The organism is Streptomyces inusitatus (genome assembly GCF_014651115.1).
Lineage (GTDB): Bacteria > Actinomycetota > Actinomycetes > Streptomycetales > Streptomycetaceae > Streptomyces > Streptomyces amakusaensis.
The window spans coordinates 1-56,420 of sequence record NZ_BMWG01000034.1 but is presented as its reverse complement, the minus strand read 5'-3'; the positions used below and the strand labels follow the sequence as shown (position 1 = coordinate 56,420).

Genomic DNA, 56,420 nt, shown 5'->3' with positions numbered 1-56,420 from the left:
ATCTACACCTCGGGGTCGACGGGCCGGCCGAAGGGTGTGGTGGTGTCGCATACGGGGCTGGGGGTACTGGCGGCGGAGCAGGTGGAGCGCTTCGGGCTGAGCACGGACAGTCGGGTGTTGCAGCTGGCGTCGTTCAGTTTTGACGCGGCGGTGATGGAGATGCTGATGGCGTTCGCGTCGTCGGGGGCGCTGGTGGTGGCTCCGGCGGGCCGTCTCGGCGGTGAGGACCTGGTTCGTGAGCTGGAGCGGAACCGGATCACGCACGCGTTGATCCCGCCGACGGTCCTGTCGGGTCTCGCGGAGGCCGAACTCCCTTCACTGGAGACCCTGGTGGTGGGCGGTGAGGCGTGCGCGGGTGAACTGGTGGGACGCTGGGCGCCGGGTCGGCGGATGATCAACGCCTACGGGCCGACCGAGTCCACGGTCTGCGCCGCGCTCTCCCGGCCTCTGACCGGCGATGCCCGTCCGCCCATCGGCCGTCCCGTCACCGGGACCCGCCTCCATGTCCTCGACCCCGCCCTCAGGCTCGTGCCCGTCGGCGTCACCGGCGAACTCTACATATCGGGTGAGGGTCTCGCGCGCGGCTACGCGGGACGCGCCGTCCTCACGGCGGGCCGGTTCGTCGCCGATCCGTACGGTCCGGCGGGGACGCGGATGTACCGGACGGGGGATCTGGTGCGCCGACTGCGGGACGGCAGTCTGGAGTATGTCGGCCGGGCCGACGATCAGGTGAAGGTGCGGGGTTTCCGTATCGAGCTGGGTGAGATCGAGGCCGTACTCCTCCGTGACGCGCAGGTCGCCCAGGCCGCCGTCGCGGTCCGCTCCGACCGGCCGGACGACCGCCGCCTCGTCGGGTACGTCGTCCCGCGTGCCGGGGTGGTTCTGGACGGTGCGGTGGTACGGCGGGAGCTGGCCCGCCATCTCCCCGACCACATGGTCCCGGCCGCGGTCGTCGTCCTGGACGGTCTTCCCCGCACGGTCAACGGCAAGCTCGACCGACAGGCCCTGCCCGCCCCCGACTTCACCACCGCCATCACCGACGACACACCCCGCACACCTCAGGAAGCCACCCTGAGCCGGCTCTTCGCCGAAGTGCTCGAACTGCCGCGCGTGGGAATCCACGACGACTTCTTCGAGCTGGGCGGTCACTCCCTCCTCGCCACCCGGCTCATCAGCCGGGTACGGGAGACCCTCGGTGTCCAGCACACCATCAGGACCCTCTTCGAGTTCCCGACCGTCGCCGCGCTCGCCGAGCTGGACCCCGACGGCGGCGGGACCGGCGACTCCTTCGCCGCCCTGCTGCCGCTCCGGCCGCGCGGAACCAAGCCGCCGATCTTCTGCGTACACCCGGCCGGCGGACTGAGCTGGTGCTACGCGGGCCTGATGAGCGGCATCGACACCGGGCACCCCATCTACGGCCTCCAGGCCCGAGGCATGTCCGACGGAGAGGAACCTCCCACCGCGCTGGACGACATGGCCGCCGACTATGTGAACACCCTGCGCGCCGTCCAGCCGGCCGGCCCCTACCATCTCCTCGGCTGGTCGTACGGCGGAATCGTCGCCCACGCGATCGCCGCCCGGCTGCGGGAACAGGGCGAAGAGGTCGCCCTGCTGGCCCTGCTGGACTCCTACCCCAACCCCCCGCTCGCCGGAAAGATCCCCGGCGATCAAGAGATCGCGCGACTGCTGCTGGAAGGCCTCGGCCGGGACGCCGGCGAGCCGGCCCGGAGCGCTCTCGATCTGCCCAAGCTCATGGAACTCGTCCCCGAGGACGGTTCCCCGTTCGCCGGTCTCACCTCGGCGCGGATGCGCTCCCTCGTCGACATCGTCACCAACAACATCCGCCTCGTCGAAGCGCATGAACCGGTGGTTTACGACGGCGATGTTCTCTTCTTCACCGCCACCGAGGGGCGAATCGAGGACTGGATGAGCCACGAGGCTTGGACCCCCCATGTGAACGGCCGGGTGGAGAACCATCCGATCGCCTGCGAACACGGCGAGATGGCGAATCCGGGGCCGCTGCGCCGCATCGGTTCACTCATCTCCCAGAAACTGTCGCGCCGCGCATCCCGGCCGTGACCGCCCGCCCAGGAGGCGTTTATGAAGCTGGAGAATCTCTACATCAGCGGGCTGGGTACCTACCTTCCCGAGCGAATGACCAGTCGCCGAGCCGTCGACATGGGTCTGTACGACGAGATCCTCATGCTGGACTCCGGTGTCACCGGAACCCTGATAGCCGGTGACACCCCACCCGTGGACATGGCGGTCTCCGCCGCCCGTGACGCCTTGACCAGAGCGGGCTCCGACGCGTCGTCGGTGGATCTGCTGGTGCACTCCTGTGTACTGCGACAAGGCCCCGAAATGTGGTACCCGGGCGGATACATCGCCCGGGAAATCGGAGCCGGGAACATCCCCGCCTTCGAAATACAGCAGGGCTGCAACGGAATGCTGGCCGCCATGGAGCTGGCGGCCGGCCGGCTCAGCCTGGACCCCATGAGCACGACCGCGCTCCTGACCACGGCGGACAACTTCACCTCCCCCCGGGCCGACCGCTGGCGCGGCTACGGCCCGGGCACGGTGATCGGGGACGCCGGGAGCGCGATGCTGCTCGACACCACCGGCGGCATCGCCCGGGTGCGATCGGTCAACCAGCTGATGATCCCCGAGCTGGAAGGGCTGCACCGGGGCGGCGAGCCGCTGTTCGACCCGCACGGCCGGGCCACCATCGACATGGTCGAGCGGGCCCGGCACTTCAGCCGCGCGGACCGGACGCTCGCGGAGGTCAACGAGACCATCGCGAAGTGGCAGGCCGATGTGGCGCTGCGCTCGCTGGACGAGGCCGGGATAGGCGTCGGAGACATCGCCAGGGCGATCTATGTGAACCAGGGCCACTACCTTGTCGCGCAATTCTTCCTCGACCCTCTCGGAATTCCGGAGTCGAAGTCGAGCTGGGACTTCGGACGTACCGTCGGTCATCTCGCGGCGAGCGATCACGTGGTGGCGCTCGACCACTATGTGTCGATGGGGCTGCTCAAGCCCGGAGACCATGTACTGCTCGCGGGCGCGGCACCGGGTTTCGTGGTCAGCAGCGCCGTGCTGACCATCGACGCGGCCGCCCCCTGGGCGATCTGACAACCGAGGAGTTCACATGGCCAGCCGCAAGCGCCGCGAGACATCCGACGACCGCCAGATCCACAAGGAAGACTCCAAGGAAAACTCCAAGGAAAACCCCGAGGGGAACGGCCCCGCTGTCGCCGTGGTGGGCATGGCGTGCACATTCCCGGGAGCCGCCGATCTCACCGAGTTCTGGTCACGCCTGGGCGAAGGACACGACAGCATAAGCGAAGTACCGGCCAGCCGATTCGACATAGAGGAATTCTACGACCCCTGTCCGGGAAAGCCCGGGAAGATCGTCAGCCGCTGGGGCGGATTCCTCGACGGAATCGACGAGTTCGACGCCGACTTCTTCGGCGTGGCCCCGCGCGAGGCCCACCACATGGACCCCCAGCAGCGATTACTCCTGGAGACCACCGCTGCCGCCGCCGAGGACGCGGGTTTCACCAGGGAGCGGCTGGCGGACGGCCGCACCGGAGTCTTCATCGGCTCCCTGGGCCGTAACTACTGGGACGCGATGAGCCGTTCGGGAGTCCTCGACATCTACGCCAACGCCGGATCCACACCCAGTGTCCTCTCCGGCAGACTCTCCTACGCCTTCGATCTCCAGGGCCCCAGCCTCACCGTCGACACCGCCTGCTCCTCCTCCCTCACCGCCGTTCATCTGGCCTGCCAGAGTCTGCGCGGCGGCGAATCCACCCTGGCGCTGGCCGGCGGGGTCAATCTCATCCTCGTCCCCGAGGAGAGCATCACCTTCTCCAGCGGCAAGATGCTCTCGCCCGACGGCCGCTGCAAGTTCGCGTCGGCGTCGGCGAACGGCTTCGTCCGCAGCGAAGGCGTCGGCGTCGTCGTCCTCAAACTCCTCAAGGACGCGATCGCCGACGGGGACGCCGTCCGCGCGGTCATCCTCGGCTCCGCCACCGTCAACGACGGCCGGAGCGGCGGCGCGATGATGGCCCCCGCGCGGTCGGGACAGGAGAAGACCCTGCGGGCGGCCTACGCCGACGCCGGAATCCACCCGTCCAGGGTCGACTACGTGGAGGCGCACGGCACCGGCACCCCGGTGGGCGACCCGGTCGAGCTGGGTGCGCTGGCGGCCGTGCTCGGCGCGGACCGGCCCGCGGACCGGCCGCTGATCGTGGGCTCCGTCAAGACGAACATCGGGCACGCGGAGGGCGCCGCCGGGATCGCCGGTCTGATCAAGGCGGTGATGTGCCTGGAGCACGGGGTGATCCCGCCCAGCCTGCACAGCGCCGAGCTGACATCGGCGATCGACTGGGCGAACACCCCGCTGCACGTGCCCCAGCGGACCCGGGAGTGGCCCCAGGACGAACGGCCGGGAATCGCCGGCGTCAGCTCCTTCGGCATCTCCGGCACCAATGTGCACATCGTCCTCGGCGCACACCACCCGGCGCGGACCGAGCCCGCCCCCGCCACCGCGCCCGAGGAGGACGGCCGCCCCCGGCTGCTGAGTCTCTCCTCGCACAGCCCGGAGACCCTCCGCGAGACCGCCGCCCGCTATCTGCGCCATCTGGAGCCGGGCGGCGCGGGCCACGAGACCCCGCTGCGCGACATCTGCTACAGCGCGGCCACCCGCCGCGACAGCCACGAGAGCCGGCTGACCGTCGTCGGCTCCACCCGCAAGGAGCTGACCGGCAGGCTGTCGGCGTTCCTGGAGGACGAGCCCGGCCCCCTCACCCGGTCCGCCGACGAGGTGTACGAGGAACGCTCCCGGGTGGTCTTCGTCTTCCCGGGCCAGGGCTCGCAGTGGGTCGGCATGGGCCGTGAGCTGCTCACGGCCGAGCCTGTGTTCCGCAGGGCGCTCGAAGAGTGCGACGCGGCGGTCCGCGCCGAGACCGGCTGGTCCGTGATGGACCGGCTCACCGGCGGCGGAGCGCTCGAAGGCGTCGACGTCATCCAGCCCACCCTGTGGGCGGTCGAGGTGGCGCTCGCCGCCCTCTGGCGGTCCTGGGGCGTCGAACCCGACTACGTCGTCGGCCACAGCATGGGCGAGGCGGCCGCCGCCTGCGTCGCGGGCTCCCTCGGTGTGGCGGACGCGGCGGCCGTCATCTGCCGGCGCAGCGCCCTGGCCAAGTCGGTCTCCGGGAACGGGGCGATGGCCTCCGTGGAACTCGGGGCCGAGGACGCCGCCGAGGAGCTGAGCCGGTACGCCGGTCTCATCTCCGTCGCCGCGATCAACGGGCCCACCTCGACCGTGCTCTCCGGCGACGGCGACGCGATGCGGGAGCTGCTGACCTCGCTCCAGGAGCGCGGTGTCTTCTGCCGGCTGGTGCGGGTCGACTTCGCCTCGCACGGCCCCCAGGTGGAGCCGCTGCGCGAGCCCCTCCTCGAAGCCCTCGGCTCCCTCGCCCCGCGCGCCGGATCCGTCCCCATGTACTCCACCGTCGACGCGGAGCCCGTCGACGGAACCGGTCTCGACGCGGCCTACTGGGCGCGCAATCTGCGGGAGCCGGTGCGATTCGGACCCGTCGTCCAGAAGCTGCTGGACGAGGGCCCGACCGTATTCATCGAGATCAGCCCGCACCCCATCCTCACCCCGGCGATGAGCGAGTACGCCTACCAGTCGCCCGGCAGGGCCCTCGCGGTGGGATCCACCCGCCGCAACACCCCCGAACTCGCGGCCCTGCTCGACTCGCTCGCCGCCGTACGGCTGAGCGGACACCCGGTCGACCTCGGCCGGATCTTCGAACCGGAGGCGCGCTACGTCCGGCTGCCCGGCCCGGCCTGGCAGCGGCAGCGGTACTGGTTCCCCGAGCGCCCCACGTCCGGCACCGAATCCGCCGCCCCGCCCGCCGCGCCGTCCGCCGCGCCGCCCGGCCATCCCCTGCTGGGCGCCCCCGTGGCCGACGCGGGCACGGGCACGGGCACAGGCGGTGACCGGGTCTGGGAAGGCCCTCTCGACCTCACGGCCAACGCCTACCTCCGGGACCACCAGGTCCAGGGCGTCGTCATCATCCCCGGCACCGCCTACATCGAGATGGCCGCGGCGGCGGCCGCCACCGTCTTCGGGACCGTGCCCGCCATCCGGGACGTCACCTACCACGAGGGCATCTTCCTCACCGGGTCCGAGCCGCCGCCCGTGGTCCGCGTAACACTGCGCCAGGACCCCGAAGGAGGCTGGGGCTTCGAGATCGGCAGCCGCCACCACGACCAGTCGGAGCACCGGCGCAATGTCACCGGCCTACTGGACCCTGGTGAAGGGCCGCCCGCCGCGGCGCGTGCCGAGGTCGCCTCCCGCGAACGGGCGCGGAGCGAGGGGGCGGAACTCCCCGGCGAGGAGTTCTACCGCCGCTTCGCCGCCAAGGGCAACCAGTGGCTCGGGGCCTTCCGGGGCGTCACCCGGCTCTGGCGGCGGGACGGCGAGGCGCTCGCCCGCATCGAGCCCCCGGCGTCCGTCCCCGACGGCGACCCGGCCCATCACTTCCACCCCGCGCTGCTCGACGCCTGCGGACACACCCTGGCGGCGGCTTTCGAGAGCTTCCGCGCCGACGGCGAACACGACGCCTTCGTCCTCGGCGGCATCGACCGGGTCCGTCTCCACCGACGCCCGCGCGGGCCGGTCTGGAGCCACGCGGTACGCACCGAGGACCGGCCGGACGCCGTCGTCGGCGATGTCGAGGTACGCGACGAGGACGGCGAGCTGCTCGCCGAACTCGGCGGCGTACGGCTGCGCTTCCTCGTACTCCGTACGGCGTCCCCCCGGCGGACCGACTGGCTCCACGAGGTCGTCTGGCGGCCGGTCGCACGCCCGGCGCCCGGTGGGCCGCGCACCGGCTTCTGGCTGGTTCTCGCCGACCGGAGCGACACCGCCGACACCCTCAAGGGCATGCTCGGCGGCCGTGTGATCGTCGTGACATCGGGCGCGGCGCTCGCCAAGAGGGCCCCGGACCGGTACGAGACCGGCCCCGACGACTATCGCGAACTCCTCGCGGAGGTGCGCGGGGAGGTCGGCGACAGCCGTTGCGAGGGCATCGTCCATCTGTGGTCACGGGACGCCCGCGACCCCGGCCCCCTCGGGGGGAGCGCGGCCGGGGCGACGGCCTCGGCGGCACGGCTGGGCGGGCACAGCGTGCTGCGTCTGACCCGGGCCCTGGAGGGGACGCCGTGGTACGGGAGCGGGCTGTGGCTGGTGACCGAGGGCGCGCAGCGGCTGCCGGACCACCCGGGTGGGATGTCGGTGGGCCAGGCGACGGTGTGGGGCCTGGGCCGCTCGCTGATCCAGGAGCGGGGCTCGGCGCGCTGCGTCCTGATCGACCTGCCCGCCGGGGCCGGAAGGGGGGCCGCCGGACTGCTGGGCGCGGAACTGCTCGCCCAGGACGACGGCGAGAACCAGATCGCCTTCCGGGGCGGCCGGCGGTACACGGCCCGGCTGGTGGCGCACACTCCGGCCCTGGCCCCGGCCCCGGCCCCGGCCCTGGCCCCGGCCCTGGCCCCGGAGCCCGTCACCGCCGTCACCGCGCCCGCCGTGCTTCCGCCGGCTTTCGAGGTCCGCAGCCGCACGGCGGGCCTGCTGGACGAGCTGGGCCCCGTACCGGTGGAGCGGCGCGCGCCCGGTCCGGGCGAGGTCGCGATCCGGGTCACCCGGACGGCTCTCAACTACCGGGACGTGCTGACGGCGATGGGCGCGTACCCCGGCCTCGGCGACGCGGCCCCCCTGGGCTGGGAGTGCGTGGGCGTCATCACGGAACTCGGCGACGGCGTGGCGGGGCTGCTCCCCGGCGACGAGGTCGTCGCGCTCTCCGAGGGGGCCCTCGCCAGCCATGTGGTCACCAGCGCCCATCTGGTGGGCAGGATCCCGGCCCGGCTCACGGCCGAGGAGGCGCTCACCCTCCCGGCGGCGTATCTCACCGCGTACTACGGACTGTGCGAGCTGGCGAGACTGGCCCCCGGGGAGCGGGTCCTGATCCACTCGGCGACCGGTGGCGTGGGGCTGGCCGCGATCCAGCTCGCCCGGTGGCGCGGTGCGGAGATCTACGCGACGGCGGGCAGCCCGCGAAAGCGCGCGCTGCTGAAGACCCTCGGTGTGAAGCACGTCTTCGACTCCCGGTCGACGGCGTTCGCCGACGAGGTGGCGGCGGCCACCCGGGGCGATGGGGTGGATGTCGTCCTCAACTCCCTCGCGGGGGACGCGATCCCCCGGAGCCTCTCCGTCCTCGCGCCGTACGGACGCTATGTGGAACTCAGCAAGAAGGATCTGATCGAGAACAGCTCGATCGGGCTGCTGCCGTTCTCGAAGAATCTGGCGTTCTTCTCGATGGACCTTGTCGACATGCTCCGGCACCGGCCCCGGCGGGCGGGCGAACTGCTGGAGCGCGTACTCGAACTCGTCGAGGGCCGGGCGGTGGAGCCGCTGCCGTACGAGGAGTACGGCATCGCCGATGTCGAGGCGGCGTTCCGGCGGATGGCACGGGCCCAGCACATCGGCAAGGTCCTGGTGCGCCTGGACGATACCGAGGAGCCCGCCGCCGTTCCGGCCGTCCCCGTCCCCGTCCCCGTCCCCGTCCCCGCCGCCGCGTCGGCCGCAGTCCTCCCGTCCGGCGACGGCGGTCCCGTGCTGGTGTCCGACGGCGCCTATGTGGTCACCGGCGGGCTCGGCGGCATCGGGCTGAAGCTGGCCGCCTGGCTGGTGGAGCGTGGTGCCCGGGAGCTGATCCTGCTGGGCCGCTCTCCGCTCGGCGACCGGGCCGGGCTCCTGCGCGAGCTGGAGCGCGGCGGTGCGCGCGTCGCGTACCACGCGGTCGACGTGGCCGACGAGGACGCGCTGCGCGCGGTGTTCGGGGAGCACGAAAGCGCCGGTCTGCCGCCGGTACGGGGTGTCCTCCACGCCGCCGGGGTCATCGAGCTGGCCTCGGCCGCCGAGACGGAACCCGAGCAGTTCGACGCCATGATCGGGCCGAAGGTCACCGGGGCGTGGAATCTGCACCGGCTGCTCGAAGGGTCTCCGCTCGACTTCTTCGTGCTCTTCTCCTCCGCGTCGGCGGTTCTCGGCTCCCCGATGCTGGGCGCGTACGCGGCGGCCAACGCGGGTCTCGACGCACTGGCGCACCACCGGCGCGACCTGGGGCTGCCCGCGCTCTCGGTCAACTGGGGGTTCTGGTCGTCGGTCGGGATGGTGGCCCGGTACGACGATGAGCACGAGCGGAGTCTCGCGCCGAGGGGGATCGAGAGCTTCACCCCCGAGGAGGGGATCGGGCTGCTCCAGAGCATCTGGGGAAGCCGGGCGGCGCAGCTCACGGTGCTCGCCGCCGACTGGGGCCGCTGGAGCGCCGCGTACCCCGACGCGGCCCGGGATCCGCTGCTGCGGGAGCTGGTCACCGAGATGGGCCCGCCCCCGCCCCCGCCCCCGCCCCCGCCGGTCCCGGTCCCGGTCCCGGTGGCGAGTGTCGCCGAAGCCGAAGCCGAAGCCGTAACCGAGGCCGCCGTGCCGTCGCCCGGGCCAGAAGGCCCCGGGTCGGACGGCGACCCGGGCACGGTCCGGGCGTTCTTGACCCAGCGGATCGCGAAGGTGCTGGCTCTGCCCACGCGGCGGCTGCACGACCGCAAACCGCTGAACCGTCAGGGGCTCGACTCGCTGATGGCCACCGAGGTGCGGAGCCAGGTGCAGCGGGAGTACGGGGTGATGGTGCCGATGGCGAGAATGCTCGGCGGGCAGAGCCTCACCGATCTGGCGGATTTCATCACCGACGAACTGGCCGGCCGGGCCTGAGCGGAGGCCGCCGGCCAGAGGAGCGGGCCCGGGACGCACTGCCCCGGGCCCGCCGGCCGCTCGCCTATCTCCGGGATTCCCGCTGGGACGGCCGGCTGACGATTCCCGCTTCGTAGGCGTAGATGACGGCCTGGACCCGATCGCGTACATCGAGTTTGCTCAGAATTCCCTGAACATGCGATTTGACGGTGGACTCCGCCACCTTGAGCCAGGCCGCTATCTCCGGGTTGGAAAGACCCTGGACCATGAGTTCAAAGACGTTCCGCTCCCGTCTGGTCAGGGAGAGGAGATGTTCCCTGCTGCTGTGGTCGCCTCCCTTGAGGGCCACCGAAGCGCGGGCCAGATTTCCCACGACATCATCTTTTACCGGGGTGTATCCGGCGATGCTGACCCGGATGGCCGCAATGAGTTCGGTCGGGCTGATCCGCCGGTCCAGAACCGTGCATCTGCCGATGCGGAGCAGGTTGATGACCTGGTCCCCCGGGAAAGTGGCCAGGAATATCATATATATGGGTATACCGCTCTTGGACTGCATGGCGACCTGCTCGGCGATCTTCAAGGTGTGCGCCGAGAATTCGTGGTAGCTACAGAGGATGATGTCCGGTCTGAATTGTTCGGCAGACCTTGGGGCTTCCGAGAGGGCACTCACTTCTCCGATGACCGATATCTCACGGTCATTGTTGAGTATGGCGCTCAGTCCGGCACGTTCCAACTCATTCTCGCAGACGAGAAGGACCTTCACTCTGCCGTGCCCCTTCATCGCTCCTCCTCTGTGCCGGCTCCTGAATCAATCTCGGTATTCACTCTTTGCCGGTATTTCCAAGCCTGTAGGCCGCGTTGACCTTATCTTGGCCTGGTGAGACGGTTCAACAGAGGAATTGAGGAGGTTTGTTGATGTCTTGAACTCGTCGGTTCGATCATGGGGTTGGCTGGTCGGATTAATGGTGAAAAGCGGGGGGCGCGCGCCGTGCACCGCGCACGACCCGCGCCCCCGTGTCAAAAGCCCTCGGGTCCGCCCGGAGCTGACCCCGCGTTCACTTCTTCCGGATCGCGCACTCCTTCTCCGTGAGCGGCTGGGTGTTCCCCGCGAGCCTGCTGCACAGCACCCGTGAGCGTGAGCTCACGCTGTCGCCGCGCCGCACCTCCTTCAGCGCGATGCTGTGGCCCTTGCGGTTCTTGTACGGCGTCGCTCCGGTGAAGTCGATCGTGCCCGTCGCCATCCCCGAGAGCCGGACCGTCCGGAGGTTCACCCAGGTCTCGGCGCGGGTGTGCGAGCCGCCGGAGCGGGTCGCCGCCGCATGCAGGGCCCGGGTCGCGTCGTGCGCCAGCGCCGTCTGACCGCTGGCCAGCACCGGGGTCGTGGGGGAGAGGCGCTGGGAGGACAGCCCGGGAAGGTGCTTGGCGGCCTCCTGGTAGAAGGCCGTCTGCTCCTCCGCCCGCTCCAGCTCGGCCAGGACCGAGTGGTACAGCGTCACCTCCGAACCGACCCCGACCCCGTTCGGGGAGAAGTCGGCCTTCGACAGATCGTCGCCGCCGAGGATGGAGATGTCCTGATTCTCGCACCCCGAATCAGTGTCGAGCTGGTTCATCAGCGGGCCCAGGTGCTCCACCCGGCCCGCGAAGTAGATCACGGTCGACCCGCTACCCCCGCCGCAGATTCCCTCCGAGCCGGAGAGCAGTTCGGGCTTGCCCCCTTTGACCGCGTACCGCTTCTGCTCCCGCTCGAAGCCCTGGTCTTTCAGCATGCGCATGGCGAACTCCGCCTGCTCCTTCGTGTACAGATCATCGGCGTTCCCGTCCTCCTGGGTGAGGACGACCGCATGCTGCTGCCGTCGGTGGGGCTTCCGCAGCTGGGACGCGATCAGCCCCAACTGCTCGACCTGCCACTCGTCGGTCGCCGCCAGACTGAACCAGTTGCCGAACTCCTGTGCCAGCTTCGTGGCGGAGTTGGTTCCCGAGACCACCGCCAGATCCGCGTTCCGCAGGATCCTGGTCGCGTCCTTGCTGGACTCCAGATTCCGCCCGTTGCCCACGACGCCCACCAGGGTCCGGTCCCTGTCCGCGTACGCGGCGACGGCCTCCGCCATCTCCTTCTGGTGCAGCATGTCCACGCCGCCGTTGGCGATCAGGACCCGCAGTCCGACAGGGGAGTTCTCATTGATGACGGACTGAGCCAGATGCACGCCCGCCAGCTCCTCGATGCCCTTCAGTGGGGAGGATCCGCCTTCCGGGTCGGCGCTCAGCGGTCCGGCGTAGACGATCGTGACGTACTCGCTGTCACGCCGGCCCATGACCTTCGCATTGGCCTTCTTGATGGCCCGCTCCAGGTCCGCCAGGCTCCAACCGGGCCGCCGGCCCCCCTTCTGGTCCTCCGCCTTCTCCTTGGGCACCCAGTCGCCGAACCGCACATCCCCGGTGGCGATGCCCACGCACTCCGTCCTGCCATGGGGAACGGACCGTTTCACCGTGTCCTCATTGGCGCTCAGCAGCGAAGCCGAGCAGTGCCGGTCGTGCAGTGTCTCCGCCCGCACAGCCAGCCCCGCCGTGAGGAGGACCCCCACCAGTCCCATGGCGTGCAGCGACCACACCAGCCGGGCCACGGTCGGCCGGGACGGAGTCCGTACACAGTGCCGGAGCCCCTCCACCGGCACCAGCCGGCCGCTGGGCAGCGCCACCTTCAGCACCCACGGCAGCTCGGCCAGCTCCCGGCTCGGCGACTGCCCGGCCCGCAGATTCCGCGCCCACTCGTGGTACCAGGTCTGCGGCGTACCGCCCGGCCCCTGGATGACACTGCGCTGGAGCCTCGGCACATCGGCCCCCCGCGCCGCCGCCACGATCAGCAGCGGATCCAGCTCACTGCGCCGACTGCGGACATCGCTGACCGCCTTGATCAGCTCGATCCCGCCGTTCGCCTCGGTCAGCTGCGGCAGGAAGAGCGCGGGCGGACGCGGCCGTTTGAACCCGCGCAGATCCCAGCTCCACCGGCGGTGGTTGTCCCGCAGATCCTCGAACAGGGCGAGTACATAGAGCTGGAGCTGGAAGTCGTCCCCCGACTTGAGGGCTTCCGCCACGTCGTACGCCCGCGCCGAGATCGCGTTCCAGGAACGGGCGGGCCGCAACAGCGAGACATCGGTCGGCCGGCCGCGCGCCGCCGCCCTGAGGAACGTCGTCGTCATGAACCAGCGGCTCTCCCTGCGCAGCCACAGAAAGATCGGAGCCCGTCCCGGCAGCACATTGTCGAGCACCACCAGCAGCAGCAGAAACCCGGTGCCCGAGGCCAGCGCCACCGACCAGTGACTCCGGGCTAGCAGCGCGGCGAGCACCGCGACCAGGCTCGCGGGCAGGATGTGCGCCATGTCGAACATGCGCAGCCCACTGCTCCAGCGGGCCGCGCCCTTCGGCCGCCAGCGCTGCCGCGCGAGCTGGTCCAGCAGCTGCTGCGCCGGGTCTGGCGGGCTCCCCCGGGAGCCCGCCGCCGAAGGCGCCTGCGGCCAGTCCGCGTCCAGCTCGCCCACGGCGTCCTCGATCGCGCGCACCAGACGCAGCCGGGGGAAGGCGTACCGCCGGTAGATCGAGTGCCGGCTGTCCCACCGCCTCGGATCCCCCAGCTCGCGGACGAGTCCGGCCGCCCGCCGCACCTCGGTCGGTCCCTCCTGCTGCGCGGGTACGACGGCGCAGCGGGTGCCGTGCGTGTCCTGCCCCGTGTACAACTCCTCCACCAGGTTGGTGACTTTTCCGTCGTCGGACGCCTCGTCCGCGTGGAGCACGACGACCGGCATCGGCGGCTCATTGGCACGGAAGTCCCTTATCAGGGTCTCCAGTCTCCGCTGAACATCGATGCCGGCGCCCGTCGACATGCCCACGTGCCCGCCCGAGCACTGCGGCGGTTCATGATCGCTGTAGACCACGGCCAACCCCCGTTCATCATGGTCCTGCTTACGACGCTAGCGGCCCGGCGCTCGATTGGTGCCCCAACCGGACGGTTTGGCACTCAGGAGGAACCTTCCGCACGGCGTCCGGCCCTCGCCCGCGAGGACCGCCGCCGCTCCCGGGGGGTGTGGCGGACTCGACCGCCATGATCATGGTGTTCAACTCGGTCGTCGAGACCAACCCGGCGGTGGGGCTGTGGACCTCGCTCGGCTTCCGGATCCTGGGCGCCGTCCCGGCGTCGTTCGACCATCCCGAGCACGGTCCGGTGGCACCGCGTGTGATGTACCGGGAGCTGTAGCCCCTCGTTCAGGTGCCGTCCCGGCGACCAGGGTTCCGCACTGCTACGGAGGCGGTACGCTCCGTGGCCATGCGAATGGCTGAGGGTACGGCCGGGGCCGTGACGGTGGCGTGGTACCGGTGATGGAGAAGGACCGGAGGATCGACGGCCGGTACCGGCTGATCAGGGAGATCGGCGCGGGCGGCATGGGGGTTGTGTGGCTCGCGAGGGACGAGCTGCTGGAGCGGGACGTCGCGCTCAAGTGCGCGCGCGTCCCGGACGGGCGGAGCGCGAGACGGCTCCGGCGTGAGGCGCGGAACGCGGGACGGTTCCACCACGCCAACATCGTGAGCGTGCTCAACTTCGTCGTCGACGGCTCCGTGTGCTGGATCGTGATGGAGTATCTGCCCTCGCGGAGCCTGCGGGAGATCATCCGGGAGCAGGGCAGGATCGGGCCCGAGGCCGCGGGATCGCTCGGCTGCCAGATCGCCGACGCGCTGGCGGTCTCGCACCGCGCGGGTGTGGTGCACGGCGATGTGACCCCGGAGAACATCCTCGTCACCCCCGACGGCGTCGCCAAGCTCACGGACTTCGGGATCTCGCGCGCGGCGTGGGGCGAGACCACACAGAGCGCCGGGGTACGGGGGAAACCCCGCTACATGCCGCCCGAGGTGGCGCGGGAGAAGGCGCCCGACCACAAGTCGGACGTGTTCTCGCTCGGCGCGTCGCTGTACGCGGCGGTCGAGGGCCGCTCGCCCTACGGGGAGGCGGAGCACGCCCTCGCCTATCTGAACCGGGCGGCCGAGGGCCGGATCGAGCCGCCGCGCAGGGCCGGGCCGCTCACGGATCCGCTGTCGGCGATGCTGAGGGCGGATCCGCGCCGCCGCCCGGGCGCGGCGGCCGTCCGGCAGCTCCTGATGGAGTTGACTCCGCCGCCCCCGGAGGTCCGCCGCCGGTTGCGGAAGACCCGGGGCGGCCCTCTCGCCGCGCTCCGGGCGCGTGCGCTGCCACGCGGCGCGCGACCGTCGGGCAGGGCCGCCGGGCTGACGGCGCTCGCCCTGGCGGGGGTCGCGGCGGTGGCCGTGCTCGGACCGTGGGACCTGACGGGGGTCGTGGGCGGCGGCCGTACGGCACCGCCCCCGCCCGGGCCGGTGGCCGCCGTGCTCGACGACCGGCGGGCCGACCCCTGCGCACTGCTCGGCCTCGACGCGCTCGCCCGGCACGGACATGCCGAAGTGGACGGCGACTACGGAGAGTTCGACCGGTGCGATGTGCTGATCAGCGCGGAGCGCGGCGGTCCGGTGGTCGCCGATGTGGTCCTCAGCTTCTCCGCCGACCGTGCGGAGCTGGGCTCCCGGGCGCGTACGGAACGGATCGGCGAGGTGGTCGTCTCCGAGCTGCCGGGCGAGAAGGACGAGTGCGAGCGCAATCTCCGGCTCGCCGACGGCCATGAGATCTGGATCTCGGCGAGACGGGAGCGCGAGCCCGCCCCCGATCTGTGCGCGCTCGCCGGGGCCGCGACCGAGCACGCGGTGTCGGTCCTCAACCGGGGCCCCGTCCCGGAGCGCCCCGGCTCCTTCGCCCCGAAGTCCCTGGCCCGCCTCGACGCCTGCGCGCTGCTGGACACCGGGGCCCTCCGCCGCGCCGGCGCCTGGCGGCCCCCGGACGCCGACTTCGCCCGCTGGGAGTGCGCCTGGCGGAGCACGGCCGGCGACACGGCGGTCAATGTCGTCTTCAGCCGGGACAACGAACCGGCGGGCAGCGGGCGGCCGAAGACCCTCGGCGGCAGACGGGCCCATGTCGAACCCGGGGGCCACGGCGACGACACCTGTGTGGTCCGTACGGAGTACCGCGACTACCGGGACCCCTCCGGCGGGAGCGCCGTCGAACTGGTACTGCTTGAGGTGTGGGGGAAACGGCCGCAGCGGGAACTGTGCGCGACGGCCGAGACCCTGACGACCGCCGTCGCCGCCGAACTGCCGCGCTGACGAGCGTACGCGCGGCGGTTCGACGGCGACACCGGCCCGCCCACCGGGCGGAACGGCCTGCCGGGGATCAGCCCTTGTCGGGGCGCTCCGTCACCCGGACCGTGTTGAGCAGGGGTTTGCCGAAGCCGCCGTGGGCGACGAACCGCACATTGAGCGTTCCGTCGGTCACGGTGACCGTGTAGGTGCGCTGGATCGCCGCGTACGACCCCGCCTCCAGGGCGATGTCCAGCGAGGGCAGCACCTCCACGCCTTCCGCGAGGACGTCGAAGACCCGCTTGTTCGGCCGGGCCGCCGTCACCTCGGCGAAGCCCAGCTCCACCGTGTAGACCCCGTTGGGAACCTGGTCGAAGCGGTACTCGTACATCCCCTCCCGGGCCGTGCGGAACAGCGCCTGGTCATCCGTCCCGGTGATGGCGCGAGCGGTGGACCTCACCGAGGAGTTCCCCTGGTACCCGTACGATCCGGCGGTGTACTTCCGGTCCGGGGTCCAGGTGTCGCCGAGGCTGTCGACCTTCTCCGCCGTCGCGCCGGTGTCCAGCGCGGTCTGATGGCGCGGTACGACTATCTTGACGGGCACGGTCACCACGGGGGTCCGCCCGCTCCGGGACTCGATCCGCACATCGGCGGTGAGCACCGTGCCCGGTGTCAGACCGGCGGTGTCCGCGACCAGGGTCAGCGGCTGCCGCCCCCCGGTCGGCAGTTCTCCGGCGGCGGGAGTGACGGTCAGCCAGGACGCCTCCTCGGCGACGGTGTACGGGGTGTCGAAGCCCGGGTTGGTCAGTTCGATCGTACGGGTGCGCCGCTGCTCCGCCGGTGCCACGACGTCGAGCGAGCCGCGGGAGGCGGTGAGTCTGCCGGTGCGCAGCGACTGGCTGACCGAGGCCACGGAGTCGGCCTCCACCCGTACGGCCGCATCGCCCCGCTGATAGGCGGGGGCGGTGAGTGCGACGGTGTGGTCGCCGACCGGGGCCTGGACGACATAGCCGCCGTCGGTCCCGGTGGTGGCGGTGACCGCCGTGGCCCCCTCGCCCACGGTGACCGTCGCCCCGCCGACGCCCTTGCCGTCGTTGGCGTCCAGGATCTGGCCGCGCACCACGCCGCTTTTGGTGGTGCGGAAGGAGATCGACAGTCCGTCGCCGAGCACCGGGGTGTTGTGCGAGTAGGAGAAGGCGTCGGTGCCCGTCGCGTTCTCCACCCCGATGGTCGCGCTCGACCCGGCCTTGAGGCCGACGCCGGTGGTGCCCTTGTAGTGGTAGGAGACCCTGCCGTCCTCGCCGATCGCGAGGGCGAAGGTGAACCGGTCGGACTGCGCGGCCCAGTGGACGACGTTGCGCCACTCCACGATGTACGCGCGGTGCGGCGCGGTGCCCGTGACGCCGGTGAGGACGCTGCCCTCCGTGTCCACCACCAGATCGTCCCAGAACGGGTAGAGGGCCGCGTTGGGTGTGCTCGTGCTCGGGATCTGGATGTTGGAGTCGTTGGTGTGCGCCCCGCCGAAGCTCACCGTGCCGTTGCTGCCCACCCAGGCGGTGGAGTGGCTCTTGCCGTACAGCGGCACGGGGAACGGGAGCTCCACCCGCTCGGTGACGTCGTCACCGGTCAGGGCCAGCTTGTGGTCGCCGGTCGGAAAGGTCCGGGAGCCGGTCGCGCAGGCGTGGCCGTACGCGTCGGTGCGCTCCGGCAGGCTCACCGACGCGGTGGTGTCCGCGGCGACGGTGACCTGGGTGCTGCCCGCCGTGACACAGCGGGAGGAGTGGGTGGCGCGGATCTCGTACGAGCCGTGCGGCAGGCTCAGCTCGAACCGGCCGTCGGCGCCCGCGGTGGCGGTCACGGGGGTGCCGGTGACGGTGACGGAGGCCCCCGCCGCTGGCCCCGAGACGGTTGTGACCGTGCCGGTGACCTTCGCCGACGGTACGGGTTCGAGGGTGAAGTCGCGGGTGACGGCGGCCCCTTCGGTCACCGGTACGCTCGCGGCGACCCGGCCGTAGCCGAACTTGGTGACGGCCAGCGAGTAGTCGCCCACCGAGAGGGCGGGGAAGGTGTAACCGCCGTCGGCGGCGGTGACCGCGGTGCGGCTGATGGGGCCTTCGGCGACGACCCGCGCGCCGGAGACGGGCGTCCCGGCGGAGGTGACCCTGCCCGTGAGGGAGCCGACGGGGCCGCGCGGAGCGCTCTGGACGGCGGCGAGCGCGTCGAGCCTGCCCTCGCCGAAGGTGTTGTTGTCGGCGGGGGTGCCGCCGCAGCCGGTGCTGTCGACGTCCACCGCGGTCTGGTCGAGGAGCGCCTCGGTCTGCGCCACGGCCCCGCGCAGGGCGGGGGCGGCCGACCAGATCAGCGCGACGGTGGCGGCGGTATGCGGGGAGGCCATGGAGGTGCCGGAGAGCGATCCGTAGCCGCCGTTGCGGACCGAGGAGCGCACATTGGAACCGGGCGCGGCGATGTTCGGCTTGATCCCGCCCTCGTCGCCCGCGCCGCGTGAGGAGAAGCTCGCGATGGCGTTGGCGCTGTCGAACGCCCCCGAGCTGTAGGAGGCCACATAGTCGCCCGGCGAGCCGCTGGTGGCGCAGCCGGGGCCGTTGTTGCCGTTGGAGAAGGCCGGGAAGATTCCGGCGGCGCGCCAGGAGTTGACGACGTCCTTGTACCAGGGGGTGTGGGCCGAGCTGCCCCAGGAGTTGTTGACGATGTCGGGGGCGAGGTCGGGCCGGGGGTTCTGGCCGGCCCGGTCGGTGGGGGCGACCATCCACTGGCCGGAGGCGAGCAGCGAGGCCTGGGAGCAGGAGCTGGACTCGCAGCCCTTGGCGGCGATCCACTGGGCCCCGGGGGCCACGCCGATCTTGTTCTCCGCGCCGTCGTCGCCGACCATCGTGCCCATGGTGTGGGTGCCGTGGTTGTTGTTGTCGCAGGGCGCGTCGGTGGGGCAGACGGCGGCCGGGTCGAACCAGTTGTAGTCGTGGCTGAGGGTGCCGTCGGCGGCGCGGCCCCGGTACTGGCCGTCGACCGCCGGGTGCTGGAAGTCCACCCCGGTGTCGATGTTGGCCACGACGACGCCCTCGCCGCGGACCCCGAGCCCGTTCCAGACCTCGGGGGCCTTGATCCGGTCGATGTTCCACTCGACCGCGTTGACGGTGTGCTCCCTGCCGCCCTCGACGGGCCGGGGGAGGGGCACCCGGTCGTCGGCGTCGAGCCGGGAGACCTCGGGCCGCTGGGCGATGCTGTTCGCGAGCTTGGCGTCGCCGACCACCCGGACGGCGTTGACGATCCAGAACGGGGTGGCCTCGGCCCGGGCGTTCTTCAGGGCGGCGAGCAGATCGGCCTGAGTGCGCCGGGCGTGGTCGCGCTGGGCCTCGTACACCGCCTTCGCCCTGGCCGCCTTGGTGGTGGCGCGGCCGGCCGCGGTCAGATCCGCGGAGCTGTCGAGATAGACCCAGAAGGCGGTCTTGCCGTCCGCCAGCTGTGCCCTGAGCCGGGGCTCGATCGCGCGTTCGGCCGATGACGGCCGGTCGGCGGGGGCGGGCGCGGCGAGCGCCGTGCCGGTGCCGATGGGTAACAGGAGAAGCGAGGTCAGAGCCGCGCAGGCTGCGCGCAGGGGTCTGATCCGGCCGGTCCGGCTGCTCCGTGGTGCCACGTTGTCTCCTCTTGCGCTGGCAGCGGGCGGACCCGCTGAGGGACGGGCGGGAAACGTGCGTGGTTCGGGTGCGACTCACCCAACCTTTTGCCATGAACGGGTCAGGAACCGTTCGTATGGTCGTTCAGCGGGCACCGGGGGACAAGAGGGCCTCGCTCAGCCGTGCGGCCCATGTGGCTCATGTGTTTCGTCGCGGCCCACGGCCCACGGCTCACGGCTCACGGCGCGCGCCCCGGCCGGTGGGCCGTGCGGTCAGACCAGGACGAGGGCGGCCGCGGCGATGTATACGATCTGCTGCGCGGTGCGCGGACCGATGGCTTCTCCCATCGCCGTCTTCCGCCGGGCCGCGGAGATGTTCGCCGGGAACATGGCGATCATGAGCAGGATGAGCCCGGCCGCCGCCCATCGGGCCGTCGCGGGGATCAGCAGCCCCACCGCGCCCGCCAGTTCGAGAACCCCGGTGAGGGTCACCAGCAGACCGGGCCGGGGCAGCGAGGGCGGAACCATGTCGATGATCTCCGCCCGGAGTCTGGGAGCGAAGTGGGCCACCCCGGTGAGCACGAACATCAGCGCCAGCCCCACGCGCAGCGCCGGCTGCCAGGCGTCGAGCGCCTCCACCCCGGCGAGCCCGGCCAGTCTGGCCCCCAGGAAACCGATGACGAGGGCGATCAAGGGCTCCACGCGGACCTCCCGGGTCATCGCCGGTCCGCCCCCGCCGGCCGAGGGGGAACAGCTCACCCCCACTCCACCATCCGCCCCCGGGTCCGCGGCCGCGGCGCGTGGCGACGCCTCGGCCGGGCGGGTGAGCACCCCACCCGCCCGGCCGAAGCGCGCGCGGCCCGGGGCCCGGGTCCGGCGGGGAGTTTGTTCTCTCCCCGTTCAATCTCATGGCCGGGGCTCCTCCGAAAGGCCTTTCCAGGAAGGGGGAGCGGCTTCCGGGAAATAGAGATTTCCGCAGCCTAAAGTGCCCGGACCGCCTTTGCCCATGGGGAGTCGGACACGGCACGGCATCGGTCGACTCCGTCGACCGGGCGCTCTTAGGATGCGGAAAATACGAGTGGTCGAGATATCTGATCACCGAATGCGACGGCCGCCGTTCCCGGCGGGCCCGGGCGTCCGAGTGAGGAGAGTTCATGGTTGTGGTGATGGCTCCCGAGGCGACTCAGGAGGAAATCGACGCCGTTGTGGCGCTGGTCCGGTCGGCCGGCGGAGATGCTTTTGTCAGCCGGGGGGTTTCACGGACGATTGTCGGTCTGGTCGGCGATGTGGATGATTTTGAAGCCTTGAACCTCGGCAGCCGCGGCGGGGTGCTCCAGGTGATGCGGGTCTCCGCACCGTACAAACTGGTCAGTCGTCAGCACCACCCGGCCCGGTCGGTGATCCGGGTCGGCGGGGTGCCCATCGGACCGGACACGCTGAGTGTGATCGCCGGGCCCTGCGCGGTCGAGACGCCGGAGCAGACCCTTGAGGCGGTACGGATGGCGAAGCGGGCCGGGGCCTGTCTGCTCCGCGGCGGTGCGTTCAAGCCGCGCACCTCGCCGTACTCCTACCAGGGGCTCGGCGAGAGAGGGCTGAGGATCCTCGCCGAGGTGCGCCAGGAGACCGGACTGCCGGTCGTCACCGAGGTCATCGATCCGGGCAGCGTGGACATGGTCGCCTCCTACGCCGACATGCTCCAGATCGGCGCCCGGAACATGCAGAACTTCGCGCTGCTCCAGGCGGTCGGCCGGGCGGGCAGACCGGTGCTGCTCAAGCGGGGTTTCAGCGCCACGATCGAGGAGTGGCTGAGCGCCGCCGAGTACATCGCGCAGCGCGGCAATCTCGACATCGTGCTGTGCGAGCGGGGGATCCGCACCTTCGAGACCGCGACCCGCAACACCCTCGACATCAGCGCGGTCCCCGTCGTCCAGCGGCTGTCGCACCTGCCGGTGATCGTGGACCCCTCGCACTCCGGGGGCCGGCGCGATCTGGTGGTCCCGCTCACCCGGGCGGCGATCGCGGCCGGGGCCGACGGGGTCATCATCGACATCCACCCCGAGCCCAAGACCGCGCTGTGCGACGGCGATCAGGCGCTGGTCGAGTCCGACGTCCGCGAGATCGCCGACGCGGTGACCATCCTGTCGCCCCTGATGGGACGCACGCTCACCATGCCCGTACGCGCCGGAGCACTTCCGGCCCGAGCGGCGTGAGCCCGTATTCGGGGTAAAAGGTGGGGCCATTGTTACGGGGGGTGTCCCATGTGCACCATGAGGACACCCCCCTAGGGGTTAGGGGGGCATAAGGGTCGACAGATGGGACTTACGCAGGGGTTACAACCCTCAAAGGACGAATGTTAATTTCTTTCTCATCTGGCAGAAGTCCGGTCAACCGAACGGATGTTCTGCTCGAAAACGTCCAGGGGGGTTCGAAGGAATTGGCAGCGAGCTGGTTTCTGCCCATCGATCCACAGTGCCACAGACGCTACGGGGGCTACCGCGACGATCCGGAAATGAACCCGGGTCGCACAAGTGCCCGCCGCCTCGTCACGAGTGCGTGAGGTGGCTTGATGGCACCCGAAGAAGTGAGCATCGAACAGCTGCCCGTAGACGAAGTAGAGCTGAGTTCTCTGAAGTCGGCGGGGTCACCCAGGCTTTCCGGGGAGAATGCCGAACACGTACACATTCTGGCGGTGACACAGAGCCCGCTGCCGCCCATCGTCGTGCACCGGGCGACGAGAAGGGTCATCGACGGCTTCCACCGTCTGAAGGCGGCCAGACTGCGCGGCGCCGAGACGATCGAGGTCCGGTTCTTCGACGGGGACGAGGCCGAGGCGTTCGTCCTCGCGGTCAGGCTCAATGTCGCCCACGGCCTGCCGCTGGCCCTGGTCGACCGCAAGCGCGCCGCCGAGCGCATCATCGCCACCCATCCCCAGTGGTCCGACCGGAGGGTGGCCTCGGTCACCGGAATCTCCCCGGGCACCGTCGGCGACATCCGCAAGCGGACCGTACGGCCGGAGCCCGAGGCCCGGCGTGTCGGCCAGGACGGCCGGGTCCGCCCACTTGACGGCAGCGCCGGCCGAATGCTCGCGGGCGAGCTGCTCACGGCCAACCCGGAACTGTCGCTGCGTCAGGTCGCCCGCGCGGCCGGCATCTCTCCCGAGACGGCACGCGATGTCCGCAATCGGCTGCGCAACGGCGACGAGCTGGTGCCGAGGCAGCGCCGCAGGAGGACGCCCGTCGTCCTGAGGGTGGCCGAGGACGAGGAGATCGCCGCGGACGACTCCTTCGGCGGGCGCGGCGAACTGACCGGCCGGCCGTCGTCCCACCGGTCCGCCCGGCCGCGTACGGACATCGCCCCCGACCGCGCCGTACTGGTGAAACGGCTCAAGGCAGACCCGGCCCTGCGTTTCACCGAGACGGGGCGCAATCTGCTGCGCCTGCTGGCCCTGCACTCGCTCCGGAACGAGGAATGGGACGCGATCATCAACAATGTCCCACCGCACTGCAGCGACATCGTCGCCGATCTCGCCCGGCAGTTCGCCGACCTCTGGTCGGAATTCGCCGTAAGGATCAAAGACGATGTGGCGCAGATAGGCTGAGCGTCCACCCGGGGTGTCCGAGCGTGGAAAGCGAACGGTTGGACACGGGGAAGGACTTCCTCGCCGCGCCCTGAACCCCTCACACCGCGAAGGGCCCTTCCGCCGTCACGGCGGGAGGGCCCTTCGCCGTCCGCGCCGGGCGTCAGACGGCCCCGCCCGCGACGGGGGCGCGTCTCGCGGGCGCGTCGCCGCGCACCGTGCGCAGCCGGGCCGCGGCGGTGACGCCGTCGCAGCCCGCGAGCCCGAGGGCGTCCTCGATCTCCTCGGCCAGCAGCTCCAGGACCCGGGCGGCACCGGACTCGCCGGCCGCCGCCAGCCCCCACAGCACGGGCCTGCCCACCAGGACGCCCGACGCGCCCAGCGCGAGCGCCCGCAGCACGTCGACACCGCTGCGGATGCCGCTGTCGAGGAGGACCTCGCACCGCCCGTCGAGAGCCCGGACCACCTCCGGCAGCGCGTCCGCGCTGGGGATCGCGCCGTCGAGCTGTCTGCCCCCGTGATTGGAGACCACGACGGCGTCCACGCCCGTCTCGGCCGCCCGCAGCGCGTCCTGAGGGGTCAGCACCCCCTTCAGCGCCAGCGGAAGCCTCGTCCGCGCGCGCAGCGCCGCCACCGAGGACCAGGTCAGCGCCGAGGAGAACGCCTGACGGGTGTGGGCGGCCACCGCCGAGCCGCGGGCGGGAGGCTCATGGGCCGCGGGCCCCGTGTCGATATTGGCCGACCGCACATGGCCGGGCAGCCCGAACCGGTTGCGCACGTCCCGCAGCCGCCGCCCCATCCAGGGCACGTCCACCGTGAGCACGATCGCCGAGCAGCCGGCGTCCTCCGCCCGGCGGACCAGCTCCAGCGCCCGGTCCGGCTCCCGCAGCCAGTACAGCTGGAACCAGACCGTGCCGCCGACCGCCGCGATCTCCTCGACGGGAACGCTGCTCAGCGTGCTCACCGTGAACGGCACCCCCGCCGCCTTCGCCGCGCGCGCGGTGGCGAGTTCGCCCTCCGGGTGCACCAGCCGGTGGTACGCGATCGGGGCCACCGCCAGCGGCAGCGCGGCCGGGCCGCCCAGCAGCCTGGCCCGGGTGGACACCCGCGACACGTCCCTGAGCACCCGGGGGAGCAGGAAGAGCCGGTCCAGCGCCGCCCGGTTGGCGTCCAGCGTGGTCTCCGAGCCGCTGCCGCCGGCGATGAAGTCCCAGACCTCACGGGGCAGGACGGCCGCCGCGGCACGCTCGACGTCGGCCAGGCAGAGCGCGGGCCCGGCCCCGGGGGGCGGATCAGCGTTGACCTCCACGCTGCCCCGTCCTCTCCAGCTCCACGGCCTCGTACAGCGCCTTGATGTTCGAGCTGCCGAAGGTCTCCGCCCCCTGCCGTTCGATGACCTCGAAGAAGAGGGTGTGCCTCGGATGCGTCGAGGCGGTGAAGATCTGGAACAGCAGCCCTCCGTGGTCCTCGTCCGCCAGCACATTCGTCGCCCGCAGATCCGCGAGCCGCTCGCCCAGGTCGATGCGCTCCCCGAGCAGCTCGTAGTAGGCGGCGGGAGTGGTCAGAAAGCCCACGCCCCGCCGGCCCAGGGCGCGCACCGAGCGGACCGCGTCCGGCGAGGAGAAGGCCAGATGCTGGACGCCGGAACCCTGATGGCCCTTGAGGAACTCGTCTATCTGCCCCGCATCCGCCGTCGGATCGGGCTGGATCAGGGTCAGCGTCACATCCCCGGAGAGCGACTGGACGACCTTGGAATCCATCGCCTGCCGGCCCACCGCGATGTGCTCCTCGAAGATATTCAGAAACCCGAGGGCGTCTCGGTAGTAGTCGACGGTCGAATCCAGATCGCCGATGTTCAGGCACACCGCGACATGGTCGATCTCGACCAGGCCGACATCGTCGGCGCGGTCGCCGTCCGCCCGCAGCGCCGGGACGAAACCCGCGGGCAGCCCCGGCTTCTCCCCGGGCTCGCGCTGTACGAGGGTGTGCACCACATCGCCGAAACCCTCGATCACCGCGGTGACGGACGCGCCGGGACCCGCGTGCCGGGCGGGCCCCCGCCGCGCCCGCGCGCCCCCGGCCACCGCGGCGGCGAACGCCGCCTCCACATCGCCGGTGCGCAGCGCGATGTCGGCGACCCCGTCGCCGTGCGCCGACACATAGGACGAGGCGGGATGATGGTCCGAGGTCGCCTGGGTGAGGACCAGGGTGATCCGTCCGTGCCGCAGCGCGATGCTGCGGTGGTCGGCCGAGCCGGCCGTGCCGACCACGGTGAAGGCATAGCGGTCGACCCAGTCGAAAGCCGCCGACTCCAGATGGTCGACATATATCTCGACGTAGTCGATAGAGAGATCTCCGAGTGGACCGATGGCTTTTGATGAATCCCGCACGAGTGTCCCCCAACCGGGAAAGAACCGAGTTTCTGGAACTGTAGAACGCCGGTCTTCCGTCTGGCCAATGGACAGTTACCGCATTGACCGCACATGCGGGCCGGACGGTTAGACGGACGGTTAGACAGCCGGATGGACGCGCGCGGTTAGACGGATAAATGTCTTCTGTTGAGTTCATCAATGGGCGATGCTTTTCGAACGGGGTGAAGACTGGTGATCCGCGCCATTGCCGTCATCGGCACGGGCTTGATCGGCACGTCCGTCGCACTCGCGGCGAGCCGCCGGGGAGTGACCGTTTTCCTGTCCGACCGGGACCCCCTGGCCGCCCGGACCGCCGCCGCCCTGGGGGCGGGGCGGACCCGGCCGCCGGCCGTGCCGGTCGATCTGGCGGTCCTCGCCGTGCCTCCCAGCAAGGTGGGCGCGGTCCTCGCCGAGCAGCAGGCGCGCGGACTCGCGCACTGCTACACCGATGTGGCGAGCGTGAAGGTCCTGCCGGAGCGCACGGCGCTCAGCCTGGCCCCCGATCCGTCGAGCTATGTCGGCGGACACCCCATGGCCGGCCGGGAGCGGTCGGGCCCGCTCGCCGCCCGGGCGGAGCTGTTCGAGGGACGGCCCTGGGCCCTCACCCCCTCCCCGCTCACCTCGCCGACCGCGCTGCGCCGGGCGCGTGAACTGGCGGTGCTGTGCGGTGCGGTGCCGGTGGTCACCCAGAGCGCGTCCCATGACGAGGCCGTCGCGCTGACCTCGCACGTTCCCCATCTTCTCGCCAGTCTGATGGCGGCGCGGCTGTCCGGCGGCCCGGCCGGGGCGACCCGGTTCGCGGGTCAGGGGCTGCGCGACGTCACCCGGATCGCGGCCGGGGACCCGGGACTCTGGGGAGACATCCTCCAGGCGAACGCGCCCGCCGTGGCCGGTGTGGTCAGGGAGGTGCACGCGGATCTCTCCCGGCTGGTCGCCGCGCTGGACGTGCTCTCCGGGCCCGACGCGGGGCAGCGGGCCGGGGCCATGCGGACCATGGTGGACCTGCTCGACCGGGGCGTCGCCGGTCTCGCCGGGATCCGGCCCGGCGGCCCGGGCGGCCCGGCCGGGTGCTCCCGGGTGCGGGTGGCCGTGGCGGATCGCGCGGGGGAGCTGCCGAGGCTGCTCTCCGGGGCGGTACGGGCCGGGGCCGACGCCGAGCGGGTGACCGTCGAGGACGCCGGGCCGGGCCGGCTGTCGGTCCGGTTCGGCGTCGCGCCGTGTCTCGCCGGCCGGCTGACGGCGGCCCTGGTGGCCGAGGGCTGGGACGCTCGGGGGGAAAACAGCGTGTATGCCGAAGCCTACGAAGAAGGCCCGGTACGTCCGGCTGTCCGTACCTGAGCAGTCGGCTGGCTGATTCTCTATTCCCGCGCTGACGCATTTCGCCTAATCTCACCCGCACATGAATTCGAGCGATGTCCCAAAATCGTCCGTGCGCTCCCCTGCGAGTGGCTGGAAAGGGCCCACGTCGGCCGGTTCGGCTCGGTATGCTGTTTTGAGGTGTGTTTCTGTTCGGGTGGCCTCCAGACCCTGCATCCCCCACACGCTAAAACGCCGCAGGTCAGGTGCGGTTCCTTTGGGAATCGCACCGAAGGACGGTCCACATGGCAAACATGCGCGGCCAGGACATACAAAGCTGGACAGAGCACACAGAACGTACGGGGGGATCCGTGAAGTTCAGTGAAAGAGACGAGGAACTGCGACTGCTCGTCCGGTTGTACGCGGGCACCGCTCAGGGCAGGGGCGCCGTCGTCTTCACGAACGGGCCCGTCGGCTGCGGGAAGACCGCCCTGCTCCAGGCCTTCGCCGGCCGGGTGAAGGAAGAGGGCGGCCTGTTCCTGTCGCTGACCGCGGCCACCAGCGAACGGCTCCACCTCTACGGCCTCATCGACCAGCTGGTGAACGCCATACGAGCCGCCGGAATGACCGCGGACCCGCTCGCCGCCGAAGAGATCGGCGTCACCGTCTCCGCGGGCGACCACCCCAGAACGCCCAGGATCCCGCTGGGCCTCCTCCAGCGCGTCAGCCGCACCATCTGCGAACTCGCCGAACGGGGGCCGCTCGTCCTCGGCGTCGACGACGTCCACTTCGCCGACGAACCCTCGCTCCAGTGCCTGCGCTATCTCATCCGGCGGATCGATTCCTCCGCCGTCCTCATCATCATGAACGAGAGTTCCTGCCACGAGAGGGAACTCGCCGCCCTCCACGCCGAGACACTCCATCTGCCCTACTGCCACCGCGTCCGGCTGGCCCCCCTGACCCTCAGCGGCACCGCCGACCAGCTCACCCGGCGACTGGGCGCCGTACGCTCCCCCCGCTCCGCCGAGGCCTGGTCCGACATCAGCGGAGGCAATCCGCTCCTCCTCAACGCCCTCGTCGAGGACCATCTGATCGAGGACCAGCTCGCCGCCGACGGCGCGCCGGCCCGGGTCAACCCCGAACCGGGGGAGTCCTTCCGCCACGCCTTCCTGCGCTGCCTCCACCGCGGCGAACCCTCGATGCTCGCCGCGGCCCGCGCGCTGGCCGTCCTCGGGGACTCCGCGTCCCCCTCCCTGGTCGGCGACTTCCTCGGCGTCGACGCCACCTCCGTACGCCGCTGCCTCGCCGATCTCAACGCGGCCGGACTCCTGCTCGACCTCCGGTTCCGGCACGAGCGGGCACGCCAGGCCGTCCTCGACGGCATCACCCCCGACCGGCTGCCCCTTCTGCACGGCCGGGCCGCCGAACTCCTCCACGCCAGCGGCGCGTCCGCGCGGGCCGTCGCCGAACAGCTCATGGCCACCCATGACCCGGTCAAGGCGTCCTGGCGCGTCGGCATCCTCCGCGAGGCGGCCCGCGAGGCGATCCACCTGGGCGAGATCACCCAGTCCGTCGACTATCTGCGCCACGCGTCGGGGATCTGCGAGGACGCCGCGCAGGAAGCGGGCGTCGCCGCCGCGCTCGCCGACGCCCAATGGCTCGTCGACCCGGTGAAGGCCGCCCGCTATCTGCCCCGGCTCAGCCATCTCGTCACCACCGGGGCGCTCACCGGCGGCGAAGCCATGGTCCCCGTCAGACACCTCATGTGGCGCGGCGACTTCGCCCAGGCCGAGACACTCCTCGACATCGTCGAAAGCGAATCCGGCCAGACCGGGGCCGGGGGCGGTACCGGGGGCGGTACCGGGGGCGGCGGGCCGAAGCGGACAGCCGCCCCGGTCGATGTGAGGATCGGCCGGCTCTGGCTCTCCTTCGTCAACCCGGGCCTGGCCAAGGACACCAGAACCACGGCCGGCCCCGAGGGCCCCTCCGCGGCAACCCATCCGATCTCCCTCATGACCCTGCTGAACGTCACGGCGACCCTCGTCGGCGACGGCGAGGAATTCCAGGGGGCCGACCACGTCCTGCACCGCACCGACGCCGACAGCCCCCTCACCCCCGCGCTCTTCGCACTCCTCTTCCTGATCCAGACCAGCCGCCCCGAAGAGGCGGTGCGATGGTCCGACCGGCTGCTGCGAGAGCCGTGGATACGGCATGTGCCCATGCGCCGGGCGATGTTCGAGACCATCAGATCGGCCGCCGCGCTGCGCGGCGGGGACGCCGCGGCCGCGGGCGAGTCCGCGCGCACCGCCCTGGAACAGATCACCTCGGCCGCCTGGGGCGTCGCCGTCGGCCTCCCGCTGGCGCTCGCCATCCGCGCCGCCACCGAGCGGCGTGACTTCGACGCCGTGATGCCCTACCTCAACACCGCCGTCCCGCCGGTCATGTTCGACACCCCCTTCGCCCTGCCCTACCTCCAGGCGCTGGGCCGATACCACCTGGCCATGGGCCGCCCGCACACCGCGCTCACCAACTTCCAGTCCTGCGGCGAACTGATGAGGCAGTGGGGGGCCGACTCGCCCGAACTCGCCGACTGGCGCAAGGACGCCGTCGCCGCCCTCGTCGCCATGCGGCAGGCGGGCCGCGCCCGGACCCTGCTGGAGGAACAGATCTCCCTCCTCGGCGACGGGCGCAGCCGCCACCGGGGCATCGCCCTGCGCCGCCTCGCGGCGATCAGCGCGGCCCCCGACCGGCAGTCGCTGCTCACCGAGGCCATCCGGATCCTCGCCGACTGCGGCGACCAGTTCGAGCTCCGCCGCGCGCAGAGCGATCTGGCGGCCGCGACCGTGCCCGACCGCCCGGGCGCCGCCCGCGAGGGGCTCGACGCCCGCACCGCCGGGAAGTTCCCCGCGCCCGGCCGGCGCAGATTCGACTTCGCCCACGACATCCCCCCGGCGGAGAACCCCGGCCGCACCAGACCCCCGGCCCCGTACAGCGTGCGGAACGCCGGCGGCGGCACCGACGACGAAAAGGCCGTGCCCCCGCAGCTCGCCGAACTGACCGACGCCGAACGGCGTGTCGGCTCCCTCGCCGCCGCCGGCTGCACCAATCGGGAGATCGCGATCCAGCTCTTCATTACGGTCAGCACGGTCGAGCAGCATCTCACCAAGATTTATCGCAAGTTAAAGGTCAGGAGCCGTTCCGGGCTGCCTGTGGAACTCCTCGCCTTCAACGACCTCCCATGCTTCCCGAATGGCGGATAAAAAGGAAACGCGTCCATGCGATGAAGCCCGACGGCTTCGGCGTGTCCAAGTGACCACTCCCGTCGGTTGGACGATGCTGGCGGTCCAGTAACACCCATGTGATCCTGACGGCCGGTAATCCATTCGCCGAAATTCCTTGATTGCCTGGGGGAAATCCATGGCCGGACGCAGCCTCGACGACTATGCGCGCCCGGCGCGGGAAGGTCTGGACGCTGTGCCGGCGGAATTCCTCGCCCCGGAAGAACAAGGCCGGGAGGAGAACCGCGAAATCCCCGGCCGGGCCCTCCGGCGGCCGGCGGCCGGGGAGCCCGCCGCCGCCCCCGCCGGCCCGCCCGGCGATCTGCGCAGGAGCGAACTGCACGGCAGCGTCTCCGACCCCGTGCTCGACACGATGAACTTCCTCAACGAGGTCACCCAGCGCTACCCCGACGCGATCTCCTTCGCCCCCGGCCGCCCCTACGACGGCTTCTTCGACACCGAGGAGATCATCACCCACGTCCGCACCTACCTCGCCCACCTCGCCGAACAGGGCGGCTCGCCCCGGGCCATCCGCACCGCCATGTACCAGTACGGCCCCACCGCCGGCCAGATCCGCGAGATCATCGCCGACTCGCTCCGCGAGGACGAGAACATCGACGTACCGCCGGAGTCCATCGTGGTCACCGTCGGCGCGCAGGAGGCGATGCTGCTGGTGCTCCGCGCCCTCATCGCCGGACCCGACGACGTCCTCCTCGTCTCCAGCCCCTGCTATGTCGGAATCACCGGCGCGGCCCGCCTCCTCGACATCGAACTGACCGCCGTCGAAGCCCGCGAGGACGGCCCGGCCGCCGCCGACCTCGACGCGGCGATCCGGCGGGAGAAGGCACAAGGGCGACGCCCCCGCGCCTTCTACGTCGTACCCGACCACTCCAACCCCACGGGCACCACCATGAGCGCGCGGGCCCGCGCCGAGCTGCTGGAGACGGCCGCCCGCCACGACATCCTCATCCTGGAGGACAGCCCCTACCGGATGGTCAGCCCCGGCACCCGGCTGCCCACCCTCAAATCCCTGGACCACGCCCGCAGAGTGGTCCATCTCGGCTCCTTCTCCAAGACCATCTTCCCCGGCGCGCGCGTCGGCTTCGCCGTCGCCGACCAGGTGGTCGTCGACGACCGGGGCGGCACCGGCCTCCTCGCCGACGAACTCGCCAAGATCAAGAGCATGGTCACGGTGAACACCTCGTCCCTGAGCCAGGCAGCCGTCGCCGGGGCCCTCCTCGCCGCCCGGGGCCGGATCTCCGAACGCAACGCCGAAGCCGCCGCGTACTACGGCGACGCGCTGCGCACCACCCTGCGGCACCTGGAGCTGAGCCTGCCCCCGGAGCGGCGGACCGCCCTGGGCGTCCGCTGGAACGAGCCCACCGGCGGCTTCTTCCTCACCGTCCATGTGCCCTTCCCGGCCGACAGCGAGGCACTCACCCGCTCCGCCCAGGAATTCGGCGTCATCTGGACACCCATGTCCTATTTCTATCCACAGGGCGGCGGCGATCACACGCTGAGGCTCTCCACCAGCTATCTGACCCCTGAAGAGATCAAAGAGGGCACCGCGCGCCTCGCCCGCTTCATCGAGGCGCAGAGCGCGACGCCCCAGCCGTAGACCGGCCGCCGCATTCCCATCACCTCGTACGAGAAGGACGAAGAGAGTGACCGGCACAGGAAACACACAGCGAGCGCGGAGCAAACCGCGCATGTGGGGGTGGACGTTCCGTTGACCATCAGCATCGAGCAGCCGGCGATACCGGGTGCGGACACAGACGACAGCACCGGCAGCAGCGACCGCACCGAGAACACGGACGACACGGAGAATCAGCGGGCCCTCCGCACGGCGACGGCCACCGGACCGTACCTGCCGCTCGCGCCCAGGATCGTCGGAGTCGGCACCTCCGCGACCGCGACCTCCTACACCCAGCGGGAGGTCCTCGACGCCTTCCACATCGACGACCCGAAGATCCGAGGCGTCTTCCTCAACAGCGCCATCGACCGTCGCCACCTCACCCTGCCCGCCGAGGACGCCCACGGCGTCCGGCAGCCCGAACCGCAGGGCGACCTCCTCGACAAACACAAGGCGCTCGCCATCGAGATGGGCGCGGAAGCACTGCGCACCTGCCTCAAACGAGCCGGAGCCGAACTCTCCGACCTGCGCCATCTGTGCTGTGTCACCTCCACCGGCTTCCTCACCCCCGGCCTCAGCGCGCTGCTCATCCGGGAACTGGGCATAGACCGGCACTGCAGCCGCTCCGACATCGTCGGCATGGGCTGCAACGCGGGCCTCAACGCCCTCGGCGTCGTGAGCGGCTGGGCCGCCGCCCACCCCGGTGAACTCGCCGTCGTACTCTGCTCGGAAGCCTGCTCCGCCGCCTACGCCATGGACTCCACCATGCGCACCGCGGTCGTCAACAGCCTCTTCGGCGACGGCTCCGGAGCGGTCGCCCTCATCGCCGGCGGCGAGGAGTCCCCCGCCGCCCAGGAGGGGCCCCGCGTCCTCAAATTCGCGAGCACCATCATCCCCGAGGCCGCCGACGCCATGCGCTACGACTGGGACAGGACCCAGGGCCGGTTCAGCTTCTTCCTCGACCCGCAGATCCCCTACGTCGTCGGAGCGCACGCCGAACTCACCGTCGACCGGCTGCTGGCGGGAACGGGACTGCGCCGCAGCGACATCAAGCACTGGCTGGTCCACTCCGGCGGCAAGAAGGTCATCGACGCGGTCATCGTCAACCTCGGACTCACCCGCCACGACCTGCGCCACACCGTCGGCGTACTGCGCGACTACGGCAATGTGTCGAGCGGCTCCTTCCTCTTCTCGTACGAAAGGCTCCTCGACGAACAAGTCACCGCACCCGGCGACCACGGCGTCCTCATGACGATGGGACCGGGATCCACGATCGAAACGGCGCTGGTCCGATGGTGACCACGGGGGAGACAGCGAACATGTTCACACTCAAGATCGACGGATCCGCTCCGTTGACGGCCGAGTCGGTCAAGGCCCTCGCGGCCCTCTGCGACCAGGCCGAGGACCACACGGGCCCGGCGGCCGTCACCCTGCACGTCGAAGGCACGCCCACCGAGGGCTGGACCACCGGCCTGAGCGTGGCCGCGGTCACCAAGTGGGAGCGCACCCTGCGCCGGCTGGAACGGCTGCCCACCCCCACCGTCGCCGTCGCCTCCGGGGACTGCGGAGGCACCGCGCTCGACGCCTTCCTGGCGACCGACTTCCGGATCGCCGCCACCGGCACCCGGCTGCTGCTCGTCTCCGACGGCGAGGCCACCTGGCCGGGCATGGCCGCCTACCGGCTCGTCCAGCAGGCCGGCGTCGCCGCGGTCCGCCGCGCCCTCCTCCTCGGCCGGCCGATACCCGCCGCCGAGGCCGCGGCCCTGGGCATCGCCGACGAGGTGACCGACGACCCGGCGAGCGCCCTCGCCGCCACCGTCCGCGCCGTCGCCGGGCTGCCCGGCAAAGAGCTCGCCATCCGCCGCCAGCTCCTCTTCGACGCCACGACGACCAGCTTCGAGGACGCCATCGGCCCCCATCTCGCCGCCTGCGACCGAGCCCTGCGCCGCGTCTCCGCCGAGGCGGCCCTATGACGACGACCCTGCCCGAACACTCGGCCGCCCCGGCGCTGTGGCCGAACCTCACCGAAGCCGTCCGGCACGCCGACGACCTGGTGGCCGCACTGCCCGGGCCCGGCGACCGCACCCTCGAACAGCGCGCCGTGGCCGCCGCCGCCAAGGACGCCGCCCGCGCCCTGCGCGTCCGCTATCTCGACGCCCACGCCGACGCCGTGTACGACCGGCTCACCGGGGGACGCACCGTCCCCCTGCGGCTGGACGAACTCGTCGCGGCCGCCGCCACCGCCTTCCCCGGCCTGCTGCCCTCCGCCGAACGGCTCGCCGAGGAGCGCCGCAGAACCCAGGCCGACAAAGAGGGCCACGAGATCGACCAGGGCATCTTCCTCAGAGCCGTGCTGAGATCGCCCACCGCGGGCCCGCACCTCATCGACTCCATGCTCCGGCCCACCCCGCGCGCGCTGCGCCTGCTGCCCGAGTTCACCCGTACCGGCTCCGTCGAGCTGGAAGCCGTACGGATCGAACGCCACGACGGCGTCGCCCGGCTCACCATGTGCCGCGACGACTGCCTCAACGCCGAGGACGACCAGCAGGTCGACGACATGGAGACCGCCGTCGACCTGGCGCTCCTCGATCCGGCGGTCCGTGTCGCACTCCTGCGCGGCGGAGAGATGAGCCACCCCCGCCACCGGGGCAAACGCGTCTTCAGCGCCGGCATCAACCTCAAGAACCTCAGCTCCGGCGACATCTCCCTGGTGGACTTCCTGCTCCGCCGCGAACTCGGCTACATCCACAAAATCGTCCGGGGCGTACGCGTCGACGACCCGGGCCGCTGGCACTCTCCGCACATCGAGAAACCCTGGGTCGCCGCCGTCGACGGCTTCGCCATCGGCGGCGGCGCGCAACTCCTCCTGGTCTTCGACCATGTCATCGCCGCCGCCGACTCCTATCTCAGCCTCCCGGCGGCGAAGGAGGGAATCATCCCCGGAGTCTCCAACTTCCGTCTCAGCCGCTTCACCGGCCCCCGCGCGTCCCGGCAGATCATCCTCCAGGGACGCAGGATCCGGGCCGCCGAACCGGACGCGCGACTCCTGGTCGACGAGGTCGCCGAACCCCACGACATGGACGACGCGATCGAACGCGCCCTTCACCGCCTCGACGGCGAAGCGGTCGTCACCAACCGGCGCATGCTCAACCTCGCGGAGGAACCCGCCGACGCCTTCCGCGCCTACCTCGCCGAATTCGCCCTCCAGCAAGCCCTGCGGATCTACGGCGAGGACGTCATCCACAAAGTCGGCCACTTCGGAGCGACCACCCCCTGAGCGGCAGCCGGACCGGCCGCCGACCACACCGGCCGGGCCCGCCGCCACCCCACAGGGCGACGGTCCCGGCCCTCCGGTGTCCAAGCGCCGGTACCGGACGGTTGGACGAAGAGGCGAGACCCGGAGCGGGACGAAGAGCGAGAACGAAGAGAGACAAGGACAACACACCGATGCCGATCGCACGCATCAACGGGATCAACCTCAGCTACGACACCTACGGCTCCGGCCAACCCGTCGTCATGGTCACCGGAACCGGCGCCCCCGGACGCGTCTGGCGCACCCACCAGGTCCCCGCCCTGCGCAGAGCGGGCTACCAGGCCATCACCGTCGACAACCGCGGCATCCCGCCGACCGACGTCCCCCGAAGCTTCACCCTCGCCGACATGGTCGCCGACATCGCCGCCCTCATCGAACACCTGGGCAAGGGTCCCTGCCGCGTCGTCGGCACCTCCATGGGCGGAATCATCGTCCAGGAACTCCTGCTCGCCCGGCCCGAACTCGTCCACCAGGCCGTGCTGATCGCCACCAGCGGACGCACCGACGCCCTCCTCGCCGGCATGTCCGCGGGCGACATCGAACTCGCCGACAGCGGAGTCAAGATCCCACCCCGCTACGCCGCCTACATCCACGCCCTCCAGAACCTCTCCCCCCAGACCCTCAACGACGAGGCCAAACTCCAGGACTGGCTGGCCGTCCTCGAAATGTCCCCCGTCGACATCTCATCGGCCCGCGGCCAGCTCGGCCTGAACGTCATCCCCAACCGGCTCCCCGCCTACCGGCGCATCGACCGCCCCTGTCTCGTCATCGCCTTCAGCGACGACCTCGTCGTACGACCCCACCTCTCCCGCGAGGTCGCCGACAGCATCCCCGGCGCGCGCTACACCGAGATATCCGGCTGCGGCCACTACGGCTACCTGGAGAAGCCCACCGCCGTGAACACCGCCATCACCGACTTCTTCGCCCGCTGACCCCGCTGACCCCGCTGACTCCACTGACTCCACCGACCCGCTCCGGATCGGACCGCACCACAACCGGCCGATCACCCGTCGCCGGAAACGACACCACAATCGTCAGCCCGCCCTCCGGCCGCGCCCGCGTGGTCACCGTCGCATCATGCGCCTGAGCGATCGCCTGCACGATCGACAGACCGAGACCGAGCCCCTCCGTACGCGCCACCCGCGTCGCGTCCAGCCGCTGAAAAGGCTGGAACAGCCGGCCGATCTCGTCCGACGGGACCACCGGACCGGTATTCGTCACCGTCAGCGTCGCCCGGCCGCCCACCGTCCCCGTCGTCACATCCACCCGGCCGCCCCGCGTGTTGTGCCGCAGCGCGTTGTCCACCAGATTTGTCACCAGCCGCTCCGCCAGATTCCGATGCCCCGCCGCGACCGCCGGCGCGATCGACGGCAGAAACACCACCGTCCGATGGAGCGCGTCCGCCTCCCGGGAATCGATCACCTCACGCGTCAGCCGCGCCAGATCGAACGGCTCCCGCACATCGATACCGCCCTGACTCCGCGCCAGCGTCAGCAGCGCCTCGATCAGCCGCTCCTGCTGCGTGCCCGTCACCAGGATCCGTTCGTGCGCCGCCCGCAGCGACTCCACCGTCGCATCCGGATCCGCCAGGGCCACCTGCCCCAGAGCCCGCTGTCTCGCCAGCGGCGTACGCAACTCGTGCGACGCGTTCGCCACGAACCGCCGCTGCGCCTCGAACGACGTCTCCAGCCGGCTCAGCAGACTGTCGAAGGTGTCGCCCAGCTCCTTCAGCTCGTCCCCGGGCCCGTCGAGCGCCAGCCGCTGATGCAGACTCGTCGCCGAGATCGCCTGCGCCGCCGCCGTGATCGTCCGCAGCGGACGCAGTATCCGGCCCGCCACGATCCAGCCCAGCGCGATCGAGACCACCAGCATGATGGCGAGCGCGATCCCCGACTGGGTCAGCAGCTCGTTCATCAGATTGTCCTTGCTGTCCACCGGACTCGGCTGCGGGGTCACCTGCCCCGGCTGCCGCGTCGGCGCGGGCTCCGTCAGCCCCGGCAGCGGCTGCAACGGATCGTCACTCGGCCCCAGCTTGTCCCGCCAGCTGTCCTTCACACTGTTGTTGACGAGAATGAGCATGATCGCCAAGAGCGCCGCCCCGGAGACCAGGAACAACCCCCCGTACAGCAGCGTCAGCCGCAGCCGCACACTGCGCCGCGAGCCTCCCGACCGGAACGCGCGGCCGGAGAGACGGTCCGTCACAGACATGGGCATCCTCAGATCCGGTATCCGCGCTTGGCCACGGTCTCGATGACCGGGGGATCCCCCAGCTTGGCCCGCAATCTGCTCACAGTGATCTTCACCGCGCTGGTGAACGGGTCCGCCGCCTCGTCCCACACCCGCTCCAACAGCTCCTCCGCGGACACCGCCCGCCCCTTGGACGCCAGCAGCAGCTCCAGCACCCCGAACTCCTTGGGCGCCAGATCCAGCGGACGACCGCCCCGGCTCGCCCTGCGCCGCGCCGTGTCCACCATCAGATCCCCGTGGCGCACCACCGGAGGCACCAGCGGATGCGCCCGGCGCGCCAGCGCGCCGATCCGGGCGATCAGCACCGGGAAGTCGAACGGCTTCGCCAGATAGTCATCGGCCCCCAGGCTCAGCCCGTCGACCAGATCCTCCGCCGTCGCCGCCGCCGTCAGCATCAGCACCCGGCTGCGACACCCGGAGGCGATCAGCTCCGCGCACACCTCGTCGCCGTGCATCCCCGGTAAATCCCGGTCCAGGACGATGACGTCGTAGTCGGTGAAAAGGGCGTGCTCCAACCCCTCCTCACCGTCGAACGTCACATCCACCGTCATCTGCGCCCGACGCAGACCGACGGCCACCGTCTGCGCCATCTCCTCGTCGTCCTCCACCACGAGCACCCGCACCTGAACCCCCTCGATTCCCAGTACCTCGGACCACCGGCCGACGCGGTGGGTCCACTTCCGAAAACGGCCGCACACCCGGCTGCGGCGACCGCCCGGTCAGAGCACTACCACACCGCCGCGCCGGACACGAACACCTTGACAAGTACCCCCAGGATCCCCCGCTCACGGTTTCCGCAGGGTTTCGTCCGGCCCCTGTCCCCGACGGCCCCCGCCCACCCCGGGCGACCACCCGCCGGCCATTCCCGCGAATTAATCCGAGAAATCTGTCAACCACTGTCCAAGTGTCAGAAATTCATGGTTGGACACTAACGAAGATGACCGACGTTGCCCGCCCACACCCACCCCGCTAACGTGAAGCTCGTTCCACCAACGACAATTGATGGGAGTGGTTATGGCCAACCCGTTCGACGATGAAAACGGCACCTTCCTCGTCCTGGTGAACGAGGAAAACCAGCATTCGCTCTGGCCGGCCTTCGCCGACGTTCCCGCCGGCTGGAAGGTCACCTTCGGCGAGGACACCCGCAAGGCCTGCCTCTCGTACATCAACGAGACCTGGACCGACATGCGCCCGAAGAGCCTCATCGACGAGATGAACAAGGCCCGGGCGAACGGCTAGCGAAGCCCTCCCTACATCGAAAACGAAACAGAGGAGGCAGCAGTGGCGCTAATCGGCGGCCCAGGGCCGATGATGGGCGGCCCCGGGCCGGACGGACCCATGTCCAAACGACAGGTCACCCCCGGCACGACCAAGCGAATTCTTCCGTACGCCCGGCCCTACCGGCTCAGCATCGCTTTTCTCCTGGGCATCGCCGCACTCAACGCGGCCATCACGGTCGCGACACCGGTGCTGTTCAAGTACCTCATTGACAACGGTATCGCCGTACGCAATACCGAAGTCGTCGTCTGGATCGCCATAGCCGTCGCCGGTCTCGCACTGGCACACTCATTCGTCGGGTTCGCCGAGGCATGGCTGTCAGGACGAGTCGGCGAAGGGCTCATCTACGATCTGCGCACCAAAGTCTTCGACCACGTCCAGCGACAACCGCTCGCCTTCTTCACCCGCGCCCAGACCGGCGCCCTGGTCAGCCGGCTCAACAATGACGTCATCGGCGCACAGCAGGCGATCACCGCCCTGCTCTCCACCGTCGTCTCCGCCGGTCTGACCGTCCTGTTCGTGCTGATCGCCATGTTCTATCTGTCCTGGACCGTCTCCCTCGTCTCCCTGGTACTGCTGCCGCTCTTCGTCCTGCCCGGCAGGGTCGTCGGCCGCCGCCTCCAGCGCGTGATGAGACAGCACATGGGAGTCAACGCCGAAATCGGCTCCCTGATGAACGAGCGCTTCAATGTCACCGGAGCACTCCTCGCCAAGCTCTACGGCCGGCCCGACAACGAGACCGGCCTCTTCGCACGCATGGCAGGCCGCGGCCGCGACCTCGGAGTCCAGACCTCGGTCTATATGAAGATGCTCCCCATCTCCATGCTGCTCCTCGGCTCCCTGGCCCTCGCCACCGTGTACGGACTGGGCGGCGCCCTCGTCATCCGTGACGCCTTCCAGATCGGTACCCTCGTCGCACTGGCCACCCTGGTCACCCGGCTGCTGACACCGGTCAACCAGCTCTCCAGCGCACAGGCCGACGTCATGTCCGCGCTCGTCAGCTTCGACCGTCTCTTCGAGGTGCTCGACCTCAAACCGCTCATCGCGGAGAAGCCCGGAGCCGTACCCCTGCCGGCCATCGGCGCGGACAACGGCACCGCTCCCGCCGTCGAGTTCAGCGCAGTATCGTTCCGCTACCCGAAGGCCGCCGACGTATCGCTCGCCTCCCTCGAATCCATCGCCCTGCCCACGCAGGAGCGCACCGGAACCGAGTGGACCCTGCGCGACCTCAGCTTCACTGTCCCGGCCGGGAAGCTCACCGCCCTCGTCGGCCCCTCCGGCGCGGGCAAGACCACCATCACCCAGCTCGTGCCCCGGCTGTACGACGCGGTCGAGGGAACCGTCAGCATCGGCGGCCACGACGTCCGCGACCTCACCCTGGAATCGCTGCGCACCTCCATCGGCATGGTCACCCAGGACGCGCACCTCTTCCACACCACCATCCGGGGAAACCTCGTCTACGCGAAGCCCGAGGCCACGGAGCAGGAGCTGATGGAGGCGTGCAGGGCGGCGCAGATCTGGCAGCTGATCGAATCGCTCCCCGACGGCCTCGACACCGTCGTCGGCGACCGCGGATACCGGCTCTCCGGCGGTGAGAAGCAGCGCATCGCGATGGCGCGACTGCTGCTCAAGGCACCGCCGATCGTGGTCCTGGACGAGGCCACGGCGCATCTCGACTCGGAGTCCGAGGCCGCCCTCCAGCGCGCGCTCAAGACCGCGCTCGCCGGGCGGACCTCACTGGTGATCGCTCACCGGCTCTCCACCATCCGCGAGGCGGATCAGATACTCGTCATCGACCGGGGGCGGGTCCAGGAGCGCGGTACGCACGACGAGCTGCTGGCACAGGACGGGCTGTACGCGGAACTCCACCGCACCCAGTTCGCCGGCCAGGGCACCCCGTCGGCCAACGGCGACGCACCGGCACCGCACCGGATCCCCGAGCACGTCGGCCCCCATGGCGCCTTCCCCGGCGGTCCGCCGCCGGGCCCGTACGCCGGCGGCCCGCCGCCCCCCGGCCCCTACCCGGGCATGCCGGGCCCCGGCTTCCACCCCGGAGGCCCCGGCCCCGGTCACGGCCCTGGCCCCGGAGCCTTCCCGGGCGGCCCGCCCCCGGGCTGAGCCACACCGAACACGGACGGGCCGACGGGCCGACCGGACCCCTCCGGCCGGCCGGTCGGCCCATGAACCAGCGGCGGGCGCGAGCCCGCAGCGCAGAGGGACATCCGCCATCGAGCCAGTTGGGGACCGTTGGAATGCCTGATTCTCACCGTTCACCTCTCTCCGGCACCCACCCGGACACTTTCCTCGACCTTCTGAGGGCACGGGTCGCGAGCGTGCCCGGGGTCGTGGCCGTGCGGTGCGAGTCGGACGCCCTGTCGTACGCGGAGCTGGACGTACGGTCGAATCGTCTGGCCCGGGTGCTGGTTGGCGCGGGTGTGGGTCGGGAGCGGGTGGTGGGTCTGTGCCTGCCGCGCGGGGTGGACATGGTGGTGGCGCTGCTGGCGGTGTGGAAGGCGGGCGGGGCGTATGTGCCGCTCGACCCGGAGCACCCGGCGGAGCGTCTCGCGTACATGATCGCCGACAGCGGCGCGGTAGCGGTGCTGACCACGGCGGGTGTCGAGGTTCCGGACACCGGTACGCCCGTACTCCCGCTGGAAGAGATCGAGACGGATTCGGTCGCCGCCGAGCCGCTCGATGTGAGTGTGGGTCCGGAGCAGTTGGCGTACGTGATCTATACGTCGGGTTCGACGGGTCGCCCGAAGGGTGTGGCGGTCGCGCACGGTGGGGTGGCGAACCTCGCGTTGGCGATGCGTCCCGCGCTGGGTGTGGACGAAGGGGTGGTGGCGCTTCAGTTCGCGTCCTTCAGTTTCGACGCGGCTGTGCTGGATGTCGCGGTGACGCTGGCCGCTGGCGGAACGCTCGCGATCGCGTCGAGCGAGGAGCGGCGGGAGCCCGAGGCTTTGGCGGCGATGATCCGCACCTCCGGTGTCGAGGTCGCGAGCGTCGTCCCCTCACTTCTCGGTGTGCTGGATCCGGCGGCGGTGCCTGGTGTGCGGAACTGGGTGGTGGGTTCCGAGCGGGTGAGCGCGGGGCTGGCGAGCCGCTGGGTCACCGGCTCGCGGGTGTGGAACGCGTACGGTCCGACCGAGGTCACGGTCATCGCGACCACGGGCCGGATCGACGGCGAGATCGGCCCGGAGGATCCGGCTCCCTCCATCGGCCGTCCGCTGCGCCGTACGCGGGTGTTCGTGCTGGACGGGTTTCTGCGGCCGGTTCCGGTGGGTGTGACGGGTGAGCTGTACGTATCGGGCGACGGTTTGGCCCGAGGTTATGTGGGCCGGGCGGATCTGACGGCCGAGCGCTTTGTGGCCAGCCCCTTTGAGTTCGGTGACCGGATGTACCGGACGGGGGACTTGGCGCAGTGGTCGGAAGACGGCCAGTTGTCGTTCGTGGGGCGTGCGGACGAGCAGGTGAAGATCCGTGGCTTCCGTGTCGAGCCGGGGGAGGTCGAATCGGTCCTCGCGGGGTTCGAGGGTGTGGGGCAGGTCGCGGTGGTCGTGCGTGAGGACCGGCCGGGTGACAAGCGTCTGGTCGCCTATGCCGTACCCACGACCGCTGACAGCATCGACATCGAGGCGCTCCGGCGGTACGCGGCCTCGCGGCTGCCGGAGTACATGGTTCCGGCGGCGGTCGTGGTGCTGGAGGCTCTGCCGCTGACGGTGAACAGCAAGCTGGATCGGGCCGCGCTTCCGGCTCCGGGGCGCACCACCGGCGGGCGTGCGGCGCGTACTCCGGTGGAGGAGGCTCTCTGCGGGCTCTTCGCCGAGGTGCTCGGACTCGCGCACGTCGGTGCCGACGAATCCTTCTTTGAACTCGGCGGCGACTCCATCCTCTCCATGATGGTGGTCTCGGGCGCGCGCCGGGCGGGCCTGGTGATCACCACCCAAGCTGTGTTCGAACACCGCACCGCGGCCGCGCTGGCCACCGTGGCCACCCGCCTCGCCGCCGAACCCCTCCCAGGTGAGACCGCCGAAGGAACCGGCCCGATCCCGCTCACTCCGGTGATGCGCGAACTCCTCAGCCGCTCCCACCCCGACGGCCTCTCCGAGGTCTATCAGTCGGCGCTGGTGGTGGCTCCTGTCGGCCTGGACGCAGAGGTTCTGGCGAGTGCGGTCGGTGTGCTTGTCGATCATCATGATGTGCTGCGGGCGCGGTTCAGTGCGGAGTCCGGGGGGCGGTTGGTGGTGCCGGAGCCGGGGTCGGTTCCGGTGGGTTCCTTCGTCCTGCGTGTGGACGGGTCGGTGGCCGGTGATCTCCGGCGGCTGGTGGAGGAGGAGTCGCGGGCGGCCGTGGCCCGGTTGGATCCGGCGGCCGGTGTGATGCTCCAGGTCGTCTGGTTCGACCTCGGCCCCACCACCCCCGGACGGCTGCTGATCGTCCTCAACCACCTCGTCGTGGACGGCGTCTCATGGCGGGTACTCCTCGCCGACCTCGCTCACGCCCACACCGAACTGACAGCCGGACGGACCCCCGCCCCGGCACCGGTCCCCACATCGTTCCGGCACTGGATGAGCCGGCTGGCGGACCAGAGCCACAGCGCGGAACGCCTCGCGGAACTGCCCCGCTGGACGGAGATCCTCCAGGGCCCGGACCCCCTGCTGACGGCACGCCCCATGGACCCCGCCCGCGACCTGGGCGCCTCGGTCCGGCGGGTGTCGGTCCGGGTGCCCGTCGAGGTGACATCAGCTCTGCTGACCGCCGTGCCCGCCGTCTTCCACGCGGGCATCGACGATGTCCTGCTGACCGGACTCGCGGCGGCGGTCGAGGAGTGGCGCGGCGACCGTCAGGAACCCACCGGCGGCGGGTTCCTGGTCGATGTGGAGGGCCACGGGCGCGTCCCGCTCGACGCGGCGACGGATCTGTCCCGCACGGTCGGCTGGTTCACCCGTATCCACCCCGTACGGCTCGACATCGGAACCGGAACCGGAACCGGAACCGGAACCGGAACCGGAATCGGTAGCGGTGTCGAGATACGCGAGGGCGGCCCGGCGGCCGGGCGGGCGCTGAAGCGGGTCAAGGAGCAGCTGCGGTCGGTGCCCGGCGACGGCCTCGGCCATGGCGTTCTGCGTCATCTCAACCCCGACACCGCTGCCGAACTCGCCGAGCTGCCCTCCGCACAGATCGGCTTCAACTACCTCGGCCGATTCGCCGCCCACGACGAGGAATGGCAGCCGGCCGGGGAAACCGCGCTCGGGGAGGGCGGCGACCCCCGGGCACCCGTCATGCACCCCCTCGAAGCGGAGGGCGTCGTACACGACCGTGCGGACGGCCCCGAACTCCTCCTCAGCCTGGCATGGCCGGAACGGCTGCTGGACGAGCCGGCCGCGCGCGCCCTGGCCGAGGGCTGGGCGGCGATGCTGGCCGGTCTCGTCGACCATGCCTCCCGGCCGGGCGCCGGAGGCCGTACGCCGTCCGACTTCCCCCTGGTGGCGCTCGACCAGGGGCAGATCGAGGAGCTGGAGACCTCGGTCCCCGCCCTGGCCGAGATCCTGCCGGTGACCCCGCTCCAGGAAGGCCTGCTGTTCCACGCGCTCTTCGACGAGCAGAGCACCGATGTGTACGTCGAACAGCTGGCCATCGGCCTGGAGGGCCCACTCGACCTGCCCGCCCTGCGCGCCTCCTGGGAGGCGCTGATCGACCGGCACGCGAGCCTGCGGGCCGGCTTCCGATACCCCGCCGGAGCCGACCGGCCCGTGCAGGTGATCGAGGAACGATCCGCGCTGCCCTGGCGCGAGGAAGACCTCTCAGACCTCCCCCCGGAGACCGCGCGCACCGAATCGGAGCGCCTGGAGCACGCGGACCGGCACCGCCGGTTCGACCTGGCGGCCCCGCCCCTCGTACGCGTACTCCTGACCAGGCTCGGAGCCGACCGCCACCGCATGGCGATCACCCTGCACCACGTAGTGCTCGACGGCTGGTCGCTGCCGATCCTGACGCGCGAGCTGTGGACCGCGTACGAGGCCGGGGGCCACACGACCGGTCTGCCCGCAGTCACCCCGTACCGCGAGCACCTCGCGTGGCTCGCCCGCCAGGACAAGGACGCCGCGCGAACCGCCTGGCGGCAGGCGCTCGCCGGGCTGGACGAGCCCACGCTCGTCGCACCCCCGGAGCACGGCACCGAACCGGTCCCACAGGACGCGAACACCGATACGGGCACTGACACAGGCACTGACACAGGCACTGACACGGGCACCGTCGTCATCGAGCCGAGCGAGGAGTTCGCCTCCGCCGTACGCGATGTGGCCCGCACCCACGGACTGACACTGAACACGGTGGTGCAGGCCGCGTGGGCCCTGGTCGTCGGTCAGCTCGCGGGCCGCGCCGACGTGGTGTTCGGCGCGACCGTCGCGGGCCGCCCCGCCGAACTGCCCGGCATGGAATCGATGCTCGGCCTGTTCATCAACACCGTGCCGGTGCGCGTACGGCTCGACCCCGCGCAGACCGTCGCCGGGCTGCTCACCGAACTCCAGGCACAGCAGTCGGCGCTCCTGGACCATCAGCACCTGGGGCTCACCGAGATCCAGCGTCTCGCGGGCCCCGGTGCGGCCTTCGACACCCTCATGGCCTTCGAGAACTATCGCGCGGCCGAGAACGCCCCTCCCGCGCCACTGACGCTCACCGGGACCGAGGTCCGCGAGTCGACCACCTACCCCCTCGCCCTCGACGTCAGCCCGGTCGGCGAGTTCCGGCTCCGCCTCGACCACCGGCTGTCGGCCTTCGACACCGCCGCCGCCGGAGCCCTCCTCGACCGCCTGGTCCACGTCCTCTCCCAGTTCGCCGCCGACCCGACCGCCCGACTCGGCCGGATCGCGGTGCTGGACGAGGCCCAGCGGTCGCGGGTGGTGTCGGAGCGGAACGACACCGAGCCGCCTGCGGCCGAGGGCACCTTCCTGGACCTGTTCGCGGCACGGGTCGCGAGCGTGCCCGGGGTCGTGGCCGTGCGGTGCGAGTCGGACGCCCTGTCGTACGCGGAGCTGGACGCGCGCGCCAATCGTCTGGCCCGGTACTTGGTTGATGCGGGTGTGGGTCGGGAGCGGGTGGTGGGTCTGTGCCTGCCGCGCGGGGTGGACATGGTGGTGGCGCTGCTGGCGGTGTGGAAGGCGGGCGGGGCGTATGTGCCGCTCGACCCGGAGCATCCTGCGGAGCGTCTCGCGTACATGGTCGCCGACAGCGGCGCGGTGCTCGTCCTGGGTACTGCCGGGACGGAGATTCCCGGGATCGAAGCGCCCGTTGTGCGCCTGGACGAGATCGAAGCGGGTTCAGCCGAGCCGCTCGATGTGAGTGTGGGTCCGGAGCAGTTGGCGTATGTGATCTATACGTCGGGTTCGACGGGTCGTCCGAAGGGTGTGGCGGTCGCGCAGGGTGGGGTGGCGAACCTCGCGTTGGCGATGCGTCCCGCGCTGGGTGTGGACGAAGGGGTGGTGGCGCTTCAGTTCGCGTCGTTCAGTTTTGACGCGGCTGTGCTGGATGTGGCGGTGACGCTCGCTGCTGGTGGGACGCTGGCGATCGCGTCGGGTGAGGAGCGGCGGGAGCCGGAGGCTTTGGCGGCGATGATCCGGACCTCGGGTGTTGAGGTGGCGAGTGTGGTGCCGTCTCTGCTGGGGGTGCTGGATCCGGCGGCTGTGCCTGGTGTGCGGAACTGGGTGGTGGGTTCCGAGCGGGTGAGCGCGGGGCTGGCGAGCCGGTGGGTGGCCGGTGCGCGGGTGTGGAATGCGTACGGTCCGACCGAGGTCACGGTCATCGCGACCACGGGCCGGATCGACGGCGGGATCGGCCCGGAGGACCCGGCTCCCTCCATCGGCCGTCCGCTGCGCCGTACGCGGGTGTTCGTGCTGGACGGGTTTCTTCGGCCGGTTCCGGTGGGTGTGACGGGTGAGCTGTATGTCGCCGGTGACGGCCTGGCCCGGGGCTATGTGGGCCGTGCCGATCTGACGGCCGAGCGCTTTGTGGCCAGCCCATTCGGTGGCCGGATGTACCGATCCGGAGATCTGGTCCGGTGGAGCGCCGATGGCCAACTGTCCTTCGTGGGGCGTGCGGATGAGCAGGTGAAGATCCGTGGTTTCCGTGTCGAGCCCGGCGAGGTGGAGTCCGTACTCGCCGCGCACGAGAGTGTCGGCCAGGTCGCGGTGGTGGTGCGTGAGGACCGGCCGGGTGACAGGCGTCTGGTGGCTTATGTGGTGCCGGGTGCGCGGGGCGTGGAGGTGGAGGCGCTCCGGCGGTACGCGGCGTCGAGATTGCCGGAGTACATGGTTCCGGCGGCGGTCGTGGTGCTGGAGGCTCTGCCGCTGACGGTGAACAGCAAGCTGGATCGGGCCGCGCTTCCGGCTCCGGGGCGCACCACCGGCGGGCGTGCGGCGCGTACTCCGGTGGAGGAGGCTCTCTGCGGGCTCTTCGCCGAGGTGCTCGGACTCGCGCACGTCGGTGCCGACGAATCCTTCTTTGAACTCGGCGGCGACTCCATCCTCTCCATGCTGCTGGTGTCCGGTGCCCGCCGCGCGGGGCTCGCGATCTCGGCCCGCGAGGTGTTCGAACACCGGACCCCGGCGAACCTCGCGGCCGTGGCCGCCACGGGCGGCTTCGAACCGGGGGCGAGCGGTGCCCCAGGAGTCGGAGAGGTGCCGCTGACCCCGGTCATGCGTGAGCTGATCGACCGGGTGGGCACGGACAATCTGGGCCAGGTCGTCCAGTCGGCGCTGGTGGTGGCTCCTGCCGGCCTGGACGCAGGGGTTCTGGCGAGTGCGGTCGGTGTGCTTGTCGATCATCATGATGTGCTGCGGGCGCGGTTCAGTGCGGAGTCCGGGGGGCGGTTGGTGGTGCCGGAGCCGGGGTCGGTTCCGGTGGGTTCCTTCGTCCTGCGTGTGGACGGGTCGGTGGCCGGTGATCTCCGGCGGCTGGTGGAGGAGGAGTCGCGGGCGGCCGTGGCCCGGTTGGATCCGGCGGCCGGTGTGATGCTCCAGGTCGTCTGGTTCGACCTCGGCCCCACCACCCCCGGACGGCTGCTGATCGTCCTCAACCACCTCGTCGTGGACGCGGTGTCACTGCGCGTACTGCTGCCCGATCTGGCGGAGGCCTGCACCGCGTCGGCCGCCGGCCGCGCGCCCGCGCTCCAGTCCGTACCGACGTCGTTCCGGCACTGGGCCCGCGCACTGGCGGACCAGAGCCACAGCGCGGAACGCCTCGCGGAACTGCCCCGCTGGACCGAACTCCTCAGGGGCGCGGACGCGCTGCTCACCGCTCGTCCGCTGGACCCCGCCCGCGACCTGAGCGCCTCGGTCCGGCGAGTGTCGGTCCAGGTGCCCGTCGAGGTGACATCCGCTCTGCTGACCACCGTGCCCGCCGTCTTCCACGCCGGGGTCGAGCAGGTGCTGCTGACCGGACTCGCGGCGGCGGTCGAGGAGTGGCGCGGCGACCGTCAGGAACCCACCGGTGGCGGGTTCCTGGTCGATGTGGAGGGCCACGGCCGTGTCCCGCTCGACGCGGCGACGGATCTGTCCCGCACGGTCGGCTGGTTCACCGGCGTTCATCCCGTACGGCTCGCTGTCGATGCCGATGGCCACGCCGGGATACGCGAGGGCGGCCCGGCGGCCGGGCGGGCGCTGAAGCGGGTCAAGGAGCAGCTGCGGTCGGTGCCCGGCGACGGCCTGGGGTACGGAGTCCTGCGCCGCCTCAACCCGGACACCGCCGCCGAACTCGCCGAGCTGCCCTCCGCGCAGATCGGCTTCAACTACCTCGGCCGATTCTCCGCGCCCCCCGAGGAGTCGTCGGCGACACCCTGGTCACCTGCCGCCGAAGGCGGACCGGTCGGCGGAGTGGGCGGCGCGTTCCCGGTGTCGCACGCGCTCGAAGCCGAGGGCGAAGTCCACGAGTCCGCCGAAGGGCCTCGGCTCACACTGACCCTCGTCCGGCCGGAACGGCTGCTGGACGAGCCGGCGGCGCGCGCTCTGGTCGAGGGCTGGGCGGCGATGCTGGCCGGTCTCGTCGACCACGCTTCCAGGCCGGGCGCCGGGGGCCGTACGCCGTCCGACTTCCCCCTGGTGGCGCTCGACCAGGGGCAGATCGAGGAGCTGGAGACCTCGGTCCCCGCCCTGGCCGAGATCCTGCCGGTGACCCCGCTCCAGGAAGGCTTCCTCTTCCACGCGACCTTCGACGAGCGCGACACCGACGTCTATGTGGAGCAGTTCGACCTTGGTCTCTCGGGCCCTCTGAACGCGGCTGTCCTGCGCGCCGCCTGGGAGGCCGTGGTGGCGCGGCACACCAGCCTGCGGGCCGGCTTCCGGCAACTGCCCGGGGTGGACCGGCCGGTCCAGGTGATCGCCCGAGAGGTGACCCTGCCCTGGCGCGCGGAAGACCTCTCGGAGCTGGCCGAGGCAGAGGCGTCGGCCGAGGCCGAACGGCTCGGCGTCGAGGAGCGCTCCCGCCGGTTCGACCTCGCGCGGCCGCCGCTGCTGAGGATCCTCCTGGTGAGGATGGGGCCCGACCGCCACCGCATGCTGATCACCCTGCACCACATCGTCCTCGACGGCTGGTCACTGCCCATCCTGATGACTGACCTGTGGGCGGCCTACGAGGCCGGGGGCAGCACGGCGGCCCTGCCCCCGGCGACCCCGTACCGCGGCTATCTCGACTGGCTCGCCCGCCAGGACCGGGAAGAGGCGCGGGAGGCATGGCGGCAGACCCTCATCGGCGCCGACGAACCGACCCGCGTCGCACCGGCCGGGACGGCCGTCGACGCGTCGGCCCCCTTCGGCCGGGTGTCCACCCGGGCCGGAGCGGCACTGACGCGCGCGCTCCGCGAACTGACCCGGACCCGTGGCCTCACCCTCAACACCGTGGTGCAGGCCGCCTGGGCACGAGTCGTCGGTCAGCTCGCGGGCCGCGCCGACGTGGTGTTCGGCGCGACCGTCGCGGGCCGCCCCGCCGAACTGCCCGGCATGGAATCGATGCTGGGCCTGTTCATCAACACCGTGCCGGTGCGCGTACGGCTCGACCCCGGCCAGAGCGTCGCCGGGCTGCTCACCGAACTCCAGGCCGAGCAGTCCGCACTGCTCGACCACCAGTACGTCGGGCTCACCGAGATCCAGCGGCTGGCCGGCCCCGGCGCGGTCTTCGACACCCTCATGGCCTTCGAGAACTACCCCGGAGACCCGGACGCGCAGCCTCCGACGGAAGGGCTGACGCTCACCGACTCCACGGCCAGGGAGTCGACCAACTTCCCCCTGATCATGATCGTGAACCCGGCCGAGGGCGACATGACCTTCCGGCTGGAACACCTGCTGAGTGCCTTCGACGAGGATGCCGCACGGGCCGTCGCCGGGCGGCTGCTATCCGTACTGGATCAGATGGCCGCCGACCCCGAAGCACCGCTGAGCGGTATCGCGGTGCTCGACGAGGCCGAGCGGTCCCTTGTGGTCGACCACTGGAACGACACCGGCCGTACGGTGCCGGGCACTTCGCTGGTCGAGCTGTTCGAGGCGCGGGCGAACCGCTCGCCGGACGCGGTGGCGGCCGTCGGCGGAGGCCGGGAATGGTCGTACGCGGAGCTGAACCGGATCGCCGACCGGGTCGCCTGCGGCCTGATCGCCCGTGGTGTGCGCCGCGGCGACCTCGTCGGAGTGGTGCTGGAACGGTCCCTGGACCTGGTGGCGGTGCTGCTCGGCGTCGCGAAGGCGGGCGCGGGATTCGTCCCGGTGGACCCGTCCTGGCCCGCCGCCAGGGCCGGGGTCGTCCTCGAACACACCACCCTGACCGTGATCGAGGCCGAGACCGGTTCGGATGTCGGTGTTCGGAACGCGCGGGCCGTCCCGGCGGCGGAGCTGCTGTCGGGCCCCGACGGAGTCCCCGGGGTGACCGTCGGCGGCGACGACGTGGCGTACGTGATGTACACATCGGGTTCCACCGGTGTGCCGAAGGGAGCCGCGATCCCGCACTCGGCGGTGGCCGCTCTCGTCTCCGACTCCTGCTGGAGCGCGGCCGCCCGCGACCGGGTCCTGGTCCACTCGCCCCACACATTCGACGCCTCGACCTACGAGCTGTGGGTACCGCTGGTGAACGGCGGCCGTGTCGTGGTCGCCCCGCCCGGCCGGGTGGACGCCGTGACCCTCGCCGGGCTGATCAGCCAGCATCGGCTGACCGCCGTCTACATGTCCGCGGGGCTGTTCGGCGTCACGGCCGAGGAGTCCCCGGAAGCCCTGACCGGACTCTCCGAGGTGCTGATCGGCGGAGACGTGATCCCCGCCGGAGCGATCGCGAGAGCCCAGGAATCCTCCCCCGACCTGGCGTTCGTCAATGTGTACGGGCCGACGGAGGCTACCGTCCTGGCCACCACGCACACCGTGGCACCCGGCGCCCAGGCCCCGGCGGTCGTGCCGATCGGCCGGCTCAGGGACAACACCCGCGTATACGTCCTCGACGAATTCCTCCTGCCCGTCCCGGTGGGCGTCAACGGCGAGCTGTACATCGCAGGCTCGGGACTGGCCAGGGGATACGCGGGCCGGCCGGTACTCACCGCCGAGCGGTTCGTCGCCTGCCCGTTCGGCGGGCGGATGTACCGGACGGGCGACCTGGCACGCTGGACGGCCGACGGGCAGCTCATGTTCGCGGGCCGCGCCGACGCCCAGGTGAAGATCCGGGGCTTCCGCGTCGAACCCGGCGAGACCGAGGCCGTCCTCGCCGCCCACGAGAGCGTCAGCCAGGCCGCGGTGACCGTCCGCGAGGACCGGCCCGGGGAGAAGCGACTGGTCGGCTATGTCATTCCGGCCGGCCACGCACACCCCGGCCTCGGTGCCGACCTGCGCGAATTCGCCGCCGAACACCTGCCCGAATTCATGGTTCCGGCCGCGATCGTCGTCCTCGACACCCTGCCGATCACAGCGAACGGCAAGCTCGACCGCACCGCCCTCCCCGCCCCCGAATTCGCCGGGCGCGCGGACGGCCGGGAACCGGCGACCCCGATGGAAGAGACGCTGTGCGGGCTCTTCGCCGAGGTGCTCGGCCTGGACCGGGTCGGCGCGGAGACCTCGTTCTTCGACCTCGGCGGCGACTCGCTCCTCGCGATGCGGTTGATCGCCCGGGTACGTTCCGTCCTCGACACCGACATCAGCATCCGCGACCTCTTCGCCGCCGCCACGGTCGCGGCACTCGCCGGCCTGATCGAAGGCGCGGACAGCGACAGCGGCGCGACCGAACCCCTTGCCGCACCGACGCCGGGGCCACGCCCCGACGTACTGCCGCTGTCCTACGCCCAGCAGCGGATGTGGTTCCTCAACCGGCTGGAGGAGACCGAATCCGGCGCGGACGCGACCTACAACCTGCCGCTGGCCCTGCGTCTGTCGGGTGAGCTGGATGTGGCGGCGCTGGAGGCGGCTCTCGGCGATGTGGCCGACCGGCACGAGAGCCTGCGGACCGTCTTCCCCGAGACCGACGGCGCACCCCGCCAGCAGATCATCCATGGTGCGGCGGGCCGCCCCCGGCTGGAGACCGAGGAGACCACTGAGGCCGAACTCACCGAGACCCTCACGGCCCACTCGGGCCACGGCTTCGATGTCAGCGCCGATCTGCCGTGGCGTGTGCGGCTGTTGGTGGTCGGTCCTTCGGAGTTCGTTCTGCTGATCGTGGCGCATCACATCGCGGTGGACGGTTGGTCGATGGGTGCGCTGGCCCGTGATCTCGGGGTCGCTTACGCCGCCCGGCGCGGAGGCCGGTCCCCTGGTTGGGAGCCGTTGCCGGTGCAGTACGCGGACTACGCGCTCTGGCAGCGTGAAGTCCTCGGCGACCTGGACGACGAGGACAGCCTCATCAGCGCACAGCTGCGCTTCTGGCGCGAAGCACTGGAAGGCGCACCGGAGGAACTGACGCTGCCGACCGACCGGCCGCGCCCTCCGGCGTCCTCCTTCCGAGGCCGCACAGTGCCCGTACGCGTCGACGCCCGCACCCACACCGGTCTCGCGGACATCGCCGGACACGGACAGGCGACCATGTTCATGGTCGTCCAAGCCGCACTGGCCGTGCTCCTCTCCCGGATGGGCGCGGGCACCGACATCCCGCTGGGGACCGCGACCGCCGGGCGCGCCCACGCCGACCTCGACGATCTCGCCGGACTCTTCGTCAACACGGTCGTCCTGCGGTCGGACGTCGGTGGCGACCCCACCTTCAGCGAACTCCTCGGCCGGGTCCGGGAAGCCGATCTCTCCGCCTACGCCCATCAGGACGTGCCCTTCGAGCGCCTGGTGGAGGCGCTCAACCCGGCCCGGTCGCTCGCCCGCAACCCTCTCTTCCAGGTGATGCTCGCCCTGGAGACCAGCACCTGGGCCGACTGGGACCTGCCCGGCCTCGCCGTCGACCGGATCGAGTTCGCGGCGGACGCCGCGCGGTTCGACCTCTCTGTCGACCTCGTCGAGGAGCGGGATGCGGATGGTGGTCCTGCGGGTATCGGTGGCGGGATTCTGTATGCGACGGACCTCTTTGATCAGGTGACGGTTGAGGGTTTGGCGCGGCGTTTGGGTCGGGTGCTGGAGCAGGTGGCGGCTGATCCGGATGTGCGGCTGAGCGGGATCGCGGTGCTGGACGAGGCCGAGCGGTCGCGGATGGTGTCGGAGTGGAACGACACGGCTCTGCCCGTCGAGGCGGACACCTTCCTCGATCTGTTCGCCGACCGGGTCGAGCAAGGTCCCGAGACTCTGGCGGTCCGGTCCGGTGCGGATGTCCTTTCGTACGGGGAGCTGGACGGACAGGCGAACCGGCTGGCCCGGTACTTGATCGACGCGGGTGTGAGTCGGGAGCGGGTGGTGGGTCTGTGCCTGCCGCGCGGGATCGACATGGTGGTGGCGCTGCTCGCGGTCTGGAAGGCCGGCGGGGCGTATGTGCCGCTTGACCCGGAGTACCCGGCGGACCGGCTCGCGTACATGGTCGCCGACAGCGGTGCCGTACTGGTCCTGGGCACGGGAGGGACGCTGGCCGATGTGCCGGTGGCGGACGCGCGGGCGGTGCTGCTGGACCAGATCGAGACGGAGCTTGTCGCCGAGTCCGCTGAGCCGCTCGATGTGGGCGTGAGTCCGGCCCAGCTCGCGTACGTGATCTATACGTCGGGTTCGACGGGTCGTCCGAAGGGGGTGGCGGTCGCTCATGGCGGGGTGGCGAACCTCGCGCTCGCGATGCGAACCGCCCTCGGTGTGGGTGAAGGGGTGGTGGCGCTTCAGTTCGCCTCGTTCAGCTTCGACGCGGCTGTGCTGGACGTCGCCGTGACCTTGGCCGGTGGCGGAACGCTCGCGATCGCGTCGGGTGAGGAGCGGCGGGAGCCGGAGGCGCTGGCGGAGATGATCCGCACTTCGGGTGTCGAGGTGGCGAGTGTGGTGCCGTCTCTGCTGGGGGTGTTGGATCCGGCGGCCGTGCCTGGTGTGCGGAACTGGGTGCTGGGTGCTGAGCGGCTGAGCGCGGATCTGGCGAGTCGGTGGCTCGCGGGTTCGCGGGTGTGGAACACGTACGGTCCGACCGAGGCGACCGTCATCACCACCGCCGTTCCTCTCGATGCGGGGATGTCGCCGGAGGATCAGCCTCCGGCGATCGGAAGCCCGATCGGCAACGCCCAGGTCTATGTTCTGGACGGTTTCCTCCAGCCGGTTCCGGTCGGTGTGACGGGTGAGCTGTACGTCGCCGGTGACGGTCTGGCCCGGGGTTATGCGGGCCGTGCGGATCTGACGGCGGAGCGTTTTGTGGCGAGTCCGTTCGGCGGGCGGATGTATCGCTCGGGTGACCTGGCGCGCTGGAGTGCGGACGGTCAGCTGTGGTTCGCCGGTCGTGCGGACGAGCAGGTGAAGATCCGGGGCTTCCGCGTCGAACCCGGGGAGGTCGAATCCGTCCTGGCCGCGCACGAGAGCGTGGGTCAGGTCGCGGTGATCGTCCGCGAGGACCGGCCGGGTGACAAGCGTCTGGTCGCCTACGCCGTACCCACGACCGCCGACAGCTTCGACACCGAGAGGCTCAAGCGGTTCGCGGGGGAGCGGCTGCCGGAGTACATGGTCCCGGCGAACGTCCTCGTCCTGGACCCCCTCCCGCTGACGGTCAACGGGAAACTCGACAAGGCGGCACTCCCGGCCCCCGAGGCAGGTGAGAGCGGTGGGCGTGCTCCGGTGACTCCGGTGGAGGAGAAGCTGTGCGCGCTCTTCGCCGAGGTGCTGGGTCTTGACCGGGTCAGTGCCGATGGTTCGTTCTTCGAGCTGGGTGGCGACTCGATCATGTCGATGCTGCTGGTGTCGAGCGCCCGTAAGGCGGGGCTCGTCATCACCGCGCGCCAGGTCTTCGAACGGAAGACGCCGGCGAGCCTGGCCGCGGTGGCCGTCGAGGATCGCCTCGGGCGAGTCGGGAGCGGCGGTGACGTCGGGGTGGGGGTCGTGCCGCTGACTCCGGTCATGCGCGAACTCCTTGAGCGGGTCGAGCCGGGCAAGGCTGTTCAGTCGACCTTGACAGTGACCCCGGTGGGCCTGGACTTCGCGGTGCTCACGGATGCGGTTCAGGCATTGGCGGACCGCCATGACATGCTCCGCGCCCAGCTGGTGCGTGGCGACGGACCGACCCTTCTCGTACCGGACACGGCCATGGTCGGCCCCTGGGTGAGGCGCGTCGACGCGACCTCCGGCGATCTGCGGCGGCTCGTCGCGGACGAGACACGCTCGGCCGCCGGGCGCATCGACCCGTGGGCCGGTGTGATGGTGCAGGTGGTGTGGTTCGACCTGGGTGCGGAGGTTCCTGGGCGGCTGTTGATTGTTGTGGATCATCTGGTGGTGGACGGGGTCTCGTGGCGGGTTCTGCTGCCGGATCTGGTGCAGGCGTACGGTGAGCTGGCGGCGGGGCGTGCGGCCGGTCTGGAGCCGGTGCCGACGTCGTTCCGGCACTGGGCACGCGAACTCGCAGAACAGGCCGGAAGTGAAGACCGGCTGGCGGAGGCGGCCCAGTGGGTCGACTTCCTCCAGGGCTCCGAGCCGCCGTTCACCACCGTCGAGCAGCCGATCGACCGGCCGGCCGACACGGCGACCCCCGCGATGAGAACCGTCTCCGCGAAGCTCCCCGCAGAGGCGACGGCCCTTCTCCTCACCCGGGTGCCGACCGCGTTCCATGCGGGAGTCGAGCAGGTGCTGCTGACCGGTCTCGCGTCGGCACTCGCCGAATGGCGGCACACGAGGAGTTCGGCACGCGGCCTCCTGGTCGATGTCGAGGGTCACGGCCGGACCTCCCTCACCGGGAACGACGATCTGTCGCGGACGGTGGGCTGGTTCACGAGCAGTCATCCCGTACGGCTGGATGTCGGTTCGGTGGATCTGTCGGAGGTGCGGGAGGGTGGTCCGGCGGCTGGGCGGGTGTTGAAGCGGGTCAAGGAGCAGGTGCGGTCGGTCCCGGGCGACGGCCTCGGCTATGGCGTACTGCGCTATCTCAACCCCGAGACGGCTGCCGCGTTCGCCGCACTGCCCTCGGCCCAGATCGGGTTCAACTACCTCGGACGATTCGCCGGGTCGGTGGAAGCGGGCCGACCCCCTCAGGGCGGCTGGCCCCTGGCCGATGAGGCTGCGGCGAGTGAGGACATCCCGCTCGCACACGACCTGGAGGCCGTCGGAATCGTCCACGACCTCTCCGAGGGTCCTGAGTTGACGTTGACGTTGTTGTGGCCGGAGGCGTTGTTCGAGGAGTCTTCGGTTCGG

General features: G+C 71.0%; 24 protein-coding genes and 1 pseudogene. 17 read left to right on the top strand and 8 right to left on the bottom strand.

The window, feature by feature from the left end:
- From IE247_RS32100 to IE247_RS32090, 3 genes are all read left to right on the top strand, one after another.
- Positions 1 to 2,079, top strand: a 2,079-nt coding sequence (locus IE247_RS32100; protein WP_190126882.1) for an alpha/beta fold hydrolase, incomplete at its 5' end; no start/stop codon positions are given.
- 21 nt (positions 2,080 to 2,100) lie between these two features.
- Positions 2,101 to 3,132 carry a ketoacyl-ACP synthase III family protein gene (locus IE247_RS32095; protein ID WP_190126881.1) on the top strand — a complete coding sequence of 344 codons (1,032 nt, stop codon included), beginning with the start codon at positions 2,101 to 2,103 and terminating at the stop codon, positions 3,130 to 3,132.
- Positions 3,133 to 3,148: 16 nt separating this feature from the next.
- Complete coding sequence (locus tag IE247_RS32090) at positions 3,149 to 9,841, top strand: type I polyketide synthase (RefSeq protein WP_190126880.1); 6,693 nt, start codon at positions 3,149 to 3,151, stop codon at positions 9,839 to 9,841.
- A 64-nt stretch (positions 9,842 to 9,905) separates the two neighbouring features.
- On the opposite strand, the gene IE247_RS32085 is transcribed toward IE247_RS32090, so the two are convergent.
- Positions 9,906 to 10,601, bottom strand: coding sequence for a LuxR C-terminal-related transcriptional regulator (locus IE247_RS32085; RefSeq protein ID WP_190126879.1), 696 nt, complete (start codon positions 10,599 to 10,601; stop codon positions 9,906 to 9,908).
- Positions 10,602 to 10,875: 274 nt separating this feature from the next.
- Complete coding sequence (locus IE247_RS32080) at positions 10,876 to 13,698, bottom strand: type 1 periplasmic-binding domain-containing protein (protein WP_190126878.1); 2,823 nt, start codon at positions 13,696 to 13,698, stop codon at positions 10,876 to 10,878.
- Between the two features lie 224 nt (positions 13,699 to 13,922).
- On the opposite strand from IE247_RS32080, the pseudogene IE247_RS32075 reads away from it, so the two are divergent.
- Positions 13,923 to 14,069, top strand: a pseudogene (locus IE247_RS32075) (GNAT family N-acetyltransferase); the annotation flags it as partial.
- 122 nt (positions 14,070 to 14,191) lie between these two features.
- The gene (locus tag IE247_RS32070) at positions 14,192 to 16,036 is read left to right on the top strand and encodes a serine/threonine-protein kinase (protein ID WP_190126877.1); all 1,845 of its coding nucleotides are present in this window, start codon (positions 14,192 to 14,194) and stop codon (positions 16,034 to 16,036) included.
- 67 nt (positions 16,037 to 16,103) lie between these two features.
- On the opposite strand, the gene IE247_RS32065 is transcribed toward IE247_RS32070, so the two are convergent.
- Complete coding sequence (locus IE247_RS32065; protein WP_190126876.1) at positions 16,104 to 19,661, bottom strand: S8 family serine peptidase; 3,558 nt, start codon at positions 19,659 to 19,661, stop codon at positions 16,104 to 16,106.
- Positions 19,662 to 19,913: 252 nt separating this feature from the next.
- The gene (locus IE247_RS32060; protein WP_190126875.1) at positions 19,914 to 20,342 is read right to left on the bottom strand and encodes a DoxX family protein; all 429 of its coding nucleotides are present in this window, start codon (positions 20,340 to 20,342) and stop codon (positions 19,914 to 19,916) included.
- Between the two features lie 452 nt (positions 20,343 to 20,794).
- Here IE247_RS32060 and aroF point away from each other — a divergent pair, with 452 nt between their 5' ends.
- On the top strand, positions 20,795 to 21,850 hold the full coding sequence (aroF, locus tag IE247_RS32055) for a 3-deoxy-7-phosphoheptulonate synthase (RefSeq protein WP_190126874.1): 1,056 nt from the start codon (positions 20,795 to 20,797) through the stop codon (positions 21,848 to 21,850).
- Positions 21,851 to 22,329: 479 nt separating this feature from the next.
- Positions 22,330 to 23,238: a ParB/RepB/Spo0J family partition protein gene (locus IE247_RS32050; RefSeq protein WP_229869498.1), complete on the top strand. Its 909-nt coding sequence runs from the start codon at positions 22,330 to 22,332 to the stop codon at positions 23,236 to 23,238.
- A gap of 142 nt (positions 23,239 to 23,380) precedes the next feature.
- Here the strand turns inward: IE247_RS32050 and IE247_RS32045 are convergent, their stop codons facing one another.
- Both IE247_RS32045 and hppD read right to left on the bottom strand, forming a co-directional pair.
- Positions 23,381 to 24,526 carry an alpha-hydroxy acid oxidase gene (locus IE247_RS32045; protein WP_190126872.1) on the bottom strand — a complete coding sequence of 382 codons (1,146 nt, stop codon included), beginning with the start codon at positions 24,524 to 24,526 and terminating at the stop codon, positions 23,381 to 23,383.
- On the bottom strand, positions 24,510 to 25,607 hold the full coding sequence (gene hppD / locus IE247_RS32040; RefSeq protein ID WP_190126871.1) for a 4-hydroxyphenylpyruvate dioxygenase: 1,098 nt from the start codon (positions 25,605 to 25,607) through the stop codon (positions 24,510 to 24,512). The genes IE247_RS32045 and hppD overlap by 17 nt, the downstream gene beginning before the upstream one ends.
- Before the next feature lie 216 nt (positions 25,608 to 25,823).
- Here hppD and IE247_RS32035 point away from each other — a divergent pair, with 216 nt between their 5' ends.
- The 7 genes from IE247_RS32035 (at position 25,824) to IE247_RS32005 (ending at position 36,080) form a co-directional block, all read left to right on the top strand.
- Positions 25,824 to 26,966 (top strand): prephenate dehydrogenase, encoded by a 1,143-nt coding sequence (locus IE247_RS32035; RefSeq protein WP_373305639.1) that lies wholly within the window; start codon positions 25,824 to 25,826, stop codon positions 26,964 to 26,966.
- A 329-nt stretch (positions 26,967 to 27,295) separates the two neighbouring features.
- Positions 27,296 to 30,184 carry a helix-turn-helix transcriptional regulator gene (locus tag IE247_RS32030; RefSeq protein WP_190126869.1) on the top strand — a complete coding sequence of 963 codons (2,889 nt, stop codon included), beginning with the start codon at positions 27,296 to 27,298 and terminating at the stop codon, positions 30,182 to 30,184.
- 157 nt (positions 30,185 to 30,341) lie between these two features.
- Complete coding sequence (locus tag IE247_RS32025) at positions 30,342 to 31,820, top strand: aminotransferase-like domain-containing protein (RefSeq protein WP_373305637.1); 1,479 nt, start codon at positions 30,342 to 30,344, stop codon at positions 31,818 to 31,820.
- 267 nt (positions 31,821 to 32,087) lie between these two features.
- Positions 32,088 to 33,134 (top strand): 3,5-dihydroxyphenylacetyl-CoA synthase DpgA, encoded by a 1,047-nt coding sequence (gene dpgA / locus IE247_RS32020; RefSeq protein ID WP_373305638.1) that lies wholly within the window; start codon positions 32,088 to 32,090, stop codon positions 33,132 to 33,134.
- A 20-nt stretch (positions 33,135 to 33,154) separates the two neighbouring features.
- A complete protein-coding gene (gene dpgB / locus IE247_RS32015; RefSeq protein WP_229869497.1) occupies positions 33,155 to 33,808 on the top strand; it encodes an enoyl-CoA-hydratase DpgB in 654 nt (217 codons plus the stop codon).
- Positions 33,805 to 35,112 (top strand): (3,5-dihydroxyphenyl)acetyl-CoA 1,2-dioxygenase DpgC, encoded by a 1,308-nt coding sequence (dpgC, locus tag IE247_RS32010; protein WP_190126867.1) that lies wholly within the window; start codon positions 33,805 to 33,807, stop codon positions 35,110 to 35,112. Before dpgB ends, dpgC begins: the two co-directional genes overlap by 4 nt.
- A 170-nt stretch (positions 35,113 to 35,282) precedes the next feature.
- Complete coding sequence (locus IE247_RS32005; protein WP_190126866.1) at positions 35,283 to 36,080, top strand: alpha/beta fold hydrolase; 798 nt, start codon at positions 35,283 to 35,285, stop codon at positions 36,078 to 36,080.
- On the opposite strand, the gene IE247_RS32000 is transcribed toward IE247_RS32005, so the two are convergent.
- Together IE247_RS32000 and IE247_RS31995 are read right to left on the bottom strand one after the other, a co-directional pair.
- Positions 36,058 to 37,296, bottom strand: coding sequence for a sensor histidine kinase (locus tag IE247_RS32000; RefSeq protein WP_229869496.1), 1,239 nt, complete (start codon positions 37,294 to 37,296; stop codon positions 36,058 to 36,060). The two genes, IE247_RS32005 and IE247_RS32000, sit on opposite strands and share 23 nt — an antisense overlap.
- Before the next feature lie 68 nt (positions 37,297 to 37,364).
- On the bottom strand, positions 37,365 to 38,018 hold the full coding sequence (locus tag IE247_RS31995) for a response regulator transcription factor (RefSeq protein WP_190126864.1): 654 nt from the start codon (positions 38,016 to 38,018) through the stop codon (positions 37,365 to 37,367).
- A 391-nt stretch (positions 38,019 to 38,409) separates the two neighbouring features.
- Here IE247_RS31995 and IE247_RS31990 point away from each other — a divergent pair, with 391 nt between their 5' ends.
- The 3 genes from IE247_RS31990 to IE247_RS31980 form a co-directional block, all read left to right on the top strand.
- Complete coding sequence (locus tag IE247_RS31990) at positions 38,410 to 38,634, top strand: MbtH family protein (protein ID WP_190126863.1); 225 nt, start codon at positions 38,410 to 38,412, stop codon at positions 38,632 to 38,634.
- Between the two features lie 99 nt (positions 38,635 to 38,733).
- On the top strand, positions 38,734 to 40,791 hold the full coding sequence (locus tag IE247_RS31985; protein ID WP_229869495.1) for an ABC transporter ATP-binding protein: 2,058 nt from the start codon (positions 38,734 to 38,736) through the stop codon (positions 40,789 to 40,791).
- 134 nt (positions 40,792 to 40,925) lie between these two features.
- The coding region (locus IE247_RS31980; protein WP_190126862.1) for a non-ribosomal peptide synthetase at positions 40,926 to 56,420 on the top strand (15,495 nt) is incomplete at its 3' end.

Bases quoted from the DNA above. Each gene is read 5' to 3' on its own strand.
- IE247_RS32095 (WP_190126881.1), top strand. From the start codon at position 2,101: ATGAAGCTGGAGAATCTCTACATCAGCGGGCTGGGTACCTACCTTCCC.
- IE247_RS32090 (WP_190126880.1), top strand. From the start codon at position 3,149: ATGGCCAGCCGCAAGCGCCGCGAGACATCCGACGACCGCCAGATCCAC.
- IE247_RS32085 (WP_190126879.1), bottom strand. From the start codon at position 10,601: ATGAAGGGGCACGGCAGAGTGAAGGTCCTTCTCGTCTGCGAGAATGAG.
- IE247_RS32080 (WP_190126878.1), bottom strand. From the start codon at position 13,698: ATGTCGACGGGCGCCGGCATCGATGTTCAGCGGAGACTGGAGACCCTG.
- IE247_RS32070 (WP_190126877.1), top strand. From the start codon at position 14,192: ATGGAGAAGGACCGGAGGATCGACGGCCGGTACCGGCTGATCAGGGAG.
- aroF (WP_190126874.1), top strand. From the start codon at position 20,795: ATGGTTGTGGTGATGGCTCCCGAGGCGACTCAGGAGGAAATCGACGCC.
- IE247_RS32025 (WP_373305637.1), top strand. From the start codon at position 30,342: ATGGCCGGACGCAGCCTCGACGACTATGCGCGCCCGGCGCGGGAAGGT.
- dpgB (WP_229869497.1), top strand. From the start codon at position 33,155: ATGTTCACACTCAAGATCGACGGATCCGCTCCGTTGACGGCCGAGTCG.
- dpgC (WP_190126867.1), top strand. From the start codon at position 33,805: ATGACGACGACCCTGCCCGAACACTCGGCCGCCCCGGCGCTGTGGCCG.
- IE247_RS32005 (WP_190126866.1), top strand. From the start codon at position 35,283: ATGCCGATCGCACGCATCAACGGGATCAACCTCAGCTACGACACCTAC.
- IE247_RS31990 (WP_190126863.1), top strand. From the start codon at position 38,410: ATGGCCAACCCGTTCGACGATGAAAACGGCACCTTCCTCGTCCTGGTG.
- IE247_RS31985 (WP_229869495.1), top strand. From the start codon at position 38,734: ATGTCCAAACGACAGGTCACCCCCGGCACGACCAAGCGAATTCTTCCG.